This window comes from Flavobacterium sp. LB2P53, assembly GCF_003970305.1.
GTDB lineage: Bacteria > Bacteroidota > Bacteroidia > Flavobacteriales > Flavobacteriaceae > Flavobacterium.
Genome location: NZ_RYDG01000001.1, coordinates 461,373 through 519,043, shown reverse-complemented (window position 1 = coordinate 519,043; position 57,671 = coordinate 461,373). Strand labels below are relative to the sequence as shown.

Below are 57,671 nucleotides of genomic sequence, written 5' to 3'. Positions count from 1 at the left end.
ACCTTCTACAGTTTTCTTGTTGACTCCCTTTCTTTCAATTTTGTCTTAATGACAACCGTTTCATAGGGAATGTGTTCTTCTTTAGATTCCAGTCGATCAATAAGTAGTTTAGCAGCAACTTCGCCTATTTCTATGCCATGCTGACTGACCGTGGTCAAACTGGGAGACAACCTACGGGAGGCGAGTATACCATCTGCAAAACCTATGATAGAAAGTGCTTCGGGAATTTTATATCCTTTTTTGAGTCCAATTCTCAAAGCAGCTACGGAGTCATTTTCGTCCAAAGCAAAAATCCCGTCAATTGTATTTGTATCAAAAATATTTTCTATGAGATTATTTAGATTTTCATCACAATCAGTTCTCAAAATTATAGCCTTATTAATGGGTATGTTGTTGATTTCTAGGGCTTTCATATAGCCGTCAGCGCGCAATTTCCCGACACTCAAATTATCAACTGAAGAAAACAGCGCTATGTTTTTGCACCCTAAATCAATTAAATGTTGGGTAGAATCTAGGGCCGAATCAAAATCATCTACAATAACTTTGTCACAATCAACGCCATCCGCAATTCGATCAAACATCACAATAGGAGTTCCATCATTAATGATTGCCGAAAAATGACTGTATTCCTGATTTTTTTGAGCCTCTTCAGAAACCGAAACAATAAATCCGTCGATAGTACCATTGCTGAGCATCTCCAAAGTATGCGCTTCTTTATCCAAAGATTCATTTGAAATACACATAATCACATTGTATCCTTTTTCATCAGCCACTTTCTCGATACCACTAAATACTTTGGCAAAGAAAGAATTCAAAATATTAGGAATAATCACCCCAATGGTTCTTGTTTTCCTGTTTTTTAGGTTCAAACCAATTACGTTAGGTTTGTAATTTTTTAGCTTTGCGTATTCTTTTATTTTTATTTTAGTTAACTCACTAATTTCCGGACTATCATTAAGTGCTTTTGAAACTGTAGAAACAGAAACATTCAGTTCTTTTGCGATTTGTTTTAGTGTAGCTCTGGCTTTCATAAAAAAATGTTTATTGTAATTAATAAAGAAAAAAGGGACAAGATGTAAATAAATAGAATATTAACAATTAGATCGACAAAAATAGCGATTATAATATAAAAATTGGCTCTGAAAAATGAGGAATATTCAATAAATTTACATAAAAATTCACAACAAAACAATCTATCGACGGTTTCGATTAATTCTAAATTCATTGCCGGAAAAATATTTCAAATATACATTTGATAATCAGCACTAAAACAAGAAAAAAATAATCTTTTAAGGTATTTGTATTTAAAATAATTAATTGTACTTTTGCAACCCCTTTATTGGGGATGGAATGTTTAATTAAAATAATATTATGGACGCATTAAGCTACAAGACACAATCAGCAAGCAAAGCCACCGTTACAAAAGAGTGGATTGTTGTAGATGCTGATGGGCATAACTTAGGTCGTATGGCTTCGAAGATCGCAATGATCCTTAGAGGTAAGTACAAAGCAAGTTATACGCCACACGTTGACTGTGGAGATAACGTAATTGTTATCAACTCAGAAAAAATCAACCTTACAGGGAACAAGATGAAAGAAAAAACTTACATCCGTCACACTGGTTATCCTGGAGGACAAAGAACTTTAACTGCTGAAGTATTGCAATCAAAAAACCCTGCATTACTAGTTGAAAAAGCAATAAAAGGAATGCTACCTAAAAACAAATTAGGTGCTGAGCTTTTTAGAAATTTAAATGTTGTTGTAGGATCAGAGCACAAACAAGGCGCTCAAAAACCTAGAACAGTTAACCTTAACGATCTTAAGTAATGGGAGTTATTCACAAAATCGGTAGAAGAAAAACCGCTGTTGCACGTGTTTATGTTTCGGAAGGAACAGGAGTAATCACTGTAAACAAAAAAGCATTCGAAACATACTTCCCAACTGCAACGTTACAGTACAAAGTATTACAACCTATGTCTATGACAGAAAATGTAACAAATTTTGATGTAAAAGTGAACGTTTACGGAGGTGGTTCAACTGGACAAGCAGAAGCAGTAAGAATGGCATTGGCACGTGTTATGTGTGAAGTAAATGCTGAAAACAGAGCGATACTGAAACCAGAAGGTTTATTGACAAGAGATCCAAGAATGGTTGAACGTAAGAAATTCGGTCAGAAGAAAGCTCGTAAGAGATTCCAATTCTCTAAACGTTAATAGTACCTGTCTTGTATTATTTATACAAGACGTATTGATTATTAAATTTAAAAACAATGTTGTTGTTGTCCCGTTGAGACGGGAAATTAGTTTAGCATCTAAATGAAACCCAATTAAAAGATTGAATCTTTAAATTAAAAAGGAACATTGCTAATCAACAGAACGTAAACTAAACAAAAAATGTCAAACAAAGTAGAAGTAAAAGAATTACTAGAAGCAGGTGTACACTTCGGACACATGACTAGAAAATGGGATCCAAATATGGCCCCTTACATTTATATGGAGCGTAATGGTATACACATTATCAATCTTTATAAAACAGCAGCAAAAATTGAAGAAGCGAATGACGCTTTGAAAAAAATCGCTGCATCAGGTAGAAAAATATTATTCGTAGCTACCAAAAAACAAGCAAAAGACATCGTAGCTGAAAAAGCTAAAGCTGCAAACATGCCTTACATCACTGAAAGATGGCCTGGTGGAATGCTAACTAACTTCGTAACTATACGTAAAGCTGTTAAAAAAATGGCAACTATTGATAAAATGAAGAAAGATGGTACTTTCATGACCCTTTCTAAAAAAGAGCGTTTGCAAGTAGATCGTCTTCGTGCTAAATTAGAGAAAAACTTAGGTTCAATCGCTGACATGTCAAGACTACCAGCTGCATTGTTCGTAGTTGATATCAAAGCGGAACACATCGCAATAAAAGAAGCTCAAAAATTAAACATTCCAGTTTTCGCAATGGTGGATACCAATTCTGACCCAAGAGAGGTTGAATTTGTAATCCCATCTAACGATGATGCTTCTAAATCAATTGACAAAATCTTAACTTTAGTAACTGGTGCAATTATCGAAGGACTTTCTGATAGAGGATCTGACAAAGAAACTGATCTTCCTGTTGCTGCTGAAGTAGTAGCTCCTGTTGCTGCTGAAGTAGTTGTTCCTGTTACCGAAACAGTAGCTCCAACTCCTGCAACTGAAGAATAAAAATAAATTTAAAGATTGAAGAATTTAAAGATAAAAATTATTGATTGTAAAATTAATGATGAAGTCTTTAAATTTCTCAATCTTTTAATCTTTAAAATAAAAAAATTATGGCAACAATTACTGCTGCAGACGTAAATAAATTAAGAACAATCACTGGTGCAGGAATGATGGACTGCAAAAAAGCCTTGGTTGAAGCAGAAGGAGATTTTGATTTAGCGATCGAAAACTTACGTAAAAAAGGACAAAAAGTAGCTGCAAACCGTTCTGATAGAGAATCTACAGAAGGTGCTGCAATTGCTGTTGTAAATGCTGATAAAACTGCTGGAGTTGTAATCACCTTAAACTGTGAGACTGACTTTGTAGGAATGAATGAAAGCTTCGTGAAAATGGCTACTGAAATGGCTAATCTAGCATTGAACTTCAATACAAAAGAAGAATTTTTAGCAGCTGATTTCAACGGAATCACTGTTGCTGATAAATTAATCGAACAAACTGGTGTTATCGGTGAAAAATTAGAAATCAGAACTTTCGAGAAATTAGAAGGTGCCTTTATCGGATCTTACATTCACTCCGGAAACAAAATTGCTACTTTAGTGGCGCTATCTGCAAATGTAGAGGGTGCTGAAGAAGTTTCAAGAAACGTATCGATGCAAGCAGCTGCAATGGCTCCAATAGCTTTAGACGAAACGGGTGTTGATGCTGACACCATCGCTAAAGAAATAGAAATTGCTAAAGATATCCTACGTCAAGAAGGTAAACCAGAAGCAATGCTAGACAATATTGCTAAAGGTAAATTGGCTCGTTTCTTTAAAGATAATACTTTAGTAAACCAAGATTATATCAAAGACAACAAAATGAGCGTTGCTGCTTATGTTAAATCTTTAGATAAAGATCTTATCGTTACCGGTTTCAAAAGAGCTGCGTTAGGATAATTTTTTCAAAATTTACGACAGAATCTTAAATTTATTTATATTCTGTTTAAAAATTATAAATCCCATTCGTTCACTCGAATGGGATTTTTTTATTCCCTAAAAACCACTTCCAAAAAATAAATTAAAACACTAAATTTGAATATTAATTGTTTTTTATGTTCAAAACCAAAAAAGAACTTGTCTTTGTTATTCTTGCCGGAATCTTCATTACTAACGCTGTTACCGCAGAACTCATCGGTGGAAAACTGATACAAATAGATCCGTTTGTAATGAGTATCGGCATTTTACCTTGGCCTATTGTTTTCCTGACTACTGATTTAATCAATGAATACTTTGGAGAAAAAGGAGTAAAAAATTATCTTTAATTACCGCTTTTTTAATTACTTATGCGTTCAACCTCTTGTTTTTATCCATAAATACTCCCGTGGCAAAAGGGATAATCCCGGTAAATGACGAACAGTTTTTGAACAAAGCATGTGGGTTATTGTGGGTAGTATTATTGCGTTCCTAGTTTCTCAATTGATAGACGTAACTGTTTTTTGGTTTTTCAAAAACCGTACAGGAAATAAAAAAATCTGGCTCAGAGAAACAGGTTTCAAAAGAGCTGAGTTAGGATAAATTGATTTTTTGATTTCAGATTATAATATTTGAACTCAGATTTATATACAACCTATTTCAAAGAGATTTGAAATGGGTTTTTTTATCGGATTCATTCATTCAAAAAGAACTCTTAAACATATTAGATTATAAAAAGCTGAACTTCATGCAGTGTCCATTAACCACTAACAATTTAAATTAAAATAGCTTATAAATACAAAACGAAAATTCCTACCTAAAAACGCGCATCGTAAAAATTTAACATAAAACGACCATCACCTAAAATTATTTATATTTTTACCGAAAACGTTATCGTTACCTTATTTTTTTAATACTTTTAACTTTTTAAACCAAAAACTCAAATTTATGAAGAATTTATTTATTGCATCCCTAGTCTTGTTCGCATTTTTCTCTTGTACTGATGAAAATTTAAATTCAACAGAAGTAGTACAAAATAAGGTACAACCAAGTTATGTTGCGAACCAACTACTTATTAAATTTAAACCTACAGAAACTGGAGCTAAAACATCAACAAACATTTTATCTCTAATTGGAGGAACTACAGTAGAAGTTATTAACACTAATTCTATGAAAACTTCCACTGCTAAAACAAACACTACAGGTGGAAAAATTTTATTGGTAAATTCAAAGTTAGGCACAATGGAAGCTATTGAGCTTATTAAAGATTTACAAGGAGTAGAGTATGCAGAGCCAAACTGGATATACAATCATTTTGCAGTTTCAAATGACACTTATTATACTAATGGTTCACTTTGGGGCATGTATGGATCTACAACTTCTCCATCGAATCAGTTTGGTTCGCAAGCCGCAGCTGCTTGGGCAAACAATAAGTTAGGATCAGCTACTGTGTATATCGGTATTATTGACGAAGGTTATATGTACACTCATGAAGATCTAGCAGCCAATGCAGGTAAAAACCCAGGTGAAATAGATGGTAATGGTATAGATGATGATAGCAATGGCCTTGTTGACGATGTGTATGGCTATGATTTTGCCGCAAACGATAATACTGTTTTTGACGGAGTTGACGATGACCACGGAACACATGTTGCCGGTACTATTGGTGCTGTAGGAGGTAATGGAAAAGGTGTTGCTGGTGTTGTATGGAATGTAAAAATGATAAACGCTAAATTTTTAGGTGGAACAGGCGGAACATTAGCAAATGCAATTAAAGCAATTGACTATTTCACTGATCTAAAAACAAGACATGGCTTAAACATTGTAGCTACTAATAACTCTTGGGGAGGAGGAGGATTCTCACAAGGTCTTCAGGATGCAATTGAGAGAGCCAATACTGCTGGAATACTGTTCATTGCTGCTGCAGGGAATAGTGGAACTGACAATGACACCACACCAAGTTATCCTGCAAGTTATCCTAACGCAAATGTAATCGCCGTTGCATCAATTACCAATACAGGAGCTCTATCAAGTTTCTCTCAATTTGGCGCTACCTCTGTTGATTTAGGCGCTCCTGGTTCAGGAATATGGTCAACAGTACCTGCAAGATCTAAAGGTAAGTTTGTATCTAGCTATGCTAGTTATAACGGAACTTCAATGGCAACTCCACATGTGTCAGGAGCGGCTGCATTATACGCATCTTTGAATCCTGGTGCAACAGCTGCACAAATTAAAGCAGCACTATTGAACAGTGCTACTCCTACTTCCTCTTTATCTGGAAAATGTTTAACAGGAGGTAGATTGAATGTAAGCGGATTTTAATCCAATTAAAACTAATTAAACAAAGGAGTCCACAAGTTGGGCTCTTTTTTTATGGTCATATTTTTTTTCAATACCGTTCAAAAAATCCATATTTTTAAAATATCCTAAGTAGAGGATGAATAGCAAAAGCTATGTTAGATAAGACTGCTAAGCACAAATTGACTTATTTAATGTAAAAATTTGAACTTAATAATCGGAAAAATATCTCTAGCCAAAATATTAAAGTTACATGATTCTTCTTTTTCACTAATTTGATTATAAATTAATTAAACGATTTTATTCAATAAAAATGAAAAAAAATAGAATCATGTTTAGAATAAATTTACATCGAAAACAACAATACAAATTAATACTTTTCAATTAAAACACTAAATTTGGATATTAATTGTTTTTTATGTTCAAAACCAAAAAAGAACTTGTATTTGTTATTCTTGCCGGAATCTTTATCACTAATGCCGTTACGGCAGAACTCATCGGTGGGAAATTGATACAAATAGGTCCGTTTGTAATGAGCATCGGCATTTTGCCTTGGCCTATTGTTTTCCTGACTACTGATTTAATCAATGAATACTTTGGAGAAAAAGGAGTAAAGAAATTGTCCTTAATCACTGCCGGTTTAATCGCCTACTCTTTCCTTGTTTTACTTTTCGCGATCAATATACCAGCCGCAAAAGGAATCAGTCCAGTCAATGATGAGCAGTTTTTTGCCGTTTTTGGACAAAGCATGTGGATCATAGTGGGAAGTATCATTGCGTTCCTAGTTTCTCAATTGATAGATGTAACCGTTTTTTGGTTTTTCAAAAACCGTACAGGAAACAAAAAAATATGGCTCAGAGCCACGGGTTCTACTATCATTTCGCAATTATTCGATTCTTTTATTGTGTTGGGAATTGCTTTTTGGTTGCCCGGCAAAATAAACTTTGACGTTTTTCTAACCTCCGCCTTGACAGGATATACCTTCAAACTTGGAATTGCCATTCTCTTGACTCCTTTAATTTACTTGGGCCACTACATTATAAAAAACTATTTAGCGGCAGAAAAAGAATAATTATGGATAAAAAAACAAGATGTGGTTGGTGCACTTCCAGCGATTTATACAAAAAATACCACGACGAAGAATGGGGCGTTCCAGTATATAAGGACCAAAAATTATTTGAATTTCTAATCTTAGAAACTTTCCAAGCCGGACTAAGTTGGATTACAATCCTAAAAAAGAGAGAAAATTTCCAATTGGCTTTTGATGATTTTGACTATAAAAAAATAGCATTTTATACCGAAAATAAAATTCAGGAATTACTCCTTGATGCAGGAATTATTCGCAATCAGTTAAAAATTCGCGCAGCAGTTTCTAATGCTACTGCCTTTATGAAAGTACAAGAGGAATTTGGCGGTTTTTCAAAATATATTTGGGAATTTACTGGAGGAAAACCCATTCAAAACAACCGACAATCTCTAAAAGAAGTTCCTGCAACCACTCCACTTTCGGATAAAATAAGCAAAGATTTGAAAAAACGCGGATTCAAATTCGTCGGTTCTACAGTAGTTTATGCACTCATGCAAGCCACCGGAATGGTTGATGATCACGTTGCAGATTGCTGGAAAAAACAGTAGTGAGTAATCCGTTTTCGACATTTAAATTATCAAATAAAACTTTAAATCCGAAACTTTAATCAAAAAAACCATTACATTTGTTTCACACTTTAGGGGTGTCTACAACATTGTAGGCTGAGAATTACCCTCTGAACCTGATCTAGTTCATACTAGCGTAGGGAAAAGTAAGATGACTTCCTAGTATATTTATGTACTCTTGTAGCCATTCCTAAAGTATAACTGTATACTAAATTCAAAAGGAATGGAACTCAAAATCAACAATCAAACGAAACAATTTGCAACTGACAGTCTTACTGTTCAGGCACTTCTTGACTTGGAAATTCCCATAAAACAAAACGGAATTGCCGTAGCCATAAACAATAGTATAATTCCAAAATCCGACTGGAATTCCCACATCATACAAGAAACCGATAACATTCTCATCATCTCTGCAACTCAAGGAGGATAACCATTTTAATTTAAAGATTGAAAGATTAAAATATTTATCAAATCCACTCTTCAATCTTTCAATTTTTTAATACTTAAATCTTTCAATAAAAAAAACATGAAATACGAAGAAAAAATATCAACCACTCCTTTTCCTAATTCTACAAAAATTTATGTAGATGGAACCATTCATCCCATAAAAGTAGCGATGCGAGAAATTGCATTGACTGACACTAAAATGTCAAATGGCAGAATAGAAAAAAACCCGCCTGTAACCGTTTATGACACTTCGGGCCCATTTACCGACCCAAATATCGAAATTGACATTCGAAAAGGACTGCCCCGCATTCGTGAACAATGGATTCTGGATCGTAATGATGTCGAAGAATTAAGTGAAACCTCTTCCGAATACGGGAAAAAGCGTTTGAATGACGAAAAACTAAACGAATTGCGTTTCGAATATTTGCACAAACCTAAGCGTGCCAAAAAAGGAGCCAACGTTTCCCAATTGTATTATGCAAAACAAGGAATCATTACTCCAGAAATGGAATACATAGCCATTCGTGAAAACCAACGCTTGGAGTTGATAAACGAACAAACCAAAGCCATGCAACACCAACACGAAGGAAATAGTTGGGGCGCAAACACTCCCTCTCCTTCGGGCCGGGCTGGGGTGGGGAAAATCACCCCTGAATTTGTCCGAAGCGAAGTAGCCAGAGGACGTGCCATTATTCCAAATAACATCAACCACCCAGAAAGTGAGCCTATGATTGTAGGTCGTAACTTCTTAGTGAAAATTAATGCTAACATTGGCAACAGCGCCGTAACCTCAACAATCGAAGAAGAAGTAGAAAAAGCAGTTTGGGCATGCCGCTGGGGAGCTGACACGATTATGGATTTATCAACCGGTAAAAACATTCACGAAACCAGAGAATGGATTATCCGAAATTCTCCTGTGCCAATTGGAACCGTGCCTATTTACCAAGCTTTGGAAAAAGTAAATGGCGTGGCCGAAGATCTCACTTGGGAAGTTTATCGTGATACGCTAATCGAACAAGCGGAACAAGGGGTTTCCTATTTTACCATCCATGCCGGTGTTTTATTGCGCTACATCCATTTGACTGCTGAACGTGTTACCGGTATTGTTTCCCGTGGAGGCTCTATCATGGCAAAATGGTGTTTGTTTCACCATAAAGAAAACTTTCTTTACACCCATTTTGAAGACATTTGCGAAATTATGAAACAATATGATGTAGCGTTTTCATTAGGAGATGGGTTACGTCCCGGTTCTATTGCCGATGCGAATGATGCCGCTCAGTTTGCAGAGCTGGAAACACTTGGCGAACTGACAAAAATCGCCTGGAAACACGATGTTCAGGTATTTATTGAAGGCCCTGGCCACGTACCCATGCACATGATTAAGGAAAACATGGACAAACAATTAGAGCACTGTGATGAAGCTCCTTTTTATACTTTAGGACCATTAACTACTGATATTGCTCCAGGTTATGATCACATCACCTCTGCCATTGGCGCGGCTATGATTGGCTGGTATGGTTGTGCGATGTTATGCTACGTGACACCAAAAGAACACCTTGGTTTACCCAACAAAAAAGACGTTAAAGACGGCGTAATCACGTATAAGATTTCGGCTCATGCTGCTGATTTGGCCAAAGGGCATCCTGGATCGCAATACCGTGACAATGCCTTGAGCAAAGCCCGTTTTGAATTCCGTTGGGAAGACCAATTCAACTTGTCCTTAGATCCCGATACTGCTCGTGAATTTCATGATGAAACATTACCAGCAGATGGTGCCAAAGTAGCTCATTTTTGTTCCATGTGTGGACCAAAATTTTGTTCTATGAAAATTTCACAAGAAATTCGCGATGTAGCTGAAGCCGAAAAAGGCATGAAAGAAAAATCAAAAGAATTTGTAGAAAGCGGCAAAGAAATTTACTTATAAGACTGTAGAAGAAAGAGGAAAGAAAAAAGATTATGATCGTAATCACAAATCCAATTCCTGTAATTAATGAAATCGACACCATTCATTCTCTTTTTGAGAATGGACTGGAGTTGCTTCATATTCGGAAACCTGATTTTTCAGAAACAGAAATGAACGCTTTTTTATCCGAAATAAAATCAGATTTCCGTCAGCAAGTGGTTTTGCACAGTCATCACCAACTGGCTTTAGCATCTGGAATACATCGGATTCATTTTACAGAAAAAGCAAGAATTGAAACATCGGAGAAAAGTTTAAAAAACTGGAAAGAAAGTGGATTTAAACTCTCTACTTCGATTCATCAAATGATTGATTTTGAAGAACTACCTACTGTTTTTGCTTATGCTTTTTTTGGTCCTGTTTTCGAAAGTATTTCAAAACCAAAGTATGCTTCGGATATTGACTTTAAAAAAGCATTGCAACAAAGGAAGAATAACGAAACTTCATTAGTAGCACTTGGTGGAATTACAGCTGATAAAATTAAAACGGCATTAAAATATGGCTTTGATGATGTGGCACTTTTAGGTGCCATTTGGAATAGTAACCATCCAATAGAAAATTTTAAACAATGCAAGAAAACAGACCTTTCGTAGTAACAATTGCAGGCTTTGATCCTTCTGGAGGCGCGGGAGTTTTAGCAGACATCAAGACATTCGAGCAACATCACGTTTATGGTTTTGCCGTCAATACCGGTAACACCATTCAAACCGAAAATCAGTTCTTCGAAATGCACTGGACTGACCAAGCTTTCGTTTTGAGATCATTGGACAAATTGTTTGAAAATTATGCTATCAAAGCCGTAAAAATTGGAATTGTTCCTTCACTGGATTATTTAAAAAAAATTGTTTTTGCTATAAAAAAGCTTTCGCCAAAAACAAAGATCGTTTGGGATACCGTTTTAAAATCTACAACCGAATTCCGTTTTATAACTATAGAAAATCAAGTTGTTTTGATCGAAATATTGAAAAAAATAGATTTGATAACACCCAATTACAATGAAATTTTACAGCTTTCCGCAGCAGAAAAAAAACCTGATTTAATTGCTCACGAGCTGTCAAAACAGTGCGCTGTATTACTAAAAGGTGGTCACAATCCTCTGGCAATTGGTGTTGACTGTTTGTATACCGGAAAGGAAATCTTCATGCTTACGCCAAATAACACTTCGGTTTTCGAGAAACACGGCTCTGGCTGTGTATTATCATCAGCGATTACAGCCAATTTAGCTTTGGGATTAGACCTGAAAACAGCTTGCATCAATGCCAAAAAATATATAGAAACCTATTTACAATCTAATCAAACCAAATTAGGATACCATCATGTATAATAAGCTACACTACATTTCGCAAGGAAATACTGTCGAAGAACAATTGCACAATATTCACAAAGCACTGGACAATGGCTGCCATTGGATACAATTGCGATTCAAAAATCAAAACGCGCTTGAAGTTTTCACTTTGGCGGAAGCCGTAAAAATGTTATGTAAAGAATATTTAGCCACTTTTATCATCAATGACAACGTGCATTTGGTAAAGCAATTGGATGCCGATGGCGTTCATTTGGGTTTAAGTGACATGAAAGTGGAAGAAGCAAGACTAATTTTAGGAAAAACAAAAATTATTGGAGGAACGGCAAATACTTTTGAAGATGTATTCCAAAGAACAGCCGAAAACTGTGATTATATAGGTCTGGGTCCATTTCAATTTACGACAACCAAACAAAATCTAAGTCCCATTTTAGGATTGGAAGGGTATCGATTGATTATCCAACAAATGAAAATAAAAAACATCCAAATTCCCATTTATGCCATTGGAGGAATCAAACTAGAAAACGTAGAAGACCTGATGGAAACTGGAATTCAAGGTATTGCAGTTTCTGGTTTGATCACCCAAAGCAAAAATCCATCTCAACTCATCAATCAACTTAACGACAAATTATATGGTACCATTTAAAATAGGAGACAAGACCTTTCATTCCCGCTTGTTTTTAGGCACAGGAAAATTCGGTTCTAATCAACAGATGGAAGAAGCCATTTTAGCCTCTGGAACCGAGTTAGTAACCGTAGCGCTAAAACGTATCGATTTAGAAACGGAAACCGATGCCATTTTATCCCATCTCAAACATCCGCTGATTAATTTGCTACCCAATACTTCTGGCGCACGAAATGCCAAAGAAGCGGTTTTTGCGGCACAACTAGCACGAGAAGCGTTGGAGACTAATTGGCTTAAACTGGAAATTCATCCCGATCCAAAATATTTGATGCCCGATGCAATCGAAACCTTAAAAGCTACGGAAGCTTTAGCCAAATTAGGGTTTATCGTTTTGCCTTACATCCATGCGGATCCCGTTTTATGTAAACGACTGGAAGACGCAGGAACTTCGGCGGTGATGCCTTTAGGTTCTCCAATTGGTAGCAACAAAGGATTAAAAACGATCGATTTTTTAGAAATAATAATTGAACAGAGCAGAGTTCCCGTGATTATAGATGCCGGAATTGGCGCACCATCCGACGCAGCAAAAGCCATGGAACTTGGAGCTGATGCGGTTTTAGTAAACACAGCAATTGCCGTGGCAAGAAATCCTATATTGATGGCAGAGGCTTTCAGAGAAGCCGTTATTGCAGGTCGAAAAGCCTACGAAGCACAATTAGCACAAAAAGTAAATCATGCAATGGCCTCAAGTCCTTTGACTGCGTTTTTGTATGAGTAATATGTTTTTGGTCTATTTACAAGAAAACTGTTGAAAAAATAGCACGCAGATTTCACTTATTTATACAGCTAAAATTAAAAAAAACGGTTAAAAAAATCTGCGAAAATTTGCAGAATCTGCGTGCCAAAAACCGCATATCCTTTTTGCGAAAAAAAATAAAACAATGAACACATTTAGATCGGTTTTTGACAACTACGATTGGGAAACAATCAAAACAAAAATATACCATACCACTTCGATAGAAGTCGAATCTGCGTTAGGCAAAAACAAACGCAGTCTCGATGATTTTCTGACGTTGATTTCACCAGCTGCCAAACCTTACTTAGAGCAAATGGCACAACTCACACAGGAATCAACCAAAAAAAGATTTGGCAAAACGATTCAAATGTATGCGCCTTTGTATTTAAGCAACGAATGCCAAAACATTTGTACGTATTGTGGGTTTAGTTTAGACAACAAAATCAAACGAAAAACACTGACCGAAAATGAAATTACGCAAGAAATTGAAGTCTTAAAAAAAGCAGGATTTGATCATGTTTTATTAGTTACAGGCGAAGCCAATCAGACCGTAAACATTCATTATTTTCTAAAAGCAATTGCTCAAATAAAAAACGATTTCTCAACCATTTCAGCCGAAGTGCAACCCTTGTCAACAGAAGAATACGAACAATTACATGACGCTGGTATTTATTCAATTTTAGTGTATCAGGAAACCTATCATCGAGATGTGTATAAACAGTATCATACCAAAGGAAAGAAATCCAATTTTGATTTTCGTTTAGAAACACCAGATCGTGTAGGAACTGCTGGTATTCATAAAATAGGATTGGGTGTTTTATTGGGATTAGAAGATTGGCGCACTGACAGTTTTTTTAATGCCTTGCATTTAGATTATTTACAAAAAACATATTGGCAAACTAAATATGCAGTTTCATTTCCCAGATTACGACCCGCAGAAGGAGTGATTGCTCCCAACTTTATCATGGATGATGCTGATTTGACCCAGCTCATTTGTGCCTACCGTTTGTGGAATGAAGATTTAGAAATCTCCCTGTCAACCCGAGAGAACGAGAAATTTCGGGACAATATTATTCCAATTGGAATTACCAGTATGAGTGCCGGTTCTAAAACTAATCCTGGTGGTTATGCAGTTGATCCACAATCTTTGGAACAATTTGAAATCAGTGACGAGCGATCTGCTGCCGAGATTGCAAAAATTATTTCCAGCAAAGGATACGAACCCGTTTGGAAAGATTGGGACAGAAATTTTAGTCAAAAGTCGAAAGTCTAAAAGTTTAGAAATTAACAAAAAAATTAGACAAGAGACAAGAGTCTAAAAATTTAGAAAGCAACATGGGGTCACACCTTAATATTTATTACTAATAGCAACTAACTTTAAAAAAGTTCTCGACTGCGCTCGAATTGACTTGTTTTTAACTTTTGACTTTAAAACTTTCCAACTTTATGACTTTTGACTTTATAACTGTCCAACTTTATAACTTCTCAACTTTATGACTAAAAAAATGAGTATTATTCAAGATTTTTTACGCTATAACCGCCAGATGATGATGCCGGAAATAGGCGATTCCGGACAGGAAAAACTCAGAAAAGCGAAAGTTTTAGTGATCGGCGCAGGGGGACTGGGTTGTCCTGTTTTACACTATATAACAACCGCTGGAGTAGGGACTATTGGTATAGTTGATTTTGACAAAATTGAATTGCACAACTTGCACCGTCAAATTTTATATACGGAGAGGCACGTTGGTCAATTAAAAGCAATCACGGCAAAATCAGTTTTGGAAACTTTAAATCCATTGATAAGTATTATTGCTTTTGAAGAAAAATTAACGGTAGAAAACGCCAAAGAAATCATCATGGATTTTGATGTAATTGTTGACGGCTGTGATAATTTCGAAACCCGCTATCTGATAAATGATACTTGCGTGACATTAGGAAAATCATTGATTTACGGCAGCATCTTAAAATTCGAGGGGCAAGTGGCCGTTTTTAACCATAATGGAAATAAAAATCTTCGGGACTTATTCCCAGAACCTCCAAATCCTAAAGATGTTCCTAATTGTGATTTGAACGGAGTATTGGGTACGCTCCCTGGGATTATTGGCACCATGATGGCGCACGAAACGTTGAAACTTGTTATGGATTTACCGACATTGGAAAATGAATTGGTTCTTTTTAATACGCTGGATTGGAGTTTTAAGAAGCTGGAATTTTAAGAGTTATTTACTCTTTAAAATTTCCATAAAATCTGTTCTGTCGATTTCCCTGCAACCTAAACTTTCAAGATGCGGATTATAAACCTGACAATCCAAAAGTTTGTAATCTTCTTTTTTTAATTGGTTGACCAAAGCTATAAAAGCCATTTTCGACGCATTAGATACTTTCGAGAACATACTTTCACCACAAAAAATACCTCCCAAATCAATTCCATATAAACCACCAACTAAAACCTCATCTTGCCAAACCTCAACCGATTTTGCTATTCCTACTTCATGCAGCTTACAATAGGCTTCAATCATGTCATTGGTAATCCAAGTCCCGTTTTGACCGTCACGTTCTATATTTTGACAATTTGAAATTACATCTCTGAAATTTTGATTGAAAGTAACACTGAAAATATTCCGGTTCAGGATATTTCGCATGCTTTTAGATACAATCAATTCATCGAGAAATAGCACCATTCTGGGATTTGGAGACCACCACATAATAGGTTCTCCCGCTTCAAACCAAGGAAAAATGCCGCTTTGATACGCAAGTCGCAAGCGTTCCGGGGACAAATCACCTCCAATGGCCAAAATTCCATCGCAATTGGCTTGGTCAACAGGAGGGAAAAATAAGGTTGGGGATAAATAATACATTTTTCAATTTCAAAAATCAATACCAATTTCAAAAAATAAAAAAGTCAGAAATTCAAGTAAAACTCAAACTTCTGACTTCTAAATTCTAACTTTTTCATCCCTTAGAAAGGCAAATCGTCTGCTTCTTCTTCGTTTAGGTTTGTTGCTGGTGCAAATGCTTCAGCAGCCGGCATCGGAGGCATTTGAGCAGCAGTGGCTTCTGTGGCTACTCTTTCTACTCTCCATCCTTGAATTGCATTAAAATATTTAGTCACTCCTTGTGGGTCAACCCATTCGCGTCCTCTTAAATTGATCGAAACTTTAACCGCTTCACCTACTTTAAAACTGTTCAATAAATCGCATTTATCTTGTACAAATTCTACTAAAATATGTTGTGGATATTGCTCCTCGGTGGTTACGACCAATTCTCTTTTTAAGAAACTTCCGCTTCCCACATTTTTTGCATCCCCAAGCATTTTAATTTTTCCTGTAACTTCCATCTTCGTTGTTTTTAATGTTATTTATATTATTTTTTTGCCAAAAGTACTTTCCAAGCCGATAAGACATCATTCTCATTCAGGTATTTTTTTGCCTCCAAGTGTACTTTTTGCTGGTCATCAGCACTTAAAACTCCTTTTACAGCAAAATTCTGTTTTACAAATATACTAACTTCTTCCATTGTGGGCAAGGCTTCTATATTCCCTAACATCCCTAAATCATTTCCGTTAAAAACCGAACTTTCTTTAACAAAATTTGGAATGGCATCCACTCCAATTCCTAAAGTAGACAAGGGTTTTGGCACTTCAAAAAGCCCTTGGTTTGATCTGGAATACCAATTGCTGCCTAACCTGGAAACCAAGTCAATTTTATATTGATCAATCGCACCATTTTCGTCTAAAACAGACTCGTCAATATGAATGCGAACAACTTCACACAGTACTAAATTCCCCGCACCTCCTTCTGTTCCCAGCGGAATAATCTGAGTGACTTTGCATTCAAATTGAACCGGTGATTCTTTTACTCGAAAGGGTTTCACCACCTCTGAAGCAATGGGAGTCAAGCCTGATTTTAAAAACTCATCCACACCATGAGCATACTCTGTACTGGCCAGCGAAATCTGTTGTGCCATGTCATAATTCACCACATTAATGACTACTTCCCGAGTTGCTTCAGCATTGATCAACGTGTGTTTTATCGAATTATCACGAACGCGCCTTGCTGGTGAAAAAATAAGGATTGGAGGATTGGCGCTGAACACATTAAAAAAACTAAAAGGCGATACATTAGCATTACCTTCCGCATCCATAGTACTGGCAAAAGCAATAGGTCTAGGTCCAACTGAACTTTGCAAATAGCCTTGTAATTTTGCCGTTTCGATACTTTTAGGATCAATCGTAATCATATTTTTTACTTTATAGCTGTACTCTACAAAAGTAAACAAATCGGATCAGTTTATGAAAGAGTATATCCAATTAGAATAAAATTACATCTGAATTTACTCTAAAAAAAAATCTTTCTTTAAAACTAAAATACCACAGCGTTTATTTCGTTATATTTATAATTCAAATTTTCATTTATGCAGTTTTCTGAAAGAAGAAATACAACCCGTTGGATTATAATTTCTGCCTCTTTTTTAATCATTTCACTGATTCTTTGGAACACATACACTTTTTTTCAAATCTTCAAAAACGAAGAACGATTAAAAATGAATCTTTGGGCACAAGCCCAAAAAACACTCATTAATGCCAATGAAAATACAGATGTTGATCTTCCGCTGCAAATTTTCAGTGACAACACTTCAATTCCTATTATACTGACAGAGAATGACAGCATCATAAACACCGTAAATATTGACGACGCTATTGTAAAAAATAATTCAAAGGCAGTCGCATTCTTGCAGAACTTAAAAAACGAAAACGTGCCCATAGTCATTGAGTATGTCCCTGGGAAATTTCAAAAATTATATTACGGCAACTCGGCTTTACTGAATAAATTGAAATATTATCCCGTTGCTTTAGTGCTGATCATAGTGCTTTTTGGCGGTTTAGTTTATAATTTTTATAGAAGCACCAAAATGGCAACACAAAACAAACTTTGGGCAGGAATGGCTAAAGAAACTGCTCACCAGATAGGAACGCCGCTCTCGTCACTGATAGGCTGGGTTGAACTCCTGAAATCTGAAAACATGGATGAAAGTACTACTTTCGAAATTGAAAAAGATATTGAGCGTTTGCAAACCATAACCGATCGTTTCTCGAAAATAGGATCGGAACCCAAATTAGAAAACAAAGATATTGTAGCCGAAACACAACAATCTTACGACTATTTGCAATCCCGATTCTCCAAACAAATTGAGTTTTCGTTCCAAGCGCCAAAAACTCCTATTATGGTATCTCTTAATCCTACGCTGCACAGTTGGGCCATCGAGAATTTAGTAAAAAACGCCATCGATGCAATGAAAGGAAAAGGAAAATTAGCTTTAGAAATTGAACAAGAAGGGGATTATGTAAAAATAAATGTTTCTGATACTGGCGGCGGAATTCACAAACAACAATTTAAAACCATTTTCGAACCTGGATTTACCACTAAAAAACGCGGATGGGGATTGGGACTTTCACTAACCAAAAGAATCGTGGAAGAATACCACAAAGGAACCATCAAAGTACTGAACTCCGAAATTGGAAAAGGAACCACTATGCAGGTGAGTTTTAAAAAAAACAACCTAGCGTAACGGAACTCCAAACTATGTAACTTTAGAAAACATTGTTTTTCTGACTATTTTGGACTTACTCAAATAATTTTTAACAAACAATGCGTGCTCTTCGGCTTGCGCCAAAGAGGCTCCAATTGATTTTTTAATCGATGTGACATTAGAAACGTTTTGATTACCAACGGAACCCACGATATACATATCGTTTTGACACTTTACCAGTTTCATTCTCGGAATTTCAATCATACGGCTAATTTCAGTATCTGAAAAAGAAGGCTTAAACTTATTGTTTCGATAGTGTATAAAATCATTCAACAATACAACCGCTTTTTGTCAATTTCAGCTGCTGTCCAAGCATGAGCCAAGTCACTTACTTTTCCGTTTTGTTTGGTATATCCTTCAATGATATAGGATTGGATTCCTATCTTTTGCACAAGCGCATTAAAAACCGTTGCATAATGAATGCAAACCCCTTTTTTAGTTTTTAATGTCTTCGTGATTTTCTCAGCTCCCGTTTCATGGGAATTTACGGCATACCTATTCGCAACATCATAGCTGATGTTAGATGCGGTCCAATAGAAATCAGCTCTTATTTTATCGGTTTCTGTTTTAAAATTAGCATTGATATAATTGGCAATAGCTTCAGTAGATGTAGTTGAATTAGCTGGAATAGCTGCCGTTTTAGCATCAACCAATAGATATCCGGGATTGACCTGTCCAACACTCATAAAGGAGAAAAAGAAGGTAAGCAACAAAAATATATTTTTCATAGTCTCGAATGTAAGTAATAACCATGGTATAATGTCGTATTTTAAAATCAGGATAAAATTATTTAACAATCTGATTTAAAGCTATTTTACTTAAAGTTAATTCTTTTGACTTTACGACTTTTAAACTTTCGACTTACTTAAGTTCTCTAAAATAGAAAAGGGAATCGGTTTTCACCTATTCCCTTTTAAACTAAAATCATACCAATTTGTTTTATTTGTGCAAATTTACAAATTGGTTTTAATACTTTCTGCCAACGCTTCAAATTCATTTTTGGACAGCGATACTTTATTTTGAAAACGCATTTCATCCATTTCATTCAATGGAATCAAGTGAACGTGCGCATGAGGAACTTCAAGTCCTACAACTGCCATTCCGATTCGTTTACACGGAACCGTTTTTTCAAGCGCAACTGCGATTTTTTTAGAAAACTGCATCAGTCCAATATATAAATTATCTTCCATCTCAAAAATCTTATCAATTTCTTGTTTCGGAATACAAAGTGTGTGTCCTTTTGCATTTGGATTTACATCCAAAAAAGCCAAGAAATTTACATCTTCAGCAATCTTGTAGCACGGAATTTCTCCGTTTATAATTTTGGTAAATATACTTGACATTGTGAAATTGGTTAATTGTTGAATCGATTAATCGGTTAACCGAATAAACCTTTAATTAGTCGCGAGATATTTCTAAAATTTCGAATTTCAACACACCGTTTGGAACCGTGATCTCAGCAAATTCTCCAACTGATTTTCCTAACAAACCTTTTCCAATAGGTGAGGTTACCGAGATTTTACCTGTTTTTAAATCGGCTTCACTTTCGGCAACTAATGTATAAGTCATTTCCATTCCGTTCGTTTGGTTTTTGATTTTTACATTGGATAATACCAATACTTTAGAAACATCCAGATGGGTTTCATCAATCAATCTGGCGTTAGAATGTATTTCTTCCATTTTGGCAATACGCATTTCCAGCATCCCTTGTGCTTCTTTTGCGGCATCGTATTCTGCATTCTCAGAAAGATCACCTTTATCTCGTGCTTCAGCTATATCAGCCGATGCTTTTGGGCGCATTACGCTTTTTAAATAATCTAATTCTTCTCTTAATTTTTTTAAGCCTTCTGCTGTGTAATACGATACTGTACTCATAAATTCTTCATTTATATAAATAGAAAAAATCCCATCAGGACGGGATTTCTTTCCACAAAGATATTATTATTTTTTTTTCGTCGATAAATATATGTTAATCATATATAATTCAAAGTTAAATAAATTAAATTTGTTTCACTAATACTTCGACACTATTTTAAAATGAAAAAAATTCTGCTGCTCTTCGTTGTTATTCCTTTATTTTTTTCGTGTAGTGATTCTGGTTTTGACAACACCAATCCATTTGTGCCTAATTATACTTTCGCCGTAGACCTGAACCTGAATTTGCCGGAATACTCTAATCTTAAATTCGTTAGTAATGCGGTTTATGTATGCGGAATAGGCGCTCGAGGTGTTATTGTTTTCAATACAGGCAGTGGTTACAATGCTTTTGATGCCGCTTGTCCCAATCAAGCGATGAGTTCTTGTTCTACCATGACCATAAATGGGATAAATGCCGTTTGCGGATGCGACGGTAAAGAATACAGTTTATTTACCGGACAAGGAACTTTACAATATCCTATGAAGCAGTATCGCGTTCAAGTCAATGGAAATGTGCTTCGGGTTTATAATTAATTACAAATGCGAATCAAGGGTTAAAATATTAAGTTTATAAAGGCAGCTGCTATCTTGCCAAACAGCTGCCCTAATAATCTTTTTGTGGATCTAACTTTGCATGCTCTTTGAATATTGGTTTTTTCAATCAACCAATTAAAAAGGGATTCAATAGGTTGTCTAATTCTTGATACTGCTGTTGAATACAAGTCGTTTGAAACTTTATCTCTATTTCTAATTTCTTGAGATTCTTTTTTTACTGCTTTAACGGGTGTGAACATTACAGCGTTTTTTTCTTTTTCAAAATCAGATAAAAATTCTTTGTTTTGATAAATTTTATCTCCAAAAGAACATCTATCTTCTTAACCCTTGATTCGCATTTCTAATAAAACAATATCAAAGTCGGTTCGAATAGTCACTTTTCCTTTTGAAACTTTGGCTTCTTTTCCGGAATAGGCATCTCTTACTCTAGATCCATCTTCAAAAATAGGGGCTACAATAATTTCTTTTTTGCCAGTAGAGAGATCCAGACCAACCACTATTTTGTCTGTGAAAGTTCCTTTAGTGTATGTTCTTGAAAATGTGTAGGGCGTGTCCGAAATCATGGTGTGAATTCCAGCTCCCACAGCAGGATGGTTCTTTCTGAACTTTCCTAATTTTCTCCAGTGTGTCAGTATTTTTTTAGTTTCAGGATTGGATTTTATGTCTTTCCAGTTCATAAAGGAGCGTAAGGTAGCATCGCCGTTTGTACCTTCAATTACTAAGGGACGTGCACTCTCATCACCATAATATACTTGAGAAAGTCCCGGACTCAACAATAATTTTGTACCGGCTTCGATGCTTTTGGTGCGTTTTGCATCAAATGGAGCGCCGTCATCATGTGAGGATAAATAGTTTAAAACACTGTATCCTTTTAAATCGGTGTTGAGCTTGTCCGAGTATTTTGAGAATATGAATTCATAGTCTTTTTGGGCGTCCCATTTGAACTCAAAATTGATCATATTGTTGAAACCATTTTTAAAATAGTTTATTTTTTTATCTCCAAAATCAAAATCTTGTCCGCCGCTGATACCATAATTATAGACTTCGGCAATGGTGTAAAAGGAGTTGTTATCCAGTACTTTTGTAGGGTTTTTTTTCTTCCAAGTCTCAAATGAATAGTCACATTGCGTTTTGAAATCTGCCCAGACGGTTTCGTCTGTATGTTTTACGGTATCTCCTCTGTAGCCGTCTATCCCATAATCAGCAACGTAGTCTGTCAGCCATTTTATGATGTAATATTTTGGAGTTTTAGGATAGCCTGTCCGAGAAAAAAAAGCATCTAACTCATTCATTTCCTGTTCGTATCGACCTTCTTTTTTCCATTTTTCGACAAGAAAAGGAGGTAAGTCTACATTCTGGGTGCTTTCAGTTCTGATGTCTGGAAGATTGGCCACCAAAGTGCAGGTTGTTGTATTTTGATAATTTTTATAATCACAAACCGGATTGGTACGAACCCAGTAATTTGGCCAAACAGTATCTATTTCAGTCACAGGACCGGTGTGATTAATGACGCCGTCAAGAATGATTCTGATTCCTCGTGCATGCGCTTTTTTTACTAATTCAGCTAACTCTTTTTTAGTTCCAAAATTGGGATCTAATGCCGTCCAATCTTTGGCCCAATAGCCATGATAGCCATAACTCAATCCAGTGCCCTCATCTACAGCGTCATGAATTTGTTCCACTACAGGAGTAAACCAAATGGCATTTATCCCTAGTTTGTCAAAATAACCTTCTTCAATTTTTTTAGTAATTCCTTTGATATCTCCTCCTTCAAAACCACGAAGTTTTCCTGTAGTTTTAGTTCTGTTTAAAGTAATGTCATTGGAACGATCACCATTATTAAAGCGATCTGTCATAAGGAAATAGACATTAGCACCTTCCCAGACAAAAGGAGTTTTTTTTGTCTTTTTTATTGGAGTGTTGTTTTCCGTAACAGGTTTGGTACCGGAACAACTCACGCAAAAAGCGAGCACGGATAGAATTAATAGTAAAGATTTTTTTTTCATTTTTTTTTAAATTGAATAATTATTTTTTTGCTGGAGCTTCTTTTTCAAGGAGCAGCAGTCAGTATCTGGTATTTTTTTCAGTAGTTCTCCGGATTCTTGTATTTTAGAGTGTGAATTACTTCAGTTCTAAAATCAAAACAGATTTAGGTTCGATTATAATTTCGTTCGTCACGTCAAAGGTGAGTTCAGAAATGACATCTTTTCCAGTTTTAAAGTCTTTGATATTTTCTTTGAAACGATGTGTGTTTACCGTCTTGGTTTCGTTGCTGTTGTTCATTAAAACCATTACCGTTTCATTTGCATTGTATCTAAAATAAGCATAGATATTATTTTCCGGAATATAATGGGTTGTTTTTCCAAAATGAACCACTGCTTTTGTTTTTCTCCATTGGAACAATTTGGCGGTAAAATCAAAATAGTGGTTTTGCTCCGGAGTTCGTCCTTCCTTCGTAAAAGCATTGTTTTTATCGCCTTCCCAACCGCCTGGAAAATCAAGACGAATAGCTGCATCACCTTTGTTTTTATCACCGGCCATGCCTATTTCGCTTCCGTAATACAATTGTGGAATCCCGCGAACGGTAGCCATCAAAGTCATTGCCATTTTGTATTTTCTGATATCGTTCCCATAGGTTTGATTGATGCGATTGGTATCATGATTTTCTGCAAATAGTAACATATTATTGACATTAGGATACAGAAAATCATTGGTAAAATTGTCATAGAGTTTTACCATTCCTTTGTCCCAAGAGCCGTCATCTTCATTGAAAACTTTAGTGACTGCTTCATATAATGTAAAATCCATTACACTTGGCAGATATGAATTGTAATTTTGTATTGCTGCAATTTTACTGTCTTTTTGCCAATACGCCATTTGCGCTTGACTTTGCATCCAGACTTCGCCTACAATATTAAAATTGGGGTATTCATCGGTTATGGATTTGGTCCATTTTGCAATTCCTTTTGGATCAGAATAATTGTAGGTGTCGACTCTGAAGCCATCTAAATCAGCATATTCTATCCACCAAATGGCATTTTGAATCAAGTATTTTAAAGTCAACGGATTCTTCAAATTTAAATCGGGCATCGATGGGACAAACCAACCGTCCAGCGTGATTTTTTTATCAATTTCAGAGGCATTGGTGTCGTGAATAACTGTTCTTTTATGATTTGTTTGGGTGTAGGTGTCAAATTGATTGATCCATTCTTTTGTGGGTAAATCCATGATCATCCAATGTTCAATTCCCCAGTGATTCGTCACGTAATCCATCACCAGTTTCAGGTCTTTTTTGTGCATTTCAGCAGCCAATCGAACATAATCTTCATTGGTTCCGTAACGGGGATCTATTTTATACACATCAGATTGTCCGTAGGTGTGATACGAAAAAGCAGCGTCATTATCCTCGCACAGTGGTGTACTCCAAATTGTTGTTGCACCTAGTTCTGCTATGTAATCCAGATTTTTTATAATCCCTTCAATATCGCCACCGTGTCTTCCTCCGGGTAATTCTCTATTGTATTTTTCTTGGGTTGAATTTTCACTATCGTTGTTTCTGTTTCCGTTGGCAAAGCGATCTGGCATCAACAAATACATCATATCCGAAGCGTCAAAGCTTTTGCGTTGTGCTGAGTTTTCTCTTCTTTTCTTAAGGCTGTATTTTTGTGTAAAGGTTTCTTTACTTTTGTTTTTAAAGGTAAAAATCAGATCTGATGCCACCACTTTTTTTGTGTCAATGGTAACAAATAGGTAGTTGGGATTTTCCGTTCTTTTTACGTCGGTTATTTTTATGCCATCAGAAACCGTTACTTGGTTTTGAGCAATGCCTTTGCCATAAAAAAGAATTTGCAGCTCTGGATTCTGCATTCCTGCATACCAAAAAGGCGGTTCCACTTTGTCGATTTGCGCATGTACAGTTATTGACATAAAAAAAAGGAATAAAGTTATTTTTTTTAGAAAGCTTCTGTTTAAGAACGGAAATTGATCTGTTTTCTTCATTGTATGTATTTTTTAGTGCTATTTAATGTTGTGTTGGCTTCAAATAAAACGGATTCATGTTTGAAAAGAACTATTTTCAGCATTTTAGAGGCCATTCTTTTTTTATTTAAGAGTAGTTTTCAATCGAACAATCCCAATAGATATTGGGATTGTCAGTAAGCCTAGCAAGGCTTGGGTTCAAATGATAGAATTAACTACAAGTTCTAGCAAATGTTAGTTTACGGAGACTAAATTTTCAGTAGTGACCACAAGAGTCTTGCCATTTACCACAATTTCCAATTCTTTATCTCCAAGAATTGTAAATAAAGTCTCTTTATGATCGATCGCTACTTTCAGAATTTGATTTCTAAAGTTGATTTTAAACGAATAGCCTTTCCATTGTTTTGGGATTTTTGGAGAAAAATGAAGCGTATCATCTTTAACTCTCATTCCGCCAAAACCTTCTACGATACTCATCCAGGTTCCGGCCATTGAGGTTATATGGCACCCTTCTTCGACCTCTTTATTGTAATCATCAAGATCCAGACGTGACGTTCTCAAATAGAACGAGTACGCCATGTCCATTTTGTCTAATAAAGCGGCTTGAATCGAGTGTACGCAGGGCGAAAGGGAGCTCTCATGAACCGTTAAGGATTCATAAAATTCAAAATTGTTTTTCAGTTCTTCTTTCGAAAAATGATCTTCAAAGAAATAAAAACACTGTAAAACATCGGCTTGTTTGATGTATGGCGAACGCAAAATTCTATCCCAAGACCATTTCTGATTGATGGGTCTTTGGCTTTTATCCAAATCAACTACACGAACCAATTCTTTGTCCAAGAAACCGTCTTGTTGCAAGTACACATTATGTTCTTCCGAAAAAGGGAAGTACATATTGTCCGAAATTTTTTTCCAAGACTGTAATTCGGAATCGGAGATTTTTACCTTTTCTGTAATTCTTTTGTGATCCGAAGGATATTCCAGCGATACTTTCTGAATTTGTTCGTAGGTATATTCCAGACACCATTTTGCAATATAATTGGTGTAAAAATTATTGTTTACGTTGTTCTCATATTCGTTTGGACCCGTAACGCCAAGAATTACATATTGGTTTAAATTAGTCGAAAAATTCGCTCTTTGATGCCAGAAACGAGCAATTCCTATTAATACTTCTAGTCCTTTTTCAGGAATATAACTGTAATCGCCAGTGTATCTGTAAAAGTTATAAATGGCATAAGCGATAGCTCCGTTTCTATGAATTTCTTCAAAAGTAATTTCCCATTCGTTATGACATTCCTCGCCGTTCATCGTCACCATTGGATACAAAGCTGCTCCGTTAGTAAATCCTAATTTAGTAGCGTTTTCAATGGCTTTATCCAATTGATTGTAACGGTACGTCAATAAATTCCGAGCCACTTCCTGATCTTTGGTCGCCATGTAAAACGGAATGCAGTACGCTTCCGTATCCCAATAGGTAGAACCTCCGTATTTCTCTCCGGTGAAACCTTTTGGACCAATATTCAATCGGGAATCTTTGCCTAAATAGGTTTGGTTTAATTGGAAAATATTGAAACGAATTCCTTGTTGTGCTTTGACATCGCCATCAATTGTAATGTCTGACATTTCCCAAATTTTTGCCCAAGCATCAATCTGGTCCTGCAACATTTGGTCATAGCCTACTGCTAAAGCGGATTGAATCACTTTTTCGGCAGCAGTAATGGTATTTTCATGGTTTAAGGAAACCGTATACCCGCCAATTTTTTGGATCGATGATTTTTGACCCTGTCCCACAATTACATCATAACTAAACTGAATTTTATCAGCAGTTGCATCAATATTAGAAGGAGAAATTCCCATTTTTTCACCACTAGTAAAAATGCTATTTTGCATGAAAGTGGTTACTTTGAAATGTGTTTTGAAGGTTTGTGCCGTTACAAAAGCTTCATTTCCTGATTTTTTTACATCAAGCGGTTCCCAGAATTTTTCTTCCCAGTTCGCATCTTCATTGGTTACACCAGCATCAATGTAAGGTTTGTAAACGATTTTTGAATCTTTGTTCAAAGGGGTAATTTCATAATTGATAACCCCAACTTCATCCAACACGATTGAAAGAAAACGACGAATACTAACTGCGATTTCGGTTCCGTTTTTTAAAGTGGCTTCAAAAGAGCGGTGGTACCAACCTTCTTTCATGTTCAGCTCCCGACGAAAGTTTTTGACTTCAGCACAGGTATTCAAATCTAATTTTTCTCCATTGATTTCAATATCAATTCCAATCCAGTTTGGTGCATTCAAAACTTTAGCAAAGTATTCTGGATACCCGTTTTTCCACCAGCCCACTTTGGTTTTATCCGGATAATAAATTCCCGCAATATAACTTCCCTGAAATGTTTCACCAGTATAATTTTCTTCAAAATTAGCCCGTTGTCCCATAGCACCGTTGCCAATGCTGAACAAACTTTCAGATGATTTTACACACTCGGCATCAAATCCTTCTTCTATGATAGACCAATTGTCTGGTTTTATATAATCTTGATTCATTTTTTATAATTTAAAAATTCAAAGATTAAAAATTATTGTGATGCACAAATAATATTATCCTTTTTACTTTTTTGAATTTGTTTCGTTATTTGTTAATTAATTCTTCTATGAATTGGGTATCGATAGCTGTAAAATCGTTGAAGATGTATTTTGCTTCGTGCAAAGTAGTTGCTTCCCCAATTCCTATGCTGGTCATATTACCAATATTCGCCGCTTGAACTCCTGCGACTGAATCTTCAAAAACAATTGAATCTTCTGGTTTTATTTTTAATAATTTTGCGGCCATTAAGAATACTTCCGGATCGGGTTTCGCATTGGTCACATCATTTCCGTCTACAACAGCGTCAAAATAAGAGAGTAGTCCTGTTTTTTCCAGAATGGGTCTGGCGTTTTTACTGGCTGAACCCAATGCGATGGGTTGGTCGTTTTGTTTTAAAAATTTTAAAATTTCAAAAACTCCCGGAAGAATCTCACTTTCATTCATATCCACTAAATAAGATAAGTATTCCTCGTTTTTTTGGACTAACCATTGGTCTTTGTCTTCTTGTGAGGCGGTTACTTTTCCTAGGTCTAATATAATATCCAAAGAGCGCACCCGGCTGACTCCTTTTAGTAATTCGTTGTGTTCCAGTGTAAATTCGATATTTAATTCATTTGCAATTTTTTGCCACGCTAAATAATGGTATTTAGCCGTGTCTACAATCACTCCGTCTAGGTCGAATATAAATGCTTTTGTATTCATTGATTATTGTTTTATTAGGTCATCAACATCTTGTACTTTAACTACTAAAATAGCAGCAATCAAAAAGCTGACACCACTAGTGACTAATGCAAATATGGCATTGTCATGGTATACATATTTAACTAATGGTCCGCCAATTAAGGCATTGATAATTTGGGGAATAACGACAAAGAAGTTGAAAATACCCATGTAAACTCCCATTTTCATTGGGGAGATTGATCCGGCTAATATGGCATACGGCATAGATAGAATACTAGCCCAAGCGATACCCACTGCAACCATAGAAAGAATAAGCCAGTTTTCGTTAGGGACAAAATAGATCGAAATTAATCCAAGGCCACCAATAATAAGGGATAGGGAATGGGTTAATTTTCTTCCGATCTTTTTTGCGATATAAGGCAACGCAAAAGCATAGAAAGCAGAAACCAAATTGTAAATACCAAACAACACGCCAACCCAGTCTCCTGCATTTTGATACGCCTCACTTTTGCTGTCCGAAATAGGTAAACCATAAATATGATGGGCTATGGCCGGAGTGGTAAAAACCCACATTCCAAACAAACCAAACCAAGAGAAAAATTGTACCCAACTCAATTGCCGCATCGTGGTAGGCATTTTTCTGAAATCATCAAAAATGTCCAGTACGCTGGATTCTTTAGCATTGGCATCAGCCACTTTGGTTTTCTGATGCGCCATTTCGTCTTCAAATTGGGCTAGCTCTTCCGGAGAATATTCTTTGGTAGAAAAAATGGAAACCAGGATAGAACCTATAAGTATAACAGCTCCAATTACAAAAGATAAAATCAAATGCATGGGAACACCGCCATCCTCATCTCTATTGGAAACGCCAAACCAATTCGTCAAAACATAAGGCAGCCAAGAACCAATCACGGCACCGAAACCAATTAAGGCGGTTTGTACGCTAAATCCAAGTGTTCTTTGATCCGTTCTTAAATTGTCGCCTACTAAAGCCCTGAAAGGTTCCATAGCAATATTGAAAGAGGCATCCATAATCATCAACATTCCGGCACCTACCCATAAGGCAGGCAAAAGAGCAATGAAAATTTCGGCTTGCGGCATTAATATTAAACCAATGGAGGCTAACAAAGCACCCACTAAAAAGAATGGTTTTCGTCTTCCAAATTTCCCCCACGTTTTATCACTGTAATGGCCTATGATGGGCTGTACAATAAGTCCCATCAAAGGGGCAATGATCCAAAACCAGGATAGTTCGTGCACATCAGCACCAAAAATCTGAAGAATTCTGCTGGCATTAGCATTTTGCAGTGCAAAACCCATCTGTATTCCCAGAAATCCGAAACTCATGTTCCAAATTTGCCAGAAACTTAATCTACGCTTTTCCATTATCGTAATTTATAAATTAATACGATAAGCGATATGCTTATCAAAACTTGTCTTATTTTCGAAGTAAAAGTGAGGCTTTGATGGGGTAAATATAAAAATATATTTTAAACTTTTGTTTTTCAGATACAAATAAAAAGAAACATTTTTCACTACAAGGTTGTAGTACTGAATATAATACAGCTGTTTTAAAAATTAGTCACAGTTTTCAGTCGCAGTTTTATGAAGGCAACTGAAAACGTATAATATCTAATGTGTAGATTCTCTTTCTATCAGATGCGTTTCAATTACTTCAGTTTTGTAATTTTCATCTTCTTCATCTTCCTCAGATTCGAGTCTTTCAATCAGCATTTTTGCCGCTTTATTTCCCATTTTGATACCATTCTGACTTACAGTAGTAATAGTAGGTGTAGAATATTTAGAAATGATACCATCTGTAAAGGCAATAACGGCTAAGTCTTTAGGGACATTTAATCCTATTTTATTGGCGGTTTTAATTATCGTTACTGCAAAAAGTTCGTTTACAGCAAAGACGGCATCAATGGCTTTGTCTTCTAATAGTTTTCCAATAGTGATTTCGCAGGTATCAACATCTTCAATTTTGATAATAAGATTTTCATTGAAGGGGATGTCATTGTCCAGTAATGCTTTGATATAACCATCTGTGCGAAGTTTACCCACACTCACATAATCAACAGTGGTAACTAAGGCGATTTTTTTCCGTCCTTTATCAATCAAGCTCTGAACGGCTTCATAGGCTGCAGATTGATCGTCTATAATGACTTTATCGCAAAAGATATCGTTCGTAACTCTGTCAAACATGACTACAGGCATTCCCTGATTGATGACTTCTGTAATGTGGTGAAAATCGCCTTTGAATTGGGTTTCTTTAGACAGTGACATAATGAATCCGTCAATACTGCCGTTAGCGAGCATTTCCATATTCAGGACTTCTTTATCAAAGGAATCGTCTGAGAGGCAAATGAGTACGCTATATCCGTTTTCATTGGCCACTTGTTCAATTCCATTGATGACCGTGGAGAAGAAATGATGCACAATTTCCGGGATGATAATTCCAATGGTTTTTGTTTTTCTGTTTTTTAGGCTCAGCGCAATATTATTGGGTTTGTAATTGTAAAATTTGGCGAAAGCTTGTACTTTAAGTCTGGTTTCCTCGCCTATTTCTGGACTGTTCCGTAATGACTTAGAAACGGTAGAAATAGAAACGTCTAATTCTTTGGCAATTTGTTTAAGCGTTATTTTCCTTTTCATGTGGAGAGGGAGTAAAATTTTATTTCGTAATAAAGATAAAATTTAATTTTACAAATGGTAATTAAACGGGTTAAAATTTAAATAAAACAAAAAGTTTTCAACACTATTACGTTTTCGTAACCCAATTAAAAAGGGCTCTTGTCGGGCGTGCAAAAATTTACATAAATTTAACATTCGAAGTAATAGTTACGCTTGAAAATTCAAGGAAAATTCAATTAAATTAAAGAAAATGTATGAAAACAATTTATAAAAAGTTGTTGATTTTAGTACTGCTGCTCCCTTTTAGTGTTCTGGCTCAGAATATTGTTGGCGGAACCGTTCTTGATAAAGTGTCAGGACAGCCAATTCCAGGGGTAAACATAAATGTACAGGGTACAAATAATGGTGTTTCTACTGATTTTGATGGTAAATATCAGTTGTCTAATGTAAAAAGAGGGGATAAAATTGTGTTCTCTTATATTGGTTACACCAATACGGTCGTGACTTATGTTGCTCAAAATTCATTAAACGTGTCTTTAGAAGAAGATGCCAATCAATTAAAAGAAGTGGTGATCCAAGTGGGTTACGGGACTGTTAAGAAAAAAGATGCTACAGGAGCGGTAACCGTGCTGACTTCCAAAGATTTTAATAAAGGACCTGTTACTTCTGCAGATCAAATGATAACAGGGAAAGTAGCTGGTTTGCAGGTTATTAATGGAGGAGGTTCTCCAGGTGAAGGTGCAACTATCAGAATTAGAAGTGGCTCTTCACTATCTGCTAATAACGATCCGTTGTATGTTATTGATGGTGTGCCGGTTGCTGCTGGTGGCGTAGAAGGAAGTAGAAATCCTTTGAGTACTATTAATCAAAATAATATTGAATCGATTACGGTTTTGAAAGATGCTTCGGCAACTGCTATCTACGGATCTCGTGCTTCGAATGGGGTAATTATAATTACTACCAAAAAAGGTAAAGCAGGGGAAATGCAAATTAATTATAATGCAAACTTCCAGGTTTCTGAAATCACGAATAAAGTAGATGCTTTATCAAGTACACAATTCAGAGATTTTGTAACGGCTAACGGAAATGCTGCTCAAATCGCGTTGATGGGTGCTGCTGATACAGATTGGCAGGATGAAATATTCAGAACAGCTATTGGTACAGATCATAATATTGCCCTAAGCGGTGGTTCTGATAATATAGTGTACAGAGCCTCTGTGGGATATGCTAATTTGAATGGTATCTTAAAAAGAGATAACATGGAGCGTACTACAATGTCTGCTGGTATAACCGGAAACTTCTTTGACGATCATTTAAAGATAGAATTGAATAATAATACGTCTCTGATTAATAGTAATTATAGTAATCGTGGTGCTATTGGTTCAGCCATTCGTTTTGATCCAACACAAGCGGTAAGAAATCCTGACGGAACCTTTTTTCAATGGTATACGTCTCCAACTGAAATCAACCAATTGGCAGGCAGAAACCCATTGTCTCAAATCGAACAACAAAACAGTTTTGGAACAGCGTACAGAAGCATTGGAAATATTCAAACCGAATATAAAATGCATTTTTTACCAGAATTAAAAGCAGTAGCTAATTTTGGATACGATCAATTAACAGGACGTTCATTTGGTAATACAGAAGCTAATTTTTTGAATGGACTTTCCGGTTCCGGTTTCAAGAATACGTATGAAAAAACCCAATCACGGTTCAATAAATTGATGGATTTGTACTTAAATTACAACAAAAAAGTAGAATCGATCAATACCGTTTTTGATGTTACTGGAGGGTATTCCTACCAAGATTTCAGAGAGACTTTTTACTCTTCCAATTTTAATTTTCAGAGTAATAACACTACGGTAGATCCTAATTTCCCGTCCCGTATCAACTTGCAGTCTTTCTTTGCAAGAACAAATATTAATATCGCCGATAAGTATTTAGTGACTTTGTCCTATAGACGTGATGGTACTTCAAGATTTACAGAATCAAATCGTTGGGCTAATTTCCCTGCTGTTGCTTTGGCTTGGAAACTGAACGAAGAAAACTTTTTGAAAGACGTAAGTAGTATTTCTACCTTAAAAATCCGTGGGGGTTGGGGTATTACCGGACAACAGGATATTGGAATAAGTTATCCATCTATTCCGTTGTATTTAGCCTCTAATACTGCTGCTCAATACCCGTTTGGAAGTCAGTTTTACACCACTTACAGACCACAGCCGTACAACAGTAATTTGAAATGGGAACAAACCACCACTGTGAATGCAGGGTTGGATTTTGGATTTTTGAACAATAGAATCAATGGTAGTGTTGATTTGTACAAAAGAACAACAGAAGATTTATTATTGTACACACAAAATCCATCTTTCTTCGGGTTTTCAAATTTTGACAATTATAACGTAGGAACAATTGAAAATAGGGGTATTGAGATTGCTGCAGAAGTAATCCCATTTCGTTCTGATGATTTTGAATGGAGAATTGGCGGAAACGTAACCTTTCAAGAGTCTAAAATCACTAAGCTGACTACTACACTTCCTAATACGCCAGGAATTAATGTTGGAGGCTATGAAGGTGCTACCGGAAATTTTATTCAAAATCACCAAGTGGGTTATGCACCAAGTTCTTTTTACGTGTATGAGCAAGCGTATGGTGTAAACGGAAAACCTTTAGATGGGGTGTATGTTGACAGAAATCAAGATGGAATAATATCAGAGTTGGATAAATACCGTTTTCATAAACCGGCAGCAGATGTTTTTTACGGGTTTAACACTAGTGTGACCTACAAAAATTTTGACATGGGAATGAACTGGAGAGGATCATGGGGTAATTACAATTACAACAATGTGGATTCCAGTAAAGGATCTTTCAATAATATTTTGATCAGAAACACAGATTTGTCAAACGGAGTTGAAAATGTTTTGGAAACAGGTTTCAGATCTAATGACACCAAACGTTTCGAATCCGATTATTACATTCAAGATGCCTCTTTTGTAAGATTAGACAACGTAAGTGTTGGCTATACTTTCAATCAAAAAGAGAATACGTCTTCATTAGTTAAATTGACATTATCAGCACAAAATGTTTTGATCATTACTAATTATGAAGGATTAGATCCAGAAATTTCTGGAGGTATAGATGGAAATTTATACCCACGACCAATTACTTTCACGTTAGGTTTAAACGTTAATTTTTAATACAAATAGTAAGAAAAATGAAAAAGATACAAATAAAATTATTGGGTATTTCTTTGTTACTGTGCGTGATGGTATTCTCATCGTGTACAGATGATTTGAGCCAAGCCCCGGCAAGTAGTGTTGCAGTTCCGGGAGAACAGTTTTTTAGCACCCCGGAATCGTACAAACAAAATCTGGCCAAGTTATACGCAGGATTTGCTACTTCAGGGCAAACTGCAGCTGGTTCTCCAGATATCTCCGGAATTGATGAAGGGGAAAGTCAATACATCAGAGGGATCTGGTTGATGCAGGAATTAACAACAGATGAAGCTGTTATTGCCTGGAATGACGGAACAATAAAAGACCTTCATTCACAAACATGGACTTCTTTAGACCGTTTTATCACGGCTACATTTGCTCGATTTTCTTTTCAAATTGTAAACTGTAATGAGTTTTTAAGACAAACTACGGATGCTAAATTAGCCTCCAGAGGTCTTGATGCCGCTTTGATAGCAAAGATTAAAACCTACAGAGCAGAAGCGCGTTTTATTAGAGCATTCACCTATTGGCACTTGATTGATATGTTTGGCGGAGGTTCTTTGGTTACTGAAGATTCCCCAACGAGTTTTTACTACCCGGAATATGCGTCAAGAGCAGAATTATACAAATTTGTGGATGCCGAATTAACAGCAATTATTCCAGAATTGAAAGCGCCAAAATCAAATGAGGCGTATCGTGTGGATCAAGCTGCTGCCTGGATGTTACAAGCTAAGTTATACATGAATGCTAAAGTATATATTGGTACTGATAATTATGCAGGAGCATTGCCTTTGATTACTAAAGTAATAGGATCAGGGTATACTTTACACAACAATTATAACCAATTATTTTTTGCGGATAATGATAGAAACGGAGCTCAAAACGAATTCATTTTTGCAATTGCTTTTGATGGACTAAGAACGCAAACGTATGGTGGGACTACTTTCTTGACGCATGCACCAGTTGGTGGTACTATGAAGGCTTCTGAATTTGGAATCAATGGTGGTTGGGCTGGTATCAGAACAACATCAGCATTTGTAAATAAGTTTAGTGAAAATACTACAGACGCAAGAGGTCAATTTTATACTGATGGACAAACTAAAGAAATTGCTGATATTGGTACATTTACTGATGGATACGCAATTCAGAAATTTAGAAATGTGACCGTAAACGGAGTTCAGGGCTCAGATAAATCAGGAGACTTTTCTGACTCTGATTTTCCAATGTTCCGTTTAGCCGATGCGTATTTAATGTATGCTGAATGTGCGGTAGTTGGTAAAGTAGGAGATCTAGGAACTGCCAGAGGATATGTAAATGCTTTAAGAACCAGAGCGAATGCTTCAACGATAAGTGCTCTTACTGCGGATGCTGCAGGTGCTAACCTGATTCTAGACGAGCGAGCAAAAGAACTGCACTGGGAAGGACACCGAAGAACGGATTTAATTCGTTTTGGTAAATTTACAGGCGGTAGTTATGTGTGGCCTTGGAAAGGAAATGTAGCGGGTGGTGCGCCAACGCAAGCATTTAAAAATTTATTTCCTATTCCTGCTACAGCATTAGCATCAAACAATAAATTGAAACAAAACCCTGGGTATTAATAAAATTTAAATAATAAATAAAAAATGAAAAATATAACTAAATCAGTAATTGCCTTATTCGCAGTTCTTACCTTGTCTTGTAGCGTAGAGGATGTAGAAGACAGACCAGTAATTCAAGGAGTGGATACTCCTGAATTAGTGGCGCCTGAAAATGATAAATCATACGTTTTACTAGAAGAAAATGCGGAAGATGTTATAGAACGTTTTGTGTGGACCAAAGCAACTTATGCTGGTAATGTAGAGATTGGGTACAAACTTTTGATGGATGTTAAAGGAGGAAATTTTACAAAAGCAATTGAATTAGGAGGAACTTCTGGAGCAACTCAAATTGAAGTAACTGTAAAAACATTGAATCAAGCAGTAATTCAATTGGGTGGAACACCTGATCAACTGGGTTCTTATGATGTCAAAGTAGTTTCTAGTTTAGCAGGAATTGAAAAAATGATGTCTAAAACTCCACTGACTATTTTAGTTAATGCGTACACTGGATTAATTCCTTACGCATTTAAAGACTGGTATTTTGTAGGCGACGCAACTGCTTCAGGATGGAACAATAATAATAAAAACCAACCTTTATTCAGAAGCGGAACAAACCCAAGTTTGTATCAATTTACTGGATTTTTCAAAGCGGGTGCATTCAAATTAATTTCTACACTTGGACAATGGGCTCCAATGTATGGTAAAGGAGATAATGGTGCTATTGTGGCTAGACCTACAGAAGCTGATCCAGATCCAGCATCTTTTACTATTGCAACGGAAGGCTATTATACTTTTACAATGAATACTGAAACATTAAAATACACTTTAGTGACGTATAATGCAGCTGCTGCTAAAACTTTCACTACCGTAGGTATCATTGGAGATAGCACACCATTAAAATGGGATGCTTCAACAGCATTAACCCAATCTACGTTCAATTCTCATGTTTGGTCATTAAATTTGTTGCCATTAAATGATGGTAAAGCTAAATTTAGAGCAAATAATGCATGGGACGTAAGTTGGGGTGGAAACACTGCTTTTTCAGGATTCCCAAATAACGGAACAAGTGGAGGTGACCTACCGGTTGCAAAATCTAAATACAAAATCTATTTTAATGATTTAGATGGTAGTTATTTAATGATTCCTAATCAAGGATAATTTATTTCAAAATTTTTTAAGGGCTATCTATGGGTAGCCCTTTTTTTTAGTTTTTAATTTAATTAATACTTAGCCATGAAAAAAAATCTACTTTTATTAATTTTACTTATAACCTCTATAAGTTATTCCCAATTTACAACTACGCCATCACCTGCAATTGCAAGTAGTGCAGTTACTCTTAATTTTAACAAAACAGGAACGCCACTCGCCAGTTATACAGGTACAATATATGCGCATATTGGTTTAACTGTTAATGGCACAAGATGGCAAAACGTGAAAGGGAGTTGGGGTAATAATTCCACACAACCCGCATTAACATTGGTTTCAGGAACTACTTATAAATTGGATCTTACTCCGGATTTGTATGCTTATTTTGGGATTCCAAATACGAGCTCTATTACAGAAATTTGTGTAGTCTTAAGAAATGATGCCGGAAATATGCAGACTGCTGATACTTTTTTTAATGTTGGAGCTTTTCAGGCAACTTTAACTTCTCCAGCAGAAAACAGTTCGACAATTATTGCATCTGGTGGCAGTTTGAATATTTCAGCTTCTAATACAGGAGGAAATGCCAGTTATGTTTTGAAGGCAAACGGAACAAATTTAAATATAAATACAGCGGCTTCCAGTTATACTTTTAATCACACAAATATCACCGGAAATCAAATCTATGAGTTGGAAGTTACTCAAGGAACTACTGTTATTACTAAAAAATTCAGTGTGATTGTAAATACGGGTACGATAAGTGCCGCGATGGCTAATGGTTTGTTAGACGGAATTAATTACAATACTGGTGATGCGACAAAAGCAACTTTAGTGTTGGATGCACCTTTAAAAGATTTTATTTATGTAGCAGGGAGTTTTAATAACTGGCAGCCAACATCAGCGCACTCTATGAAAAAAGACCCAACCAGCGGTAAATTTTGGTTAGAATTAACCGGATTGGTCTCGGGGACAAATTACATGTATCAATATTGGGTGGGGGACGCAACTCCCTTGGCCGGTTCGCCTGGTTTAGTAAAAACTGCGGATCCTTATTCCACTTTGGTTTTATCTCCTTTTGATGATCCAGGGATTTCATCTGTAAATTATCCAAATCTTCCGGTATATCCCGTTGGTCAGGAACGTGAAGTAACCGTTTTGCAAACCGGGAAAGCTGCTTACGCTTGGAGTAGCGCCACTACAAACTTTGTTAAACCAGCTAAAGAAAAATTAGTAGTTTATGAATTGTTAGTGCGTGATTTTGATGCCAATAAAAGCTATCAGGACTTGATTAATAAAATCGATTATTTCAAAAATTTGAAGATAAATGCGATTGAATTAATGCCAGTGATGGAATTTGAAGGCAATGAAAGTTGGGGTTACAATACCTCTTTTCACATGGCTTTGGATAAATTCTATGGCACTTCGGATAAATTGAAAGAGTTTATTGATTTATGCCATCAAAACGGAATTGCTGTTATTCTTGATGTGGCGCTAAATCACGCTTTTGGTAGAAACCCAATGCTTCGCATGTGGATGAATGATCCTGACGGCAATGGTTGGGGCTCGCCTTCCACTGAAAATCCTTATTTTAATACAACAGCGATGCACAGTTATAGTGTGGGGGAAGATTTTAATCATCAACTGCCCAGAACACAAAATTATGTACAACGGGTCATTAAACAATGGGTTGAAGAATATAAAATTGACGGTTTTCGTTGGGATTTAACCAAAGGTTTTACACAAAATTGTCCAGCGAACGTAGCTGGCGGGCAAGAAAATTGTACCGGCAGTTTACAACAAGATAGAATAGATGTATTGAAAAAATATGCTGATTATTCTTGGAATTTAGATCCAAATCACTACGTTATTTTCGAACATTTGGGTGGTAATGAGGAAGAACAACAATGGGCTAATTACAGGTTGAATGAAACGTTAAGTAAAGGCGTGATGATGTGGGGAATAATGACTTTTGACTATAACAATCTTACAAAAGGGTATGCAGGTAATATTTCAAGAATGAGTTCATCAAGTCGAGGATTTACTGCACACCGATTGATGGGCTATGCAGAGAGTCATGATGAGGAGCGCTTAATGTACAATAATGTGCAAGCAGGAAACAATACCACTGCGGACCATAATGTACGAACGCTTACTGTAGCTTTATCCAGAATGTCTGCATTAGGAGCTGTTTCTTTATTGGTTCCAGGGCCAAAAATGATTTGGCAATTTGGAGAATTAGGATGGAATTCTTCTATTTTTACCTGCAATAATGGAACTGTGAACTCTCCTTCAGATGGTACATCAGGAGATTGTAAGTTAGATACTAAACCGCAACCACAATGGGTCAATAACTGGATTGGAGATACCAACAGAAGCAAGATTTACAATGATTGGTCCAAAATGATTACGATGAAGACCGAAGAACCTGTGTTTTTAGGAACTGTAACAATCAATAATAGCAGTTCGTTATTACCGAATATCAAAATTACCAACAGTGCACTAGCATCAACACAACTGAAAGATGTATTGATTGTAGCTAATTTTGATGTGACGCCAAAAAATGCTCCTTCCGGGTTTCCATACACCGGAACATGGTACAATTTGATGGACAATACATCTATTAATGTAATCAGTACCTCAGTTGCAATTACTTTGAAACCGGGAGAATTTAAAATCTATGGGAATAAAACAGCATCATTGGCAATAGCGGATTACGAAAAATCACCAACGATTGTGTTGTATCCAAATCCGGCATCTGATTATTTTACATTGAATGAAACAACGGCTAAGGTGCAGGTGTTTTCTATCACGGGACAATTGCTAAAAAGTTTTGATACCAATAAAACGGCAGGATCTCAATTTTCGGTTAGTGATTTGAATCAAGGACTTTACATCGTAAAAACATTTGATGAAAATAATGAAATGAAAGTATTGAAACTGTTGAAAAATTAAGAATACCTTGAAGATTGAAAAGGCTGTCCATAAAAAGGCAGCCTTTTTTGTATAAAAAAACTGCTCCATAAATGAAGCAGTTTTTAACTACAATTACAACTAAATATTAAATTTTACCGTCTTTGATTTCCTCCACAATTTCAGGATTTAACAAGGTTGAGGTATCGCCAAAATTAGAATAATCCCCTTCGGCAATCTTACGCAAAATTCTGCGCATGATTTTTCCGGAACGGGTTTTTGGCAAACCGGAAACAAACTGGATTTTATCTAATTTGGCAATGGGTCCTATGTGATCGGATATGTGTTGGTTGATCTCTTTACTCAGGTTTTCTCTGTCGCGATATTCTCCGGTTTCTTTTAGAATTACAAAACCATACAACGCATTTCCTTTGATATCATGCGGGAAACCTACAATGGCTGATTCCGCAACAGCAGGATGTTCATTGATGGCATCTTCAATAGGGGCAGTCCCCAGATTGTGTCCGGAAACAATTACTACATCATCTACACGTCCAGTGATTCTGTAATACCCAACCTCGTCACGCAAAGCGCCGTCGCCAGTGAAATATTTACCTGGAAAGGTAGAAAAATAGGTTTCTTTATACCGTTGATGATCGCCCCAAATTGTTCTTGCAATTCCTGGCCAAGGAAATTTAATACACAAACTTCCGGTAACCTGATTCCCTTCTATTTCATTTCGTTTTTCATCCATCAAAACGGGTTGGATTCCCGGTAAAGGTAATGAAGCATAAGTAGGTTTTGTCGGGGTTACAAAGGCAATTGGTGAGATCATAATTCCTCCGGTTTCCGTTTGCCACCACGTATCTACCACAGGACATTTTTTATCGCCTACGTGGTTGTTGTACCAGTGCCATGCTTCCTCATTGATGGGTTCTCCTACAGATCCAATTACTTTCAAAGAGGTCAACTGGTAGCGTTGCACGTATTCGATGCTTTCTTTTGCCAAAGCTCTAATCGCTGTTGGCGCCGTGTAAAACTGGGTAACTTTGTGTTTTTCGATGGTTTGCCAAAAGCGACTGAAATCAGGATAAGACGGAACGCCTTCGAAAATTACGGTCGTAGCTCCGTTCAATAACGGGCCGTAAAGAATATAGGAATGTCCGGTAATCCAGCCAATATCAGCGGTACACCAGAAAATATCATTGTCTTCATAATTAAAAACGTTCTTGAACGTATATGCAGAATACACCATATAACCGGCTGTAGTGTGAACCATTCCTTTTGGTTTTCCTGTTGAACCGGAAGTATAAAGGATGAACAAAGGATCTTCGGCATCCATGATTTCAGCCACATTGTTATTCGAAGCTTGGTCTAAAAGTGGTTGCAGCCATTGGTCACGACCTTCTTTCATGTGGATAGTGGAGTTGATTCTTTTAGCTACTAAAACGTTCTCTACACAAGGGCAATTCAATAAGGCTTCGTCAACGATACTTTTTAAATCGATGGTTTTATTCCCGCGATACCCACCATCTGAAGTGATGACCATTTTACATTCGCTGTCATTGATTCTTGCGGCAACTGCCGAGGCGGAAAATCCTGCAAAAACAACCGAATGGATTGCTCCAATTCTGGCGCAGGCCAGAGTGGTAATCGCTAATTCAGGAATCATTGGTAAATAAATACAAACCCGATCTCCTTTTTGTATGCCTTGCTCCTTTAAGACATTCGCCATTTTGCAAACACGCTCGTATAACTCATTATATGAAATATGCAATGCCTCTTCATTTGGGTCATTCGGTTCAAAAATGATAGCTGTTTTATCTCCTTTTTTAGCAAGATGCCTGTCGATACAGTTTTTTACAATGTTTACTTTGGCATTGGTAAACCATTTTATTTCGGCGTCAGCCATATTGAAATCAACTACTTTATCCCATTGCTGGTACCAAGTAAAATTCTCTGAGGCCACTTTGTCCCAGAATTTTCCCGGTTCACGAATTGATTTTTTGTAATGTTTAAAGTACTCTTCTAGATTATTAATTTTATAGTAACTCATGATTATTGATAAATTTTATATGTTGTTAATTCCTATTTTATACTTTTTTAATGCGGTGATAATTTCTTCCACAATCGATTCGTCGTCAATGGTCGACGGAATTTGGAATTCGGCACCATCTGCAATGCTGCGCAGTAGTTTTCGAAGGGTTTTTCCCGAGCGCGTTTTTGGTAAGCGCGTTACAATAACTACATTTCGTAAAGAAGTGACCGCTCCAATTTGCTGGCGAATCAATTTAATAATTTCTTGCTCCAATTGATAATGCTCTATTGCAATATCTAATTTCGTTACGACCAATGCCAACGGAATTTGTCCTTTCAAATCATCTTGAATTCCAATGACCGCACACTCTGCAACGAATCGGTGGGAAGCAACAACTTCTTCCATTTCAGCTGTAGATAAGCGGTGTCCTGCTACATTGATAACATCATCCGTTCTTCCGGTGATGAAAATATAACCGTCCTCATCTTTATAACCACCATCACCAGATAGATAATAGCCATCAAATTTACTGAAATAACTGGCTTTAAAACGGGCTTCGTTTTCCCAGATACCCAACATATTTCCCGGAGGCAAAGGTAATTTTATGACAACCAAGCCTTCTTCATTGGCGCTTAATTCGTCACCGTTTTCATTGAAAATCCGAATATCATATCCGCAAACTGCTTTTGTGGCAGAACCGAATTTCACTGGCATTTTTTCAATGCCGAGAGAATTGGCAATCATTGGCCAGCCTGATTCTGTTTGCCACCAATGGTCAATTACAGGAATAGGAATGTGTTGTTGATACCATTCTAAAGTGGCATTATCACAACGTTCGCCCGCCAAAAATTGATTTTTGAGACAACTTAAATCATATTGTTTGATGAATGTTCCATCAGGATCTTCTTTTTTGATAGCTCTAATGGCGGTAGGAGCCGTAAACATAGTGCCCACTTTATGCTCTGAAATTATTCTCCAAAACGTACTCGCATCGGGAGTTTTAATCGGTTTGCCTTCAAAAATTATGGTAGTATTTCGATTTAATAACGGAGCGTAAAGGATGTAGCTATGACCTACTGCCCAACCCATATCTGATGCGGCCCAAAAAGTCTCGCCTTCTTTGACATTATAGATGTATTTCATAGAAAATTTCAATGCCACAGCATATCCACCAGTATCTCTTACAATTCCTTTTGGCTTTCCCGTCGTTCCCGAAGTATACAAAATATAAAGCGGATGATTTGAATTTACAGGAACACAAGGAGTTTCTTCTGAGCCATAAACCAAGGCATCATAATCTACATCATATTTCTTAAACGGAATTCGGGCGCCTAATTTTCTGTTGAAAACGATTACTTTTTTTGGTCGGTGTGAAGCGAGTTCAATAGCTTGATCGACCAAAGGTTTGTACGCAATCAAACGATCCACTTCAATTCCCGAAGAAGCAGTAATAATCGCTCTAGGTTTACAATCGTCAATTCTAATTGCCAATTCATGTGGAGCAAAACCTCCAAAAACAACCGAATGAATCACTCCAATTCTCGCGCAAGCCAACATGGCAAAAGCTGTTTGTGGAATCATGGGCATGTAAATTATGGCAGTATCTCCCTTTTTCAATCCCAGCGACTGCATCCCTCCGGCTAATTTTGCGACTTCTGTTTTTACTTCCGAAAAAGTGTATTTTTTTACGGTTTGTGTTACCGGAGAGTCATAAATAAAAGCGACCTGGTCCCCACAGCCATCCTGAATGTGTTTGTCTAACGCCAGGTAACAAATGTTCAATTCGCCATCTTTGTACCAAAGCGGATAGCCATTTTCGTCTTTTGACAAAATTGTCTCCGGTTTGTTGTACCACTCAATTGCATCAGCTTGTTCAGCCCAGAATTTTTCTGGCTGCTCAATGCTTTCCTCATAAATTTCCTTGTATGTCATTGTGTTGAATTTGTTTCTTATTGAATTAATTCATGAACTTGGTCGACTAACTTTTTGATTGAAAAAGGCTTGACTACATATAAATTAGCGCCTAATGAAAGGCCTTTTTCAATGTCCTTTTCCTTGTTTTTTGCCGAAAGGAAAATGACTTTGCAATGCTGCAACCGTTCGTCTTTTTTTATTTGCTCTAATGTGGCATACCCGTCCACCATAGGCATCATGACATCAAGAATAATGACATCCGGAAGTTTATTTTTTAAAATATCCAATGCTTCCTGACCGTCGCGCGCGATGAAAACTTCAAAATTGTTCTTTTTGAAAGTGTACTCTAATGACATTACAATATTTGGTTCGTCATCTACAATTAAAATTTTTTTCATTTTTAATTATTTTCAGTTGTATTATAATTGGGTAATGTAAAGACGAATGTGGCACCTTCAGCGGTATCGTCTTCGGCCCAAATTCTACCTTTGTGATGTTCTATTATTTGTTTGCAAATGGCTAAACCCAAGCCGCTTCCTATTGGTTTTTTTACGTTTTGGTTTCGAGATTGGTAAAATTTATCAAAAATAGCTTGAAAATCTTCTTTCTTAATTGCCTTGCCGTTGTTGTGTATTTTGACTTCAATATTGTCTTTGTTTTCATGAATGGAAATCACTATTTTCCCGTTTGTCTCAGCGCAGAATTTTATCGCATTGGATACTAAATTGTGAATCACCTGAATGATTCGTTCCTCGTCATAAAAGGCTTTGATCTCTCTTGATTCCTCCTGAAATTCAACATTTATGTTTTTGTTTTTTAGGAGTTGCTGGAGGGAATTCAATGTTTTTTTGATTGTTTTTGAAATGTTGTTTTTAGAGAGGTAAATTTTTTGTTTTCCGGTTTCAAATTTTTCTAAATCCAGAATTTTATCAATTAAACGATTCAAACGATCGGACTCAGAAATGATATTTTGCAAAAACTGTTTTCTCAACTCCTCTGGAATGTCGTCATCATCATGAAGGATTTCGCTTGCCGCACGAATTGCGGTTATTGGCGTTCTCAATTCGTGGGTAACAGTGTCAAGAAATTCATCTTTTTGAATGTCTTTGTTTATTAATTCCAAATTGGCATTTTTGAGTTGTTCGGATATTTTTTTTAATTCATTTGAGGTGTCTGTCAGCTTTTTGTTGATGATGATGTTTTCTTTGGATTCTTCTAAAATTCGCAACACTTCTGGCAGACTGATTTTGTCTTCTTTGACCACGCTTGATATTAATATTTTGGCGGAAGCCGTACCAATGTGTCCCGTCAATAAATTCTCAGCAAATTTTATAAATCGGGCATCGGCGGTGGTGATGTCTTTGTCTATGTTGTATTTCAAATTGAAAATGGTCAGTGCACGTTTTGTTCTTTCTTCCCCTAGAAATCGCTGCAATACTTTTTGAATGTCGGAGATATAGGCCGTTCCTTTCCAAATAAAAGCATTTTCATGATTGGTAATGTATTTGTCGATGTCTACAAACATTTCGGCATAATTGCGTTCCCTGTAATTCCCTTTAAAACTAACGGAAATGGCCAGATAACTCATCAAATTGATTAATAAACTCCAAAAAACGGCATGTGGTATAGGTTCTAAATAATCCAGTCCGAAAAGCTGAAATGGTTTTAGAAGTTCAATTCCCCAAGGGCCTTCTTGAATGAATAAGCTTGTTGATTCGGTTATCCCAATGGCGTAAGGAACTAGAAGGGTATAAAAACAGGTTATAAATCCAAATAAAATCCCTGTTATAGCACCATTTTTTGATCCTCTTTTCCAGAATATGGCACCAAAAAAAGAAGGAGCCAATTGCGCGATTACTACAAAGGCGACAAGTCCTATGGAAACCAAAGAGTAGTCCAGAATAAAAATTCGATAGATAGCATACGCCAGGATAATGAGAGAAAAAATGCCTATTTTCCGACTGATCAAGATGCGTTTGTTGTTTTTTTTCTGGGAATCATTCTCGAGTGAACCTATAAAGCCATAAGGGATTAATAGGTTGTTACTAAGCATAGTGGCGAGCGCAATTGAGGAAACGATTATCATTGAGATCGCTGCCGAAAATCCGCCCAGAAAGACTAAAACCATTACGGTGTTGTTGTTGAAATATTGTGGGATTAACAATGAATAGGTATCGGAATTGAGTCCTTGCCCCTCAAATAAGATGTTTCCTCCCCAAGCAATTGGGAAAACAAAAAGATTAAAAAGCAACAGATAGAGTGGAAAAAGCCAAATGGCTGTTCGAATGTGGCTTTCTTTATTGTTTTCTACGATGGCGGTGTGAAACTGTCTTGGCAATAAAAAAATGGCAAACATAGACAACACACAAAGGAAAAACCAGTTGATTCCGTTTGTAATCCCGCCAATGGTATTTTTTTTGTCAAAATTTTCAAGGACACTCGCTTTTTGATAAATATCATCAAACCCATCAAAAACAAAGAAGGTTACGTAAATGCCAATCATTAAAAAGAAAACTAATTTTAGGATTGATTCCATGGCTACGGCAGTTACAATACCACGTCTTTTTTCGGAAGCATCCACGTAGCGTGTTCCATAATAAGAGGCAAATAATGCCAAAGCAAGACACACATATGTAGTTGTATCCGTAAAGATGTTGTCGCTTGATTGTGTTTTGCTGACAATATGAAAGGTATCTGAAATTGATTTTAGTTGTAGTGAAATATAAGGAAGTATCCCAATAACACAAACCATGGTGACTAATGCTCCAAGAAATCTACTGTTTCCGTATCGTAAAGAAATAAAATCTGCTATACTGGAGATTTTATTTACTCTCGAAATTCGGATAATTCTCTTTAGGATGATCATCCACGTTGGTATAATAATAATAGGTCCTAAATAAATAGGTAAATAGGCTAGTCCTGTTTCTGCTGCGACTCCTATACTGCCATAATAGGTCCAAGCAGTACAATATACTGCCAATGAAAAAGAATAGACATACGGATTGTTAGTCCATTTAGAATGTCTTCTTTTTTCAGACCAATGCGCTATGTAAAATAAAATGGAGACATAAAGCGCTAAAATCAGTAAAACCCCTACGCTATTCATAATATCTTTTTATGATTAAGTAGGTTATAGCGATTGAAAATAGCCATGCCGAAAAAATGTAGAGGTAAATTAGGGGTAAACCAAAAATAGGTTTAGAACTGTCAAATAATAGCAAAAGCGGAATATTCAATGCTAATAAGATTAACACTGAGAGTATAACCAGCTTTTGTTCATGTCTTTTTTTCATTGTAAAAAAATAAACAATCTCTGCAAAAAAATGCAGAGATTGTTTTTAAGGAATGCATTTAATTAATCGTTTTTTTCATCGTAATCTCCCATTAAGGAGAAGTACCCAAAGGTTCCCAATCCTAAAACAATTAGTGGGGTGAGTATGAATAGGATGATAATCCCGAATACTAAATCCTCTTGTTTACCGGACATAAATTTGGGCAATCCGAAAGTGAAGATGCAAAAATAGGCTGCAGCAGCTGCTAATGCAATCCAAACTAATCCTAAAATTCTTTTTATTTGATTCATAGCTGTGTTTTTTAAATGTGAGCGTTTTTGTCTTTATTTTTAATGTAAACCATTCCAATTACAAAGCTGATAGCAGCAATAACAATTGGATACCAAAGTCCTTCGAGGTAAAATTCCGGATTCCCGCCTTCTTTTGCATTTATAACAAAATAGGTTGAAATGGCAGGAAGCAGTCCTCCAAAAATTCCATTTCCTACGTGGTATGGTAACGACATAGACGTATATCTAATTTTTACAGGGAACATCTCTACAAGGAAAGCCGCAATTGGACCATATACCATTGTAACAAATATGACCTGAACGAAGACTAGAAATATTAACGACCATTCGTCAGCAGTGGAGATCTTAATAGTTGTTTTGGTGTCTACTTTTGCTTTGCCATCTACAATTACTGCCGTTCCGTTTTCTAAATGTACGGTTTTTATTTCTTGAAAAGTAGTTCCATCCGCATACTCTTTATTGGTGGTGTAAATAGAGTCCATGGTTTGCTTCTTGTTCTCTTTCAACTCCGCGATTAGCGTTGTTTTTTCTACCATTTCCGTTTTATTGGCTATCGAGGTAGTTTCGTACATACTTTTATAAATAGGTCGGTATAATATGATGGCTAGCAACATCCCGCCCATCATGATGTATTTTCGGCCTACTTTATCACTTAACCAACCAAAAAGGATGAAAAACGGAGTACCAAGCATTAATGCAATTCCCAGTAAAGTGTCAACTTGTGACGAATCAATAGCCATTACTGTTTTCATGAAATTCATGGCATAGAATTGACCGGTGTACCAAACGACCCCTTGACCCATAGTAGCTCCAAATAAAGCTAATAAGACAAATTTCAAATTGTAACGATTTCCAAAACTCTCTTTCAATGGATTGGTACTGGTTTTTCCTTCCGCTTTTGCTTTAGCAAAAACAGGAGATTCATCCATATTTTTTCTAATTAAATAGGAAACGCCAACCATGATGATAGATACCCAGAACGGAACTCTCCATCCCCATTCGTCAAATTGCTCTGGCGTAAGGATATTTCTAGTGGCTAAAATCACCATCAAAGAGATGAATAAACCCACCGTTGCAGTAGTTTGAATCCACGAAGTCCAGTAGCCTCTTTGTCCTACAGGGGCATGCTCTGCTACGTATGTTGCGGCTCCGCCATATTCACCACCCAAAGCAAGACCTTGAAGCAAACGTAGAATTAATACTAATAAAGGAGCCATAAAACCAATGGTTTCATAACTCGGAATACAACCAATCAGGAACGTGGCTCCACCCATCAAAAGTAAGGTGACCATGAAGGTGTATTTTCGGCCAATTAAATCGCCTAATCTTCCAAAGAAAAGGGCTCCAAATGGTCTAACTACAAACCCTGCTGCAAATGTTGCCAAAGTAGATAAGAAAGCAGCTGTTGGATTATCCGAAGGGAAAAATTTAGTTGAAATTACAACTGCTAAACTTCCAAAGATGTAAAAGTCATACCATTCGATCATGGTACCCATTGAGGATGCGGAAATAACTTTCCAAATTCCTTTTGTTGATTTTTCTTTCATGTATTGTTATTTTTAAAATTGATTATAGATAAATTTGAAGTTGTACTATGAAGTCTCCTAATGATCCTGAGCGGTTTGTAAGAGAGGTGTATACGGGTCTAGTTGAATATTGTGCCGTTATTTTGGCATGGTGTCCATCTAGGAAAAAGTTAGATCCTACATCAAACTGTGTGCTTGATTGTTCCAAAGCATCAAAGTTTTTATAGGTAACAGCACCAAAAGGCTGGATACGAATTTTAGGTTTCGCTTCTTTACATGGCAATAAAACACCAGCTTGTGTGTACCAAATATTTCCAGATCCCATCGTTGGCTGTGCATTTCCAGCTCCCGCTATAGCTCTACTCCCTGTGAAATTTGGATCTACTGAGCCAATATTCATAATCCCAACATTACGCAAATAATTAGGACCAAAATCATAATCATATAGTACACTGTAAGCTGTAACTGCCATTTTGTTTTCTTTTTTTCCAATAGGCATATCAAGAAAAACATCGGCAGAGAAAAGTTTGATGTCATGTTTGTTGATAGTGCTGTTTACAGAAGTTTTTGTGGCATCAGGCGCAGTGTAAAAACCAGCGCCAATGTTGAATACTTTTTTAGTTCCTAAATAGCTACCTACTTTAAAAGGCAATACATTAGCTTCTTGATCTAAAAATTGATACTCAAAATAACCCGCTTTAGACCATTTTGTATTTCCACTGTTATCTACAGCTACGGCATTCGATGCATTCGAGGTATTTGTAGGTGTTAAATTCGTAGCATACGGTTTATTATAACTCATTCTGTATTCTAACTTACCGTATTTTCCTTTAGCGAATAAACCTACTTGTCTGGCAAACTGATCGGAGTTCTCTATTAAAGGCCAGTTAAAAACAGGGGCGTCTATGGTTAAGAAGTTTAGCGTTGAAGCCATCGTAAGTCTAGACAATCCCATGTAGTAGTGCAATCCAGCACCGAGGGTGAAACTAAATTTCTTATCTTTTTCTGGCAATACAACTGCATATTCATTCCATGCGTCATGAAAGAATAAACCTGGTTTTTTTCCGGCACCGTAGCCACCAGTACCTGAGGATCCTGCTGCACCACCGTTAATAAAAGTTTGGTTGTTGATTCCAAAATGGGTTAAGATCATGTATCTTTTGGATACTTGTGCATAAGCTAGAAAACGCAAACGTCGATTACCAATGTCGGTTGCAGTTGAAGTTGCTTCGCCACCAATCATTGTTCCTGGATTCATCTGAGAGGAACGCATCCAGATCTGGTTCCATGCAATTACACGCATGAATTTGGAACCGTCTTCGTTCAGGTTAAATTTCAATCCAGCGCCATAGTCAGTAGAGCCTTGTGAAAAACTTTTTAGCGACAATAATAATAGTACCGCTATAAAAAATATTTTTTTCATAAATAAAATTTTGGTTATTAAATGGTTGGTTAATAAAGTGCCAAATTGAGTTATTTAATTCTAGAAAAAAATTTTGATATATTTTTATGTAAAGATATATAGTTAGTCCTTGAATCGTTCCCATTTTATGAGCATAAATTTGTCTCCTAGTTCTGTAATGATCATGCCTGCCCCGGATAACAATTGTTTGTTTTTGAGGTATTCTACCAGTTCTAAGTGACTAAAAATCTTATAAGTAGGGTGGTAGTTTGCGTGCGAAGGTTTTTTGATGTTAAAGGACTTTACCCAATTGCTGATCGTAACATGTGAAACGCCAAGAATACGCTCTATTTCTCGAAAACTGAGTCCTTCCAGATACAGCTGTAAAGCCTTGGTAACATAGTAATCATCAATCTTTTTTCCTATTTTGTTAACCGTGAAAAAATACTTGCATTTTTTGCATAAATACCTTTGTTTACTGTTAATTATGCCGCTTTTTATAATCTGATTGTTTTGGCATTTAGGACAGCTTAAAATCTCCATATATATAAATTTTGCATAAATATAGTAATTTAGCAACAATTTAAAAATGAATTGTGTAAAAAAAATGGATTTATTTTGCACACTATCTGTTTTTATTGGGGAATGCTTTAATTATAAGTAGATAAATGCAGTTTTATATAAAATGGTTTTTAGAAAATAGAAATTAAATAGGTGTTGAAAATTAAATAGGGTTTGCCTCTTTGTAGTGACTTTTTTTAGACAAAAATATCTTCGGTAGTAAATAAAAAGCGCTATTCAATCTGAAGAATAGCGCTTTTTATTGGTATTGAAATTGGTTCTAAAGGAGGAGTCTTCACCAACACCAGAAGGAATTCGGATGTTTTCTACAATTTCCTGAACTTCCTGCGGTGGTTCCGGTGTAAAACTATTGATAATAAAAGCAACAATGAAATTGGCTAGCATAGCGATTGTACCAAAACCTTCTGGAGAAATGCCAAAGCGCCCGCAGCTACCAAAGCAATAACCCAATCCGGTAAATTGGCAATTTCCGGATTTGTCAATACCATAATGTCATTGTCATTTTTTAGTTCACTTCCCTTTAATCCTTTTGCTTCAGCAGTGGCTATAAAAGCCGAATCCTTTTGCTTCAGCAGTGGCTATAAAAGCCGGATCCTTGCTGTGCAAACCAAAATCCCAGTGGAAATCCGCCCAGTTTTATGGTGTTTAATTATTCTGCAAATAGTATTCCTGCTCCAAAAGAAGAGATAAACCAGATCGCTAGTAAAATAAAGGGGTATCGTATATTTTCCTTCCAATAGGCGCTTGCGTTTTCTGGTGTTGTCATACTGTTTTTTTTAATAGATTAATTTATAAATAGATCATGGCTTGCAATGTAATGGTATTGATGGTGTTGAACGTAGCATATTTCAGAGATTGAAATTCTAACGTTAATTTTGAATTATGGCCGCTGAAATAAGCATTGGCGCCAATTCCAAATTGATTTGCAGAATCATCTAAAACATCAATTTGACGATTGTCATAAGATACATACGGCTGGATACGGGTTTTAGATTCTCCCGGAATAACATACCCTACATGACCGTGAACTAGAGAGCCGGTTTCGTATGTAGTTCCTAATCTAAAATTTTCGCCATAATCTGTTTTTTGAAACATACCATAAGCGGTTATGGCACCTCCTTTAGTGCCAACTGGGACATCGTAAAAAGCATCCAGAGCAAAAATGTTTACATTTTCACCACTTATATTTCCCGAAGCATCCGCTACGACTGCACCATTAGGATGGGAAAAAAAACCGGCTCCAATATTAAATATTTTTTGTGTTCCTAAATAGGATCCTACTTTATAGGGCAAAACATTACTTTCGGTATCAAAAAGGCTGTATTCAAAATAACCAGCAAAGGTTTTTCCGGCAGCTTTTGAACCCAATAACCTTCTGCCGGTATAGGTGGCGGCTCCATCATTAGTAGGCACAACTAATTGTTCTAAATTATTATTTGAGGCTTCATTCACAGAAACGCGATACTGTAACTTTCCAACGGTTCCTTTTGCATAAACCCCAATATGTCTGGCAAATTGATCCGATAAACCCAGCGTAGCCCAGCCTTGACGCGTATTGTCTAAGGTCATTAAGTTCAAAGTTCCTTGGTTGTTCATTCTGGAGATTCCGTTCCAATAATGCAGCCCTGCTCCCACGGCATTATTTGCGCCCACACTGTACTGTGCCCATGCATCATGAAGAAAAAATTGTGGGCCATCACCAAGTCCGGTTGGCGTCATTGAATTAGCATTTAAACTATTCAATCCAACATGAGTGACTATCAGAAAGTCTTTATTAATTTGTGCTAACAATAATACTCTGGATCTCCTAACGCTAAAATCGAGATCGCCTTGTTGGTTTCCATTGGCATCTAAAGGGCGATCCGAATTGTATTGGGACCAAATTTGAGCCCAGGAAATCACCCTTAGATATTTTGTTCCTTCGTCATTTAAATCGAATTTCATCCCAGCCCCATAATCTGGAGAACCTTGTGAAAAACCTTTTAAAGAGAAGAGCAATACGAAAACTATCAAATACGTTTTTTTCATAATAAATTAGAATTTAAGGCGTTAAAAAATATTCTTGCAACAATGCTAAAGTCCAATTTTATATTTAGTATAAAAATATATGGTATATATATAAGTTAAATACTATAGTTTTTATTTAAATTAAAGCCTGAATGCACCGGAATAGATAAGTATGTTTGTGGTTGATACATGCCTGACAAGAACAAAAATGGATTGGTTTTTGACGAAGCGTATTCAATTAAAATTCTAAAAATCAATGTTTTAAATTATTTTTATTTGTAATTATATTTTTTTTAAGGAATTTAACCGCTATTGGTTCAGCGGGAACAACACGATTCTTGCCTTGTTTTAAAATCAATACGATTTCTTAAATTAGGAATGCTTTTGTTGTATTAAAAAAGAGTAATAAGGGAAATGCAGTGGTTGTTTTATAAATATTTCTCAAATAAAATTTATTAGTATCTTTCTTTTTTTTGTATTGCTTACAGAGCTTAAGCTCTGTGTAACTATTTTTTTTAAAGAAGAAAAGGTTCGTGTGTATATAAATTTTGCATAACTATAGTAAATTTGCAATTATCCAAAAAACGAATTATGTAAAAAATAACATATATTTTTATATTATTCTGTTTTATATTCAGTTAATTATCTTAATAAACGACGATACAATAGGTTTTTTGCTTAATAATCACATATTGACTGTATCTTGAATTATTTTTATTTTTTAACTAAAACGATAAAACGACTAGGATTTTAATATAATTTTTGTCTTTTTGTATAAATCTAATTTATTTATCATAAATAAAAAACTGCTTTTGAAGAGGCAAATCGGATGCATCCTTTGATAGGAATCTATTCGAAACGAATACTGCCAGTTTTATAAAAGGCAATTGATGAAAATGAGTTAAAAATGATGCGCTTTATTGCAACTGTACAACGCCAATTGATTCCGATTCCGAATGAAAAAAGACAGGTGTTTAAAAATATAAATGCTGTTGCCGAGTTGAACGAATTGAATACCAATTTATCCCAGTTAAAATGAAAAATTCCAATACACCAAAATTGACAATCGTAGGGGCAGGTCCCGGAGATGTAGAGTTAATTACTTTGAAAGCGATCAAAGCATTAGAAAGTGCCGCTGTTGTTTTGTATGACGCCCTTGTAAATGAGGAATTGTTGCAATATGCGTCGAATGCCGAAATTATTTTTGTGGGGAAACGTGTTGGTTGTCACGCCTACAGTCAAGATCAAATTAATGAGTTGATTGTATCGATGGCAAAACGTTTTGGTCATGTCGTCCGGTTGAAAGGTGGCGATCCATTTGTTTTTGGAAGAGGAAGCGAAGAGATTGAATATGCTGAAAAATTTGATTTGGAAACCGCAATTGTTCCCGGAATTTCATCGGCTTTAGGTGTCCCGGCGTCTAACGGAATCAGTTTGACACAGCGAAAAATTGCCGAAAGTTTTTGGGTAATCACCGGAACTACTTCGAATCATAAATTATCTAAAGATGTGGCTTTGGCATCGCAATCCGCGGCAACGGTGGTTATTTTGATGGGAATGAATAAATTAGACGAAATTATTTCGATTTATCAAAACAACAGAACCGATGATTTACCGGTTGCCATCATTCAGAACGGAACAAAAGACACGGAGAAAAAAGTGGTGGGAACCATCAATTCTATTGTGAAATTGGTTCAAGAACACCAACTTTCGTCACCTGCAATTATTGTCATTGGAGAAGTAGTGCGAAATGCTTCAAAACTAACGGCTTATTTTCAAGAGAAGAAAGTAGAAGATATACCTGTTTCTGATAAAGAAATAGTTGAAAACAGTACTTTTACGGGGAATAAAAATAGGTTGTAGTATAAATATCATAAAGTAACCGAGTCGAAGGTCTTAAAGGCGAAAGTCATAAAGTCCGTTGTCGATAGCGATTGTCTTTAATGATTGTCTTAAACATTTTAAAGTACAAAAATAATTAAAAAGTAGTTCGTAGTTTCTATAATTAGTCGTTATCAGATTTAACCTGAAACTTTAAACATTTAAAAAAAAATGGTTGATATCACACATAAAATAAGTACGCTTCGTACAGCAACCGCAAAGGCCACAGTAATTGTGAGTCTTCAAGCCACAATTGACGCCGTTATAAATAATCTGGTTCCCAAAGGAAACGTACTGGAAATGGCTAAAACGGCTGGTTTATTTGCCGTGAAAAACACGCATTTATCCATTCCGGATTGCCATCCTATTCCAATTGAATTTACATCGGTGGAATATGAAATTAACGAATTACGCATTGATATTATTTTCAACGTGAAAACGGTTTACAAAACCGGAGTTGAGGTAGAGGCGATGCACGGTGCTTCGATTGTGGCGCTTACGATGTATGACATGCTGAAACCAATTGACAAAAATATCGAGATTTCAACCATTAAATTAATCAGTAAGGAAGGCGGAAAATCGTCTTTCAAAAATAGATTTCCATCCGCAATTAAAGCGGCGGTTTTCGTTTGTTCCGATTCTATTTTTGCGGGAGATAAACAAGATCGTTCCGGAAAAATAATCGTTGAAAAATTGGAAATTAGCGGTGTAGAAACGACGCATTACGAAATCATACCGGATGAAATTGATGTGATTCAGGAGCGGACTAAAGCTTTTGCCAAAGAAAATCAATTAATCATTTTTACAGGAGGAACCGGGCTTTCGCCAAGAGATGTCACCCCGCAAGCACTGGAGCCTTTATTAGAAACCCGAATTCCGGGAATCGAGGAGGCCATTCGCAATTATGGACAACAACGCATGCCGTATTCCATGCTTTCCAGAACAGTCGCGGGAACTTTAGGGAATTCGTTGGTATTGGCTTTGCCAGGTTCAACCAATGGCGCAAAGGAATCTATGGATGCGATATTTCCTCATGTGCTGCATGTTTTTCATATTTTGAAAGGCAATAATCATGATATCAAATAAGGCTGTTTTATCGAATGATTTTGGATGTAAACACCACTATTTACGTATTTCTCTAATTGAGAAATGCAATTTGCGTTGTGCCTAGTGCATGCCAGATGATGGAATTGTAGTACCTCCAAAAGCGAGCTAGGGATTTTGTGAAAAAAAGTACGAGAATGTGGTTTCCCGTAAAATCCCTAAAGTAAAAGGATTTACTTTTGAAGAAGATATAAAGCTTAATGCGTTTTTATCAGTATTTTCGGTATTAAGTTATATATTTGAAAATAAATGAACACTGACTTTTATTAGACAAAGCGACCTAATTTAGGGAAGATAAGTCTTATAGGGTTTGATCTTTATTCGAGTTGGTGGTCAGTTTTTCCGAACTAAACGAAAATTAAATAAACCCAATAGATAAAACTTAAATCAAAAAAATTATGAAGAAAATAATATTTATCTCATTAACAATAGCATTTTTTTCTTGCTCTAAAAATGACGAGCAAATAGATTTAGTTAAAAATGATTTATTAAAAAATCAAAACATTACTAAAACTGAATTAGATCTTTTTAAATTTACTAATTCAAAAGTTTTAGGAAAAGATGCTTATAAAAACTCTTATGATGAAATGTATAAAAAAGCATCAGGCTTGATAGACTCAGATTTAACAGAAAGTGCTATGTACAAAGGGATAAACAAACAAATTGATACATTAGGAACAAGCTATGATAAAATTAAAGATAAAAGCTATTTCAAAATAAATGCTTATCGTATGACTGAAAACGATACTGTATCTAAACTGATTTATTATATAACAGACAAAAATAAAATTTACGATTTTAAAAAGATTAAATAACAAAGAAAATTCCCCGCTCGTGCCCATAATCAAATTCTTCAATCAGTTGAATTCCTCGAGGCTTTACCTCGGGGTTAGAGAGGAAAGTTAGCAAGTCCACTATCGTTGCGCTCACATATCCGAGTCATCAGGTATATCTCCGGATTTCTATGTTTTTTAGTGAAGTTTCTATAAAGCAGAAAGAAATTTTGCAATTTCAATAATACTCTTTTCCTCTTTCAAAGAAAAGGTATTCTTTTTTAAGTAAACTGCAATTTCCTCTTTTTTCATTGGGAACAAGTCTTGAAGCTCTTTCTTGTTCTTTGGCATTGGTCTTGCTGTTTTATTTTCTAAACTTAGATAATACTCTGCATTTGTTTTAACAAATTTTGCGGGTTTAGCTTGCTGATAGCTTGTTCTGGCCTCTGTTGCTTTTTGGAGTATAATTTTATCTCTTCGGTACAAGGCGAAATAGCTTGTACCATGTAATTCAGATAGGTACCCATAAACGTCGCCTTCTTTATTTGTGTAATTTAAAAGTTTTAATTTATTTTGGTTAGAAACCATAGTGATGGTATTATATGGAGCTTTTTTTGTGAGCGAAAAGAATTGGTCACCCTCACTTTGAATCTCTAGAGTGTCTGTGACGGCATTGTATCGCACCATTAATTTTTTTGGAACATCAGAAACTTCCGCTAATTGAAAGTCTTTATTGAGGTACTGCGTGCCTTCTGTTTTTGCTAAAACAGGATTGTTTAAATCAGTGCTTCGATATAATACACCAGTTGAGTATGGGTCAATTTTATCAAGATGTCCTTGAGAATAGCTATTTAAAAC

Annotated in this window: 50 protein-coding genes, 3 pseudogenes and 1 riboswitch (1 of these 54 only partly in view); of the genes and pseudogenes, 26 read left to right on the top strand and 27 right to left on the bottom strand. The window is 36.2% G+C overall.

Annotated features, from left to right (window positions below):
* Window positions 1-5: 5 nt before the first annotated feature.
* Entirely contained in the window at window positions 6-1,031 is a 1,026-nt protein-coding gene (locus EKL95_RS02310) for a LacI family DNA-binding transcriptional regulator (RefSeq protein WP_126563441.1), read from the bottom strand.
* A 340-nt stretch (window positions 1,032-1,371) separates the two neighbouring features.
* Here EKL95_RS02310 and rplM point away from each other — a divergent pair, with 340 nt between their 5' ends.
* From rplM to EKL95_RS02230, 16 genes and pseudogenes are all read left to right on the top strand, one after another.
* Window positions 1,372-1,827 carry a 50S ribosomal protein L13 gene (gene rplM / locus EKL95_RS02305; RefSeq protein WP_066080505.1) on the top strand — a complete coding sequence of 152 codons (456 nt, stop codon included), beginning with the start codon at window positions 1,372-1,374 and terminating at the stop codon, window positions 1,825-1,827.
* On the top strand, window positions 1,827-2,213 hold the full coding sequence (rpsI, locus tag EKL95_RS02300) for a 30S ribosomal protein S9 (protein ID WP_126453913.1): 387 nt from the start codon (window positions 1,827-1,829) through the stop codon (window positions 2,211-2,213). The genes rplM and rpsI overlap by 1 nt, the downstream gene beginning before the upstream one ends.
* 180 nt (window positions 2,214-2,393) lie before the next feature.
* The gene (gene rpsB / locus EKL95_RS02295; RefSeq protein WP_126458268.1) at window positions 2,394-3,197 is read left to right on the top strand and encodes a 30S ribosomal protein S2; all 804 of its coding nucleotides are present in this window, start codon (window positions 2,394-2,396) and stop codon (window positions 3,195-3,197) included.
* 107 nt (window positions 3,198-3,304) lie between these two features.
* A complete protein-coding gene (gene tsf / locus EKL95_RS02290; protein WP_126458271.1) occupies window positions 3,305-4,129 on the top strand; it encodes a translation elongation factor Ts in 825 nt (274 codons plus the stop codon).
* A gap of 155 nt (window positions 4,130-4,284) precedes the next feature.
* Window positions 4,285-4,723: pseudogene (locus tag EKL95_RS15395) on the top strand (queuosine precursor transporter); the annotation flags it as partial.
* A gap of 369 nt (window positions 4,724-5,092) precedes the next feature.
* Window positions 5,093-6,466 carry a S8 family peptidase gene (locus tag EKL95_RS02280; RefSeq protein WP_126563440.1) on the top strand — a complete coding sequence of 458 codons (1,374 nt, stop codon included), beginning with the start codon at window positions 5,093-5,095 and terminating at the stop codon, window positions 6,464-6,466.
* Window positions 6,467-6,860: 394 nt separating this feature from the next.
* On the top strand, window positions 6,861-7,514 hold the full coding sequence (locus tag EKL95_RS02275) for a queuosine precursor transporter (RefSeq protein WP_126458277.1): 654 nt from the start codon (window positions 6,861-6,863) through the stop codon (window positions 7,512-7,514).
* 2 nt (window positions 7,515-7,516) lie between these two features.
* Window positions 7,517-8,077: a DNA-3-methyladenine glycosylase I gene (locus tag EKL95_RS02270; RefSeq protein WP_126563439.1), complete on the top strand. Its 561-nt coding sequence runs from the start codon at window positions 7,517-7,519 to the stop codon at window positions 8,075-8,077.
* 81 nt (window positions 8,078-8,158) lie between these two features.
* Window positions 8,159-8,255, top strand: a riboswitch (TPP riboswitch).
* A gap of 63 nt (window positions 8,256-8,318) precedes the next feature.
* A complete protein-coding gene (gene thiS / locus EKL95_RS02265; RefSeq protein ID WP_126563438.1) occupies window positions 8,319-8,525 on the top strand; it encodes a sulfur carrier protein ThiS in 207 nt (68 codons plus the stop codon).
* Between the two features lie 96 nt (window positions 8,526-8,621).
* On the top strand, window positions 8,622-10,466 hold the full coding sequence (gene thiC, locus EKL95_RS02260) for a phosphomethylpyrimidine synthase ThiC (protein WP_126563437.1): 1,845 nt from the start codon (window positions 8,622-8,624) through the stop codon (window positions 10,464-10,466).
* A gap of 32 nt (window positions 10,467-10,498) precedes the next feature.
* Window positions 10,499-11,095 carry a thiamine phosphate synthase gene (locus tag EKL95_RS02255; protein WP_126458289.1) on the top strand — a complete coding sequence of 199 codons (597 nt, stop codon included), beginning with the start codon at window positions 10,499-10,501 and terminating at the stop codon, window positions 11,093-11,095.
* Window positions 11,071-11,826 carry a hydroxymethylpyrimidine/phosphomethylpyrimidine kinase gene (locus tag EKL95_RS02250; protein WP_126458292.1) on the top strand — a complete coding sequence of 252 codons (756 nt, stop codon included), beginning with the start codon at window positions 11,071-11,073 and terminating at the stop codon, window positions 11,824-11,826. Before EKL95_RS02255 ends, EKL95_RS02250 begins: the two co-directional genes overlap by 25 nt.
* A complete protein-coding gene (locus EKL95_RS02245; RefSeq protein WP_126563436.1) occupies window positions 11,819-12,451 on the top strand; it encodes a thiamine phosphate synthase in 633 nt (210 codons plus the stop codon). Before EKL95_RS02250 ends, EKL95_RS02245 begins: the two co-directional genes overlap by 8 nt.
* Window positions 12,438-13,208 carry a thiazole synthase gene (locus EKL95_RS02240; protein ID WP_126563435.1) on the top strand — a complete coding sequence of 257 codons (771 nt, stop codon included), beginning with the start codon at window positions 12,438-12,440 and terminating at the stop codon, window positions 13,206-13,208. Before EKL95_RS02245 ends, EKL95_RS02240 begins: the two co-directional genes overlap by 14 nt.
* Window positions 13,209-13,371: 163 nt before the next feature.
* Window positions 13,372-14,499 (top strand): 2-iminoacetate synthase ThiH, encoded by a 1,128-nt coding sequence (gene thiH / locus EKL95_RS02235; protein ID WP_126458304.1) that lies wholly within the window; start codon window positions 13,372-13,374, stop codon window positions 14,497-14,499.
* A 232-nt stretch (window positions 14,500-14,731) separates the two neighbouring features.
* The gene (locus tag EKL95_RS02230; protein WP_126563434.1) at window positions 14,732-15,442 is read left to right on the top strand and encodes a HesA/MoeB/ThiF family protein; all 711 of its coding nucleotides are present in this window, start codon (window positions 14,732-14,734) and stop codon (window positions 15,440-15,442) included.
* Window positions 15,443-15,445: 3 nt separating this feature from the next.
* On the opposite strand, the gene aat is transcribed toward EKL95_RS02230, so the two are convergent.
* The 3 genes from aat to EKL95_RS02215 form a co-directional block, all read right to left on the bottom strand.
* Complete coding sequence (gene aat, locus EKL95_RS02225) at window positions 15,446-16,084, bottom strand: leucyl/phenylalanyl-tRNA--protein transferase (protein ID WP_126563433.1); 639 nt, start codon at window positions 16,082-16,084, stop codon at window positions 15,446-15,448.
* A gap of 101 nt (window positions 16,085-16,185) precedes the next feature.
* On the bottom strand, window positions 16,186-16,563 hold the full coding sequence (locus tag EKL95_RS02220; RefSeq protein ID WP_091203008.1) for a DUF3127 domain-containing protein: 378 nt from the start codon (window positions 16,561-16,563) through the stop codon (window positions 16,186-16,188).
* Between the two features lie 26 nt (window positions 16,564-16,589).
* The gene (locus EKL95_RS02215; RefSeq protein WP_126563432.1) at window positions 16,590-17,465 is read right to left on the bottom strand and encodes a flavin reductase family protein; all 876 of its coding nucleotides are present in this window, start codon (window positions 17,463-17,465) and stop codon (window positions 16,590-16,592) included.
* Window positions 17,466-17,639: 174 nt separating this feature from the next.
* On the opposite strand from EKL95_RS02215, the gene EKL95_RS02210 reads away from it, so the two are divergent.
* A complete protein-coding gene (locus EKL95_RS02210) occupies window positions 17,640-18,794 on the top strand; it encodes a sensor histidine kinase (protein WP_126458316.1) in 1,155 nt (384 codons plus the stop codon).
* A 12-nt stretch (window positions 18,795-18,806) separates the two neighbouring features.
* On the opposite strand, the gene EKL95_RS02205 is transcribed toward EKL95_RS02210, so the two are convergent.
* From EKL95_RS02205 to greA, 4 genes are all read right to left on the bottom strand, one after another.
* Entirely contained in the window at window positions 18,807-19,019 is a 213-nt protein-coding gene (locus EKL95_RS02205; protein ID WP_126458319.1) for a hypothetical protein, read from the bottom strand.
* A gap of 65 nt (window positions 19,020-19,084) precedes the next feature.
* Window positions 19,085-19,543, bottom strand: a complete 459-nt coding sequence (locus tag EKL95_RS02200) for a transglutaminase-like domain-containing protein (RefSeq protein ID WP_126563431.1) — start codon at window positions 19,541-19,543, stop codon at window positions 19,085-19,087.
* 225 nt (window positions 19,544-19,768) lie between these two features.
* Window positions 19,769-20,158 (bottom strand): HIT family protein, encoded by a 390-nt coding sequence (locus EKL95_RS02195; protein ID WP_126563430.1) that lies wholly within the window; start codon window positions 20,156-20,158, stop codon window positions 19,769-19,771.
* Between the two features lie 55 nt (window positions 20,159-20,213).
* Window positions 20,214-20,690 (bottom strand): transcription elongation factor GreA, encoded by a 477-nt coding sequence (gene greA, locus EKL95_RS02190; protein WP_126458328.1) that lies wholly within the window; start codon window positions 20,688-20,690, stop codon window positions 20,214-20,216.
* Window positions 20,691-20,852: 162 nt separating this feature from the next.
* Here greA and EKL95_RS02185 point away from each other — a divergent pair, with 162 nt between their 5' ends.
* Window positions 20,853-21,266 (top strand): Rieske (2Fe-2S) protein, encoded by a 414-nt coding sequence (locus EKL95_RS02185; RefSeq protein ID WP_126563429.1) that lies wholly within the window; start codon window positions 20,853-20,855, stop codon window positions 21,264-21,266.
* Between the two features lie 20 nt (window positions 21,267-21,286).
* Here the strand turns inward: EKL95_RS02185 and EKL95_RS02180 are convergent, their stop codons facing one another.
* The 7 genes from EKL95_RS02180 to EKL95_RS02150 all read right to left on the bottom strand — a co-directional run bounded on the left by EKL95_RS02180 (window position 21,287) and on the right by EKL95_RS02150 (window position 31,182).
* Window positions 21,287-21,526 carry a transposase gene (locus EKL95_RS02180; protein WP_126563428.1) on the bottom strand — a complete coding sequence of 80 codons (240 nt, stop codon included), beginning with the start codon at window positions 21,524-21,526 and terminating at the stop codon, window positions 21,287-21,289.
* A gap of 81 nt (window positions 21,527-21,607) precedes the next feature.
* Window positions 21,608-23,293, bottom strand: a complete 1,686-nt coding sequence (locus EKL95_RS02175; RefSeq protein WP_126458338.1) for an alpha-amylase family glycosyl hydrolase — start codon at window positions 23,291-23,293, stop codon at window positions 21,608-21,610.
* A 115-nt stretch (window positions 23,294-23,408) separates the two neighbouring features.
* A complete protein-coding gene (locus EKL95_RS02170) occupies window positions 23,409-25,286 on the bottom strand; it encodes a glycoside hydrolase family 13 protein (RefSeq protein WP_126563427.1) in 1,878 nt (625 codons plus the stop codon).
* 213 nt (window positions 25,287-25,499) lie between these two features.
* Window positions 25,500-27,806 carry a glycoside hydrolase family 65 protein gene (locus EKL95_RS02165; RefSeq protein WP_126458343.1) on the bottom strand — a complete coding sequence of 769 codons (2,307 nt, stop codon included), beginning with the start codon at window positions 27,804-27,806 and terminating at the stop codon, window positions 25,500-25,502.
* A gap of 85 nt (window positions 27,807-27,891) precedes the next feature.
* Entirely contained in the window at window positions 27,892-28,548 is a 657-nt protein-coding gene (gene pgmB, locus EKL95_RS02160; RefSeq protein WP_126458345.1) for a beta-phosphoglucomutase, read from the bottom strand.
* 3 nt (window positions 28,549-28,551) lie between these two features.
* Window positions 28,552-29,913 (bottom strand): MFS transporter, encoded by a 1,362-nt coding sequence (locus EKL95_RS02155; RefSeq protein WP_126458348.1) that lies wholly within the window; start codon window positions 29,911-29,913, stop codon window positions 28,552-28,554.
* A 246-nt stretch (window positions 29,914-30,159) separates the two neighbouring features.
* On the bottom strand, window positions 30,160-31,182 hold the full coding sequence (locus tag EKL95_RS02150) for a LacI family DNA-binding transcriptional regulator (RefSeq protein ID WP_126458351.1): 1,023 nt from the start codon (window positions 31,180-31,182) through the stop codon (window positions 30,160-30,162).
* A gap of 233 nt (window positions 31,183-31,415) precedes the next feature.
* Between EKL95_RS02150 and EKL95_RS02145 the strand changes: the two genes are divergently transcribed.
* The 4 genes from EKL95_RS02145 to EKL95_RS02130 all read left to right on the top strand — a co-directional run bounded on the left by EKL95_RS02145 (window position 31,416) and on the right by EKL95_RS02130 (window position 40,045).
* A complete protein-coding gene (locus EKL95_RS02145) occupies window positions 31,416-34,355 on the top strand; it encodes a SusC/RagA family TonB-linked outer membrane protein (protein WP_126458353.1) in 2,940 nt (979 codons plus the stop codon).
* 17 nt (window positions 34,356-34,372) lie between these two features.
* Window positions 34,373-35,971, top strand: a complete 1,599-nt coding sequence (locus tag EKL95_RS02140; RefSeq protein ID WP_126458356.1) for a RagB/SusD family nutrient uptake outer membrane protein — start codon at window positions 34,373-34,375, stop codon at window positions 35,969-35,971.
* 24 nt (window positions 35,972-35,995) lie between these two features.
* Complete coding sequence (locus EKL95_RS02135) at window positions 35,996-37,108, top strand: SusE domain-containing protein (RefSeq protein WP_126458358.1); 1,113 nt, start codon at window positions 35,996-35,998, stop codon at window positions 37,106-37,108.
* Window positions 37,109-37,183: 75 nt separating this feature from the next.
* Entirely contained in the window at window positions 37,184-40,045 is a 2,862-nt protein-coding gene (locus EKL95_RS02130) for an alpha-amylase family glycosyl hydrolase (protein WP_126458361.1), read from the top strand.
* Between the two features lie 106 nt (window positions 40,046-40,151).
* On the opposite strand, the gene acs is transcribed toward EKL95_RS02130, so the two are convergent.
* The 11 genes and pseudogenes from acs to EKL95_RS02070 all read right to left on the bottom strand — a co-directional run bounded on the left by acs (window position 40,152) and on the right by EKL95_RS02070 (window position 53,076).
* Window positions 40,152-42,059 carry an acetate--CoA ligase gene (acs, locus tag EKL95_RS02125; RefSeq protein ID WP_126458363.1) on the bottom strand — a complete coding sequence of 636 codons (1,908 nt, stop codon included), beginning with the start codon at window positions 42,057-42,059 and terminating at the stop codon, window positions 40,152-40,154.
* Between the two features lie 15 nt (window positions 42,060-42,074).
* Window positions 42,075-43,973, bottom strand: coding sequence for an AMP-binding protein (locus tag EKL95_RS02120; protein WP_126458365.1), 1,899 nt, complete (start codon window positions 43,971-43,973; stop codon window positions 42,075-42,077).
* A 17-nt stretch (window positions 43,974-43,990) separates the two neighbouring features.
* Window positions 43,991-44,353 carry a response regulator transcription factor gene (locus EKL95_RS02115; RefSeq protein WP_126453872.1) on the bottom strand — a complete coding sequence of 121 codons (363 nt, stop codon included), beginning with the start codon at window positions 44,351-44,353 and terminating at the stop codon, window positions 43,991-43,993.
* A 2-nt stretch (window positions 44,354-44,355) separates the two neighbouring features.
* Entirely contained in the window at window positions 44,356-47,061 is a 2,706-nt protein-coding gene (locus EKL95_RS02110; RefSeq protein WP_126563426.1) for an ATP-binding protein, read from the bottom strand.
* 249 nt (window positions 47,062-47,310) lie between these two features.
* Window positions 47,311-47,538: a DUF6814 family protein gene (locus EKL95_RS02100; protein ID WP_126515119.1), complete on the bottom strand. Its 228-nt coding sequence runs from the start codon at window positions 47,536-47,538 to the stop codon at window positions 47,311-47,313.
* Window positions 47,539-47,549: 11 nt separating this feature from the next.
* Complete coding sequence (locus EKL95_RS02095) at window positions 47,550-49,085, bottom strand: MFS transporter (RefSeq protein WP_126458370.1); 1,536 nt, start codon at window positions 49,083-49,085, stop codon at window positions 47,550-47,552.
* 22 nt (window positions 49,086-49,107) lie between these two features.
* Window positions 49,108-50,487 (bottom strand): porin, encoded by a 1,380-nt coding sequence (locus tag EKL95_RS02090; RefSeq protein ID WP_126458373.1) that lies wholly within the window; start codon window positions 50,485-50,487, stop codon window positions 49,108-49,110.
* A gap of 102 nt (window positions 50,488-50,589) precedes the next feature.
* On the bottom strand, window positions 50,590-51,009 hold the full coding sequence (locus tag EKL95_RS02085; RefSeq protein WP_126453860.1) for a helix-turn-helix domain-containing protein: 420 nt from the start codon (window positions 51,007-51,009) through the stop codon (window positions 50,590-50,592).
* A gap of 255 nt (window positions 51,010-51,264) precedes the next feature.
* Window positions 51,265-51,468 (bottom strand): annotated as a pseudogene (locus EKL95_RS15010) (hypothetical protein); the annotation flags it as partial.
* 169 nt (window positions 51,469-51,637) lie between these two features.
* Window positions 51,638-51,814: pseudogene (locus EKL95_RS02075) on the bottom strand (DUF4212 domain-containing protein); the annotation flags it as partial.
* A gap of 23 nt (window positions 51,815-51,837) precedes the next feature.
* On the bottom strand, window positions 51,838-53,076 hold the full coding sequence (locus EKL95_RS02070; RefSeq protein WP_126458375.1) for a hypothetical protein: 1,239 nt from the start codon (window positions 53,074-53,076) through the stop codon (window positions 51,838-51,840).
* Window positions 53,077-53,962: 886 nt separating this feature from the next.
* Between EKL95_RS02070 and EKL95_RS15280 the strand changes: the two genes are divergently transcribed.
* The 4 genes from EKL95_RS15280 to EKL95_RS02055 all read left to right on the top strand — a co-directional run bounded on the left by EKL95_RS15280 (window position 53,963) and on the right by EKL95_RS02055 (window position 56,855).
* Window positions 53,963-54,094, top strand: a complete 132-nt coding sequence (locus tag EKL95_RS15280) for a hypothetical protein (protein ID WP_255416219.1) — start codon at window positions 53,963-53,965, stop codon at window positions 54,092-54,094.
* Complete coding sequence (cobA, locus tag EKL95_RS02065; RefSeq protein WP_126563425.1) at window positions 54,091-54,918, top strand: uroporphyrinogen-III C-methyltransferase; 828 nt, start codon at window positions 54,091-54,093, stop codon at window positions 54,916-54,918. Before EKL95_RS15280 ends, cobA begins: the two co-directional genes overlap by 4 nt.
* A 189-nt stretch (window positions 54,919-55,107) precedes the next feature.
* The gene (moaCB, locus tag EKL95_RS02060) at window positions 55,108-56,022 is read left to right on the top strand and encodes a bifunctional molybdenum cofactor biosynthesis protein MoaC/MoaB (RefSeq protein ID WP_126561234.1); all 915 of its coding nucleotides are present in this window, start codon (window positions 55,108-55,110) and stop codon (window positions 56,020-56,022) included.
* 416 nt (window positions 56,023-56,438) lie between these two features.
* Complete coding sequence (locus EKL95_RS02055) at window positions 56,439-56,855, top strand: hypothetical protein (protein ID WP_126561233.1); 417 nt, start codon at window positions 56,439-56,441, stop codon at window positions 56,853-56,855.
* 168 nt (window positions 56,856-57,023) lie between these two features.
* Here the strand turns inward: EKL95_RS02055 and EKL95_RS02050 are convergent, their stop codons facing one another.
* On the bottom strand, window positions 57,024-57,671 hold the 3' portion of the coding sequence (locus EKL95_RS02050) for a hypothetical protein (RefSeq protein ID WP_126563424.1). The gene runs 42 nt beyond the window's last position; the window shows 648 of its 690 coding nt (coding positions 43-690); its start codon lies beyond the right edge, outside the window — the gene reads right to left on this strand; the stop codon is at window positions 57,024-57,026.

Excerpts from the sequence above, each read along its gene's own strand:
- EKL95_RS02145 (WP_126458353.1), top strand. The coding sequence starts at position 31,416 with ATGAAAACAATTTATAAAAAGTTGTTGATTTTAGTACTGCTGCTCCCT.
- EKL95_RS02110 (WP_126563426.1), bottom strand. The coding sequence starts at position 47,061 with ATGAATAGCGTAGGGGTTTTACTGATTTTAGCGCTTTATGTCTCCATT.
- EKL95_RS02055 (WP_126561233.1), top strand. The coding sequence starts at position 56,439 with ATGAAGAAAATAATATTTATCTCATTAACAATAGCATTTTTTTCTTGC.
- EKL95_RS02280 (WP_126563440.1), top strand. The coding sequence starts at position 5,093 with ATGAAGAATTTATTTATTGCATCCCTAGTCTTGTTCGCATTTTTCTCT.
- rplM (WP_066080505.1), top strand. The coding sequence starts at position 1,372 with ATGGACGCATTAAGCTACAAGACACAATCAGCAAGCAAAGCCACCGTT.
- EKL95_RS02275 (WP_126458277.1), top strand. The coding sequence starts at position 6,861 with ATGTTCAAAACCAAAAAAGAACTTGTATTTGTTATTCTTGCCGGAATC.
- thiS (WP_126563438.1), top strand. The coding sequence starts at position 8,319 with ATGGAACTCAAAATCAACAATCAAACGAAACAATTTGCAACTGACAGT.
- EKL95_RS02155 (WP_126458348.1), bottom strand. The coding sequence starts at position 29,913 with ATGGAAAAGCGTAGATTAAGTTTCTGGCAAATTTGGAACATGAGTTTC.
- EKL95_RS02165 (WP_126458343.1), bottom strand. The coding sequence starts at position 27,806 with ATGAATCAAGATTATATAAAACCAGACAATTGGTCTATCATAGAAGAA.
- EKL95_RS02100 (WP_126515119.1), bottom strand. The coding sequence starts at position 47,538 with ATGAATCAAATAAAAAGAATTTTAGGATTAGTTTGGATTGCATTAGCA.
- EKL95_RS02270 (WP_126563439.1), top strand. The coding sequence starts at position 7,517 with ATGGATAAAAAAACAAGATGTGGTTGGTGCACTTCCAGCGATTTATAC.
- rpsI (WP_126453913.1), top strand. The coding sequence starts at position 1,827 with ATGGGAGTTATTCACAAAATCGGTAGAAGAAAAACCGCTGTTGCACGT.
- thiC (WP_126563437.1), top strand. The coding sequence starts at position 8,622 with ATGAAATACGAAGAAAAAATATCAACCACTCCTTTTCCTAATTCTACA.
- EKL95_RS02130 (WP_126458361.1), top strand. The coding sequence starts at position 37,184 with ATGAAAAAAAATCTACTTTTATTAATTTTACTTATAACCTCTATAAGT.
- EKL95_RS02185 (WP_126563429.1), top strand. The coding sequence starts at position 20,853 with ATGAAAAAAATTCTGCTGCTCTTCGTTGTTATTCCTTTATTTTTTTCG.
- moaCB (WP_126561234.1), top strand. The coding sequence starts at position 55,108 with ATGGTTGATATCACACATAAAATAAGTACGCTTCGTACAGCAACCGCA.
- rpsB (WP_126458268.1), top strand. The coding sequence starts at position 2,394 with ATGTCAAACAAAGTAGAAGTAAAAGAATTACTAGAAGCAGGTGTACAC.
- EKL95_RS02255 (WP_126458289.1), top strand. The coding sequence starts at position 10,499 with ATGATCGTAATCACAAATCCAATTCCTGTAATTAATGAAATCGACACC.
- EKL95_RS02240 (WP_126563435.1), top strand. The coding sequence starts at position 12,438 with ATGGTACCATTTAAAATAGGAGACAAGACCTTTCATTCCCGCTTGTTT.
- EKL95_RS02215 (WP_126563432.1), bottom strand. The coding sequence starts at position 17,465 with ATGATTACGATTGATCCTAAAAGTATCGAAACGGCAAAATTACAAGGC.
- EKL95_RS02310 (WP_126563441.1), bottom strand. The coding sequence starts at position 1,031 with ATGAAAGCCAGAGCTACACTAAAACAAATCGCAAAAGAACTGAATGTT.
- greA (WP_126458328.1), bottom strand. The coding sequence starts at position 20,690 with ATGAGTACAGTATCGTATTACACAGCAGAAGGCTTAAAAAAATTAAGA.
- EKL95_RS15280 (WP_255416219.1), top strand. The coding sequence starts at position 53,963 with ATGATGCGCTTTATTGCAACTGTACAACGCCAATTGATTCCGATTCCG.
- EKL95_RS02220 (WP_091203008.1), bottom strand. The coding sequence starts at position 16,563 with ATGGAAGTTACAGGAAAAATTAAAATGCTTGGGGATGCAAAAAATGTG.
- EKL95_RS02230 (WP_126563434.1), top strand. The coding sequence starts at position 14,732 with ATGAGTATTATTCAAGATTTTTTACGCTATAACCGCCAGATGATGATG.
- EKL95_RS02200 (WP_126563431.1), bottom strand. The coding sequence starts at position 19,543 with ATGAAAAATATATTTTTGTTGCTTACCTTCTTTTTCTCCTTTATGAGT.
- EKL95_RS02150 (WP_126458351.1), bottom strand. The coding sequence starts at position 31,182 with ATGAAAAGGAAAATAACGCTTAAACAAATTGCCAAAGAATTAGACGTT.
- EKL95_RS02195 (WP_126563430.1), bottom strand. The coding sequence starts at position 20,158 with ATGTCAAGTATATTTACCAAAATTATAAACGGAGAAATTCCGTGCTAC.
- EKL95_RS02115 (WP_126453872.1), bottom strand. The coding sequence starts at position 44,353 with ATGAAAAAAATTTTAATTGTAGATGACGAACCAAATATTGTAATGTCA.
- EKL95_RS02090 (WP_126458373.1), bottom strand. The coding sequence starts at position 50,487 with ATGAAAAAAATATTTTTTATAGCGGTACTATTATTATTGTCGCTAAAA.
- EKL95_RS02140 (WP_126458356.1), top strand. The coding sequence starts at position 34,373 with ATGAAAAAGATACAAATAAAATTATTGGGTATTTCTTTGTTACTGTGC.
- pgmB (WP_126458345.1), bottom strand. The coding sequence starts at position 28,548 with ATGAATACAAAAGCATTTATATTCGACCTAGACGGAGTGATTGTAGAC.
- EKL95_RS02095 (WP_126458370.1), bottom strand. The coding sequence starts at position 49,085 with ATGAAAGAAAAATCAACAAAAGGAATTTGGAAAGTTATTTCCGCATCC.
- cobA (WP_126563425.1), top strand. The coding sequence starts at position 54,091 with ATGAAAAATTCCAATACACCAAAATTGACAATCGTAGGGGCAGGTCCC.
- EKL95_RS02205 (WP_126458319.1), bottom strand. The coding sequence starts at position 19,019 with ATGATTGAAATTCCGAGAATGAAACTGGTAAAGTGTCAAAACGATATG.
- EKL95_RS02120 (WP_126458365.1), bottom strand. The coding sequence starts at position 43,973 with ATGACATACAAGGAAATTTATGAGGAAAGCATTGAGCAGCCAGAAAAA.
- EKL95_RS02250 (WP_126458292.1), top strand. The coding sequence starts at position 11,071 with ATGCAAGAAAACAGACCTTTCGTAGTAACAATTGCAGGCTTTGATCCT.
- EKL95_RS02175 (WP_126458338.1), bottom strand. The coding sequence starts at position 23,293 with ATGAAAAAAAAATCTTTACTATTAATTCTATCCGTGCTCGCTTTTTGC.
- tsf (WP_126458271.1), top strand. The coding sequence starts at position 3,305 with ATGGCAACAATTACTGCTGCAGACGTAAATAAATTAAGAACAATCACT.
- acs (WP_126458363.1), bottom strand. The coding sequence starts at position 42,059 with ATGAGTTACTATAAAATTAATAATCTAGAAGAGTACTTTAAACATTAC.
- EKL95_RS02245 (WP_126563436.1), top strand. The coding sequence starts at position 11,819 with ATGTATAATAAGCTACACTACATTTCGCAAGGAAATACTGTCGAAGAA.
- EKL95_RS02135 (WP_126458358.1), top strand. The coding sequence starts at position 35,996 with ATGAAAAATATAACTAAATCAGTAATTGCCTTATTCGCAGTTCTTACC.
- thiH (WP_126458304.1), top strand. The coding sequence starts at position 13,372 with ATGAACACATTTAGATCGGTTTTTGACAACTACGATTGGGAAACAATC.
- aat (WP_126563433.1), bottom strand. The coding sequence starts at position 16,084 with ATGTATTATTTATCCCCAACCTTATTTTTCCCTCCTGTTGACCAAGCC.
- EKL95_RS02070 (WP_126458375.1), bottom strand. The coding sequence starts at position 53,076 with ATGAAAAAAACGTATTTGATAGTTTTCGTATTGCTCTTCTCTTTAAAA.
- EKL95_RS02210 (WP_126458316.1), top strand. The coding sequence starts at position 17,640 with ATGCAGTTTTCTGAAAGAAGAAATACAACCCGTTGGATTATAATTTCT.
- EKL95_RS02085 (WP_126453860.1), bottom strand. The coding sequence starts at position 51,009 with ATGGAGATTTTAAGCTGTCCTAAATGCCAAAACAATCAGATTATAAAA.
- EKL95_RS02180 (WP_126563428.1), bottom strand. The coding sequence starts at position 21,526 with ATGTTCACACCCGTTAAAGCAGTAAAAAAAGAATCTCAAGAAATTAGA.
- EKL95_RS02170 (WP_126563427.1), bottom strand. The coding sequence starts at position 25,286 with ATGAAGAAAACAGATCAATTTCCGTTCTTAAACAGAAGCTTTCTAAAA.